The organism is Bradyrhizobium cenepequi, from assembly GCF_020329485.1.
GTDB classification, from domain to species: domain Bacteria; phylum Pseudomonadota; class Alphaproteobacteria; order Rhizobiales; family Xanthobacteraceae; genus Bradyrhizobium; species Bradyrhizobium cenepequi.
This window is the reverse complement of sequence record NZ_JAGKJI010000007.1, coordinates 112,276-169,946: the sequence shown is the minus strand read 5'-3', so window position 1 is coordinate 169,946 and position 57,671 is coordinate 112,276. Positions and strand designations below refer to the sequence as shown.

Annotated in this window: 44 protein-coding genes, 2 tRNA genes and 1 pseudogene (1 of these 47 running past the window's edge); 33 read left to right on the top strand and 14 right to left on the bottom strand. The window is 63.7% G+C overall.

Going from position 1 to position 57,671, the window contains the following annotated elements; genetic code table 11:
* The first annotated feature begins 140 nt into the window (after positions 1 to 140).
* Together J6497_RS11290 and J6497_RS11285 are read left to right on the top strand one after the other, a co-directional pair.
* On the top strand, positions 141 to 491 hold the full coding sequence (locus J6497_RS11290) for a hypothetical protein (protein WP_225704333.1): 351 nt from the start codon (positions 141 to 143) through the stop codon (positions 489 to 491).
* A gap of 183 nt (positions 492 to 674) precedes the next feature.
* A complete protein-coding gene (locus J6497_RS11285) occupies positions 675 to 1,796 on the top strand; it encodes a helix-turn-helix transcriptional regulator (RefSeq protein ID WP_225704332.1) in 1,122 nt (373 codons plus the stop codon).
* Between the two features lie 338 nt (positions 1,797 to 2,134).
* Here the strand turns inward: J6497_RS11285 and J6497_RS11280 are convergent, their stop codons facing one another.
* Both J6497_RS11280 and J6497_RS11275 read right to left on the bottom strand, forming a co-directional pair.
* Positions 2,135 to 2,275, bottom strand: coding sequence for a hypothetical protein (locus J6497_RS11280; protein WP_225704331.1), 141 nt, complete (start codon positions 2,273 to 2,275; stop codon positions 2,135 to 2,137).
* 160 nt (positions 2,276 to 2,435) lie between these two features.
* Positions 2,436 to 2,702 (bottom strand): hypothetical protein, encoded by a 267-nt coding sequence (locus tag J6497_RS11275; protein ID WP_225704330.1) that lies wholly within the window; start codon positions 2,700 to 2,702, stop codon positions 2,436 to 2,438.
* Between the two features lie 565 nt (positions 2,703 to 3,267).
* On the opposite strand from J6497_RS11275, the gene J6497_RS11270 reads away from it, so the two are divergent.
* From J6497_RS11270 to J6497_RS11230, 9 genes are all read left to right on the top strand, one after another.
* Positions 3,268 to 3,344, top strand: a tRNA-Arg gene (locus J6497_RS11270).
* A gap of 476 nt (positions 3,345 to 3,820) precedes the next feature.
* Positions 3,821 to 4,486, top strand: coding sequence for a class I SAM-dependent methyltransferase (locus tag J6497_RS11265; RefSeq protein WP_225704329.1), 666 nt, complete (start codon positions 3,821 to 3,823; stop codon positions 4,484 to 4,486).
* Positions 4,487 to 4,770: 284 nt separating this feature from the next.
* Positions 4,771 to 9,978 carry an alpha-2-macroglobulin family protein gene (locus tag J6497_RS11260; protein ID WP_225704328.1) on the top strand — a complete coding sequence of 1,736 codons (5,208 nt, stop codon included), beginning with the start codon at positions 4,771 to 4,773 and terminating at the stop codon, positions 9,976 to 9,978.
* 50 nt (positions 9,979 to 10,028) lie between these two features.
* Positions 10,029 to 12,074, top strand: coding sequence for a penicillin-binding protein 1C (gene pbpC / locus J6497_RS11255; RefSeq protein ID WP_225704431.1), 2,046 nt, complete (start codon positions 10,029 to 10,031; stop codon positions 12,072 to 12,074).
* 74 nt (positions 12,075 to 12,148) lie between these two features.
* The gene (locus J6497_RS11250) at positions 12,149 to 13,894 is read left to right on the top strand and encodes an ArnT family glycosyltransferase (protein ID WP_225704327.1); all 1,746 of its coding nucleotides are present in this window, start codon (positions 12,149 to 12,151) and stop codon (positions 13,892 to 13,894) included.
* Between the two features lie 4 nt (positions 13,895 to 13,898).
* Positions 13,899 to 14,744, top strand: a complete 846-nt coding sequence (locus tag J6497_RS11245) for a phosphatase PAP2 family protein (RefSeq protein ID WP_225704326.1) — start codon at positions 13,899 to 13,901, stop codon at positions 14,742 to 14,744.
* A gap of 19 nt (positions 14,745 to 14,763) precedes the next feature.
* Entirely contained in the window at positions 14,764 to 15,600 is an 837-nt protein-coding gene (locus tag J6497_RS11240) for a glycosyltransferase family 2 protein (protein WP_225704325.1), read from the top strand.
* Between the two features lie 24 nt (positions 15,601 to 15,624).
* A complete protein-coding gene (locus J6497_RS11235; RefSeq protein WP_225704324.1) occupies positions 15,625 to 15,939 on the top strand; it encodes a lipid-A-disaccharide synthase N-terminal domain-containing protein in 315 nt (104 codons plus the stop codon).
* Between the two features lie 264 nt (positions 15,940 to 16,203).
* Entirely contained in the window at positions 16,204 to 17,748 is a 1,545-nt protein-coding gene (locus J6497_RS11230) for a L,D-transpeptidase (protein ID WP_225704323.1), read from the top strand.
* A gap of 162 nt (positions 17,749 to 17,910) precedes the next feature.
* Here the strand turns inward: J6497_RS11230 and J6497_RS11225 are convergent, their stop codons facing one another.
* Both J6497_RS11225 and J6497_RS11220 read right to left on the bottom strand, forming a co-directional pair.
* On the bottom strand, positions 17,911 to 18,615 hold the full coding sequence (locus tag J6497_RS11225; protein WP_225704322.1) for a glutathione S-transferase family protein: 705 nt from the start codon (positions 18,613 to 18,615) through the stop codon (positions 17,911 to 17,913).
* Positions 18,616 to 18,726: 111 nt separating this feature from the next.
* Positions 18,727 to 19,365, bottom strand: a complete 639-nt coding sequence (locus J6497_RS11220) for an HD domain-containing protein (protein WP_225704321.1) — start codon at positions 19,363 to 19,365, stop codon at positions 18,727 to 18,729.
* A gap of 271 nt (positions 19,366 to 19,636) precedes the next feature.
* Here J6497_RS11220 and pdxR point away from each other — a divergent pair, with 271 nt between their 5' ends.
* The 9 genes from pdxR (at position 19,637) to J6497_RS11175 (ending at position 29,556) form a co-directional block, all read left to right on the top strand.
* Positions 19,637 to 21,070, top strand: coding sequence for a MocR-like pyridoxine biosynthesis transcription factor PdxR (gene pdxR / locus J6497_RS11215; RefSeq protein WP_225704320.1), 1,434 nt, complete (start codon positions 19,637 to 19,639; stop codon positions 21,068 to 21,070).
* 185 nt (positions 21,071 to 21,255) lie between these two features.
* On the top strand, positions 21,256 to 21,981 hold the full coding sequence (locus J6497_RS11210; protein ID WP_225704319.1) for an alpha/beta fold hydrolase: 726 nt from the start codon (positions 21,256 to 21,258) through the stop codon (positions 21,979 to 21,981).
* A gap of 167 nt (positions 21,982 to 22,148) precedes the next feature.
* Entirely contained in the window at positions 22,149 to 22,619 is a 471-nt protein-coding gene (locus tag J6497_RS11205) for a c-type cytochrome (RefSeq protein ID WP_225704430.1), read from the top strand.
* 165 nt (positions 22,620 to 22,784) lie between these two features.
* Positions 22,785 to 24,074: a flavin-dependent oxidoreductase gene (locus J6497_RS11200; RefSeq protein ID WP_225704318.1), complete on the top strand. Its 1,290-nt coding sequence runs from the start codon at positions 22,785 to 22,787 to the stop codon at positions 24,072 to 24,074.
* 59 nt (positions 24,075 to 24,133) lie between these two features.
* Positions 24,134 to 24,550 (top strand): cupin domain-containing protein, encoded by a 417-nt coding sequence (locus tag J6497_RS11195; protein WP_225704429.1) that lies wholly within the window; start codon positions 24,134 to 24,136, stop codon positions 24,548 to 24,550.
* 66 nt (positions 24,551 to 24,616) lie between these two features.
* On the top strand, positions 24,617 to 25,624 hold the full coding sequence (locus J6497_RS11190) for an NADP-dependent oxidoreductase (RefSeq protein WP_376708195.1): 1,008 nt from the start codon (positions 24,617 to 24,619) through the stop codon (positions 25,622 to 25,624).
* Positions 25,625 to 26,313: 689 nt separating this feature from the next.
* Complete coding sequence (locus J6497_RS11185; RefSeq protein WP_225704317.1) at positions 26,314 to 26,700, top strand: AMP-binding enzyme; 387 nt, start codon at positions 26,314 to 26,316, stop codon at positions 26,698 to 26,700.
* 114 nt (positions 26,701 to 26,814) lie between these two features.
* Entirely contained in the window at positions 26,815 to 28,140 is a 1,326-nt protein-coding gene (locus J6497_RS11180; RefSeq protein ID WP_225704316.1) for a glycosyltransferase, read from the top strand.
* Between the two features lie 168 nt (positions 28,141 to 28,308).
* Positions 28,309 to 29,556 carry an MFS transporter gene (locus tag J6497_RS11175; RefSeq protein ID WP_225704315.1) on the top strand — a complete coding sequence of 416 codons (1,248 nt, stop codon included), beginning with the start codon at positions 28,309 to 28,311 and terminating at the stop codon, positions 29,554 to 29,556.
* Positions 29,557 to 30,459: 903 nt separating this feature from the next.
* On the opposite strand, the gene J6497_RS11170 is transcribed toward J6497_RS11175, so the two are convergent.
* Positions 30,460 to 32,154, bottom strand: coding sequence for a Na/Pi cotransporter family protein (locus tag J6497_RS11170; RefSeq protein ID WP_225704314.1), 1,695 nt, complete (start codon positions 32,152 to 32,154; stop codon positions 30,460 to 30,462).
* 281 nt (positions 32,155 to 32,435) lie between these two features.
* Here J6497_RS11170 and J6497_RS11165 point away from each other — a divergent pair, with 281 nt between their 5' ends.
* Positions 32,436 to 32,681, top strand: a complete 246-nt coding sequence (locus J6497_RS11165) for a PilZ domain-containing protein (RefSeq protein ID WP_225704313.1) — start codon at positions 32,436 to 32,438, stop codon at positions 32,679 to 32,681.
* A gap of 150 nt (positions 32,682 to 32,831) precedes the next feature.
* On the top strand, positions 32,832 to 33,656 hold the full coding sequence (locus tag J6497_RS11160; RefSeq protein WP_225704312.1) for a tetratricopeptide repeat protein: 825 nt from the start codon (positions 32,832 to 32,834) through the stop codon (positions 33,654 to 33,656).
* 9 nt (positions 33,657 to 33,665) lie between these two features.
* On the opposite strand, the gene J6497_RS11155 is transcribed toward J6497_RS11160, so the two are convergent.
* From J6497_RS11155 to metC, 5 genes are all read right to left on the bottom strand, one after another.
* A complete protein-coding gene (locus J6497_RS11155; RefSeq protein ID WP_225704311.1) occupies positions 33,666 to 34,943 on the bottom strand; it encodes a CpaE/TadZ family protein in 1,278 nt (425 codons plus the stop codon).
* Positions 34,940 to 35,674 (bottom strand): CpaD family pilus assembly protein, encoded by a 735-nt coding sequence (locus J6497_RS11150; protein WP_225704310.1) that lies wholly within the window; start codon positions 35,672 to 35,674, stop codon positions 34,940 to 34,942. The genes J6497_RS11155 and J6497_RS11150 overlap by 4 nt, the downstream gene beginning before the upstream one ends.
* Positions 35,675 to 35,694: 20 nt before the next feature.
* A complete protein-coding gene (locus J6497_RS11145) occupies positions 35,695 to 37,146 on the bottom strand; it encodes a type II and III secretion system protein family protein (protein WP_225704309.1) in 1,452 nt (483 codons plus the stop codon).
* Positions 37,147 to 37,160: 14 nt separating this feature from the next.
* On the bottom strand, positions 37,161 to 37,958 hold the full coding sequence (gene cpaB / locus J6497_RS11140) for a Flp pilus assembly protein CpaB (protein WP_225704308.1): 798 nt from the start codon (positions 37,956 to 37,958) through the stop codon (positions 37,161 to 37,163).
* Between the two features lie 205 nt (positions 37,959 to 38,163).
* Positions 38,164 to 39,357 carry a cystathionine beta-lyase gene (gene metC / locus J6497_RS11135; protein WP_225704307.1) on the bottom strand — a complete coding sequence of 398 codons (1,194 nt, stop codon included), beginning with the start codon at positions 39,355 to 39,357 and terminating at the stop codon, positions 38,164 to 38,166.
* 314 nt (positions 39,358 to 39,671) lie between these two features.
* Between metC and J6497_RS11130 the strand changes: the two genes are divergently transcribed.
* The 4 genes from J6497_RS11130 to J6497_RS11115 are packed head-to-tail and all read left to right on the top strand — an operon-like array spanning position 39,672 to position 44,184.
* Positions 39,672 to 40,688, top strand: a complete 1,017-nt coding sequence (locus J6497_RS11130; RefSeq protein ID WP_225704306.1) for an amino acid ABC transporter substrate-binding protein — start codon at positions 39,672 to 39,674, stop codon at positions 40,686 to 40,688.
* 18 nt (positions 40,689 to 40,706) lie between these two features.
* Positions 40,707 to 41,909 (top strand): amino acid ABC transporter permease, encoded by a 1,203-nt coding sequence (locus J6497_RS11125; RefSeq protein ID WP_225704305.1) that lies wholly within the window; start codon positions 40,707 to 40,709, stop codon positions 41,907 to 41,909.
* Positions 41,909 to 43,432, top strand: coding sequence for an amino acid ABC transporter permease (locus J6497_RS11120; protein WP_225704304.1), 1,524 nt, complete (start codon positions 41,909 to 41,911; stop codon positions 43,430 to 43,432). Before J6497_RS11125 ends, J6497_RS11120 begins: the two co-directional genes overlap by 1 nt.
* An 11-nt stretch (positions 43,433 to 43,443) precedes the next feature.
* A complete protein-coding gene (locus tag J6497_RS11115; RefSeq protein WP_249793495.1) occupies positions 43,444 to 44,184 on the top strand; it encodes an amino acid ABC transporter ATP-binding protein in 741 nt (246 codons plus the stop codon).
* Positions 44,185 to 44,324: 140 nt separating this feature from the next.
* On the opposite strand, the gene J6497_RS11110 is transcribed toward J6497_RS11115, so the two are convergent.
* Complete coding sequence (locus J6497_RS11110) at positions 44,325 to 45,359, bottom strand: cysteine synthase A (protein ID WP_225704303.1); 1,035 nt, start codon at positions 45,357 to 45,359, stop codon at positions 44,325 to 44,327.
* A 533-nt stretch (positions 45,360 to 45,892) separates the two neighbouring features.
* Here J6497_RS11110 and J6497_RS11105 point away from each other — a divergent pair.
* From J6497_RS11105 to J6497_RS11080, 6 genes are all read left to right on the top strand, one after another.
* Entirely contained in the window at positions 45,893 to 47,332 is a 1,440-nt protein-coding gene (locus J6497_RS11105; protein WP_225704426.1) for an efflux transporter outer membrane subunit, read from the top strand.
* Entirely contained in the window at positions 47,322 to 48,755 is a 1,434-nt protein-coding gene (locus J6497_RS11100; RefSeq protein ID WP_225704302.1) for an efflux RND transporter periplasmic adaptor subunit, read from the top strand. Before J6497_RS11105 ends, J6497_RS11100 begins: the two co-directional genes overlap by 11 nt.
* Before the next feature lie 51 nt (positions 48,756 to 48,806).
* Positions 48,807 to 51,935, top strand: a complete 3,129-nt coding sequence (locus tag J6497_RS11095; RefSeq protein ID WP_225704301.1) for an efflux RND transporter permease subunit — start codon at positions 48,807 to 48,809, stop codon at positions 51,933 to 51,935.
* Positions 51,935 to 55,045 (top strand): efflux RND transporter permease subunit, encoded by a 3,111-nt coding sequence (locus J6497_RS11090; RefSeq protein ID WP_225704300.1) that lies wholly within the window; start codon positions 51,935 to 51,937, stop codon positions 55,043 to 55,045. The genes J6497_RS11095 and J6497_RS11090 overlap by 1 nt, the downstream gene beginning before the upstream one ends.
* Before the next feature lie 34 nt (positions 55,046 to 55,079).
* Positions 55,080 to 55,802 carry a tRNA-uridine aminocarboxypropyltransferase gene (locus J6497_RS11085; RefSeq protein WP_225704299.1) on the top strand — a complete coding sequence of 241 codons (723 nt, stop codon included), beginning with the start codon at positions 55,080 to 55,082 and terminating at the stop codon, positions 55,800 to 55,802.
* 153 nt (positions 55,803 to 55,955) lie between these two features.
* A tRNA-Cys gene (locus J6497_RS11080) sits at positions 55,956 to 56,029 on the top strand.
* A 43-nt stretch (positions 56,030 to 56,072) separates the two neighbouring features.
* Here the strand turns inward: J6497_RS11080 and J6497_RS11075 are convergent.
* Positions 56,073 to 56,255 (bottom strand): hypothetical protein, encoded by a 183-nt coding sequence (locus tag J6497_RS11075; RefSeq protein ID WP_225704298.1) that lies wholly within the window; start codon positions 56,253 to 56,255, stop codon positions 56,073 to 56,075.
* 450 nt (positions 56,256 to 56,705) lie between these two features.
* Here J6497_RS11075 and J6497_RS11070 point away from each other — a divergent pair.
* Positions 56,706 to 56,987, top strand: a pseudogene (locus J6497_RS11070) (transporter substrate-binding domain-containing protein); the annotation flags it as partial.
* Positions 56,988 to 57,129: 142 nt separating this feature from the next.
* Here J6497_RS11070 and J6497_RS11065 read toward each other — a convergent pair.
* Positions 57,130 to 57,306 carry a hypothetical protein gene (locus tag J6497_RS11065; protein WP_225704297.1) on the bottom strand — a complete coding sequence of 59 codons (177 nt, stop codon included), beginning with the start codon at positions 57,304 to 57,306 and terminating at the stop codon, positions 57,130 to 57,132.
* Between the two features lie 150 nt (positions 57,307 to 57,456).
* Positions 57,457 to 57,671, bottom strand: partial view of an NAD(P)/FAD-dependent oxidoreductase gene (locus J6497_RS11060; RefSeq protein WP_225704296.1) — the end only. 667 nt of this gene lie beyond the right edge of the window; 215 of the gene's 882 nt are visible here — the last part of the coding sequence; its start codon lies off the right edge, out of view; it ends in the stop codon at positions 57,457 to 57,459.

The following is a 57,671-nucleotide window of genomic DNA, read 5'->3' as shown; positions in this document are numbered from 1 at the left end:
GTGGCAACATAACCCGCGGGTACGATCGGCGTATCCTGCGATGCGAGCGGACCCTCCGCGTTGGCGCGCGGCGGGCTTTCATGGTCTAATGCCCTGCATTGCACGAGGGCCTGACATTCGACATTGATTGGAGTTTTTCGATGAAAAAGCTTTCCAGCCTTGCCGCAGTCACAGCGGCGTTCATGTTGATGTCCTACTCGAGTTACGCAGTGGCACAGACCGCCCCGGCGGCCGGCACGGACACCGTCGCGCCTGCAGCGAACACGCCGGCACCTGCCGCGACCACCGCGACAACGCCAGCCGCCACCCAGCCGGATTCGAATTCGTCCACCACCGAGAAGGCTGCGCCCAGGAAGAAAAAGACAGTCGCCCGGAAACGGACGCGTCAGCAGGAGATCGATCACTCGATCGAGACCGGAACGGTGCCAGCCCGCTATCGCAGCTCGGTGCCGAAGCAGTATCGGCAATATATCCCGTTCGATAAGCAGTGAGCCACGCATCATCGGGGCAGCCGACTGCGACTGGCCGTCGGTCGTTGAGCCTACCACGCAATGGCCGTGATTGTACGGACTTGCCCATTATCGTTTCCTGCCATCCAACTGCACTGTCGTATGCATTCAATCCTCGTGATTGATTCGCCACGCGTTCATCCGTTGTTCGATCGGTCCTTTCCAATGCCGCATCACCTGCTGAAGGCCGTCGACGCCATTTACCAATCCGCTGCGGAGCCGTCGCATTGGCCGGTGGCGCTGCAGAGCATTGCCGATTGCCTCAGCGACGTCGGAGCGATCCTGCTCTATGGCAAGGATGACGGAAGTTTTGGCGCCATCCAGTCCGCCTCCCTCGATGCGATCGCGCAGGAATACATGCGCGAGTGGACTTTTCGGGATATCCGCGCGAACCGCGCGCGCGAGCGTGGCTATTTCTTCAATCGCGACGTCATAACCGACCGCGACGTGGTCTCCGAAGAGGACATCGCAAACGACCCGTTCTACTCCGTGCTGCTTCGGAAATACGGCCTGAAATATTTCGCCGCCGCAACGGTCTCGCCGGATGCGAAGATCGAGGTGGCGATGAGCATCCAGCGCGCGAGCGGCAAGCCGGCCTACAGCGACGCCGAGCTCGATCTCGTGGCCCAGCTCGGCCGCCACGTCGAACGGTCGCTCCGCCTTGGCATCCGCCTGATGGATTCGGAACTGAGCAAGCTTGGCCTCGGCGCCGCCCTTGCGAGGTTGGGGACCGGGGTCTTTGTGTTGGACTCGGTCGGCCGCGTGATCTTCTCCAACCCGAAGGCCGAGTCGCTCCTCGGCGATGGTCTCGAGATCGTGGAGGAGAAGCTTACGGCAGGATCGTTGGCCCTGAACTCGCCGGCCTCGGCTGCGATGAAACGTCTCGCGGCGTACCGCGCCGAGGATGTGTTGGCTGGCGAAAAGCCGATCATCGTGCACCGGCGAACGTCGGGTCGGCCGCTTGCGCTCTATGTCCTGCCCGTCTCGATGGCGGCCAACAGCATCAACCAGTTCCTGACCCAGGCCAGGCTGCTCATCCTGGTGGTCGACCCCGACAACAACAGCCCGCCGGATCCGTCGCTGATCCGCGATGTGCTCGGCCTGACGCTGGGCGAGGCGAGGGTGACGGCGCTGGTCGGCACCGGCCAGTCGCCGCGCGATGCTGCCGACAAGCTCGGCATCACCGAGGAGAGCGCCCGGACCATCCTCAAGCGCGTGTTCTCGAAGGTAGGCGTGTCGCGGCAGGGCGAACTGGCCGCACTCCTGGCGCGGCTGGTGCTCAGATAGCCCGGTTGCCTGGCGCGGGCGCAAGACGCGGCGGATTAGCCATACCGCCCTCGAATTCCAGAGAAAATCAGCGGACAGTCCCCATTTGGGGGATGTCGCCGCGCCCGCGACCAATGAAGAGATCATGCCAAGCGATAGTCGGGTGGTCGACGCCGGCGGTAGCCAATACCTCACCTCCGACGATCGCAACGAGACCAAATTTCGAGAATTGGCGCGCCCGGGTTTTGCTCGGGGCGTGGTTGGCGGGGCCAGACCACGCGGCGGCATTGATCTTCGCCGCTCGCGTCAGCTCCGCCCCAGTCGGCGCCTTCGTTCCAATGCCGCGAACGGTGGCAAATTCACCGGCAGGACATTCCGGCTTCCATCTCGCCCCAGAAGCCGCACTGCGTGGCAGGCCTCGCGTGCAGTTCGTTCCTGAGTACGAGCAGGCTCGCCGCCACCACAAGGGCGGCCGAGAGCGTGATAAGTAGTTTTCGCATCGAGTTCCAGTGAAGCGTGGATGGGAATATGGCAGCGCCCTTAAGGCATGCTGGTGGCGCCAGCAAGGCGCTGGGCGCAAACCTGCCCGTCGTCTCGGTCGCCCACAAACGGTACCATCCTGCCTTCCATCCGGTTGCAGGCAGGTCTGGAACAGGGGAGCTATCGGATCGAGGTCAATTGGCCCAGCCGTTCCGTCAGTGCCAGGATGGTCGATTTGAGATTGTCCCGGCGCCTCGAAAGGGTCCTGGCAAGCAATGGATACCGCGGATCTGCGGCGTCGTTGATCCCGCCGGTGGCTTCCTCCGTCGCGATGTCGCAATCGAGGATCCGGACAGATCTTTGCAGATCCTCGAGCATCGTCTGGATGACGAGGACGTCACGTATTGCAGTGATGCTGGAATTCCCAATCTGAGACGCGGCACCCATGGCATTGCTCCCGCTTGATCCAACTCGGTGCAGCCCTGACGGGGCTGCGGTGTCGGAGCAGCAATTAGCAAGACCTTTGCCAAATCTGGCGACCGAAAATTAACCCTGGGGGGAGCCTCGCCAACGGTCGCGCGAGCCGGACCCGCCGCCGAGCCTTGCCCTGGAGATGGCCGCCTTGGCCCGAGACTCATCAAACGGCCCCAGGTGTGCTGGGGCCGCCAACCTTGGAGGTTTTCCTCCGGCCGGTGGGGGTAGGGGGCGTTCGACCGGAGGCCATGATTCGACTCAGGTCCCGCCGCTTCGTTCCTCGGTTTGGGCCGGGAAGGTGGTTGCTAACCGGTTGGCGAACGCGTTGCTTTCGCGGACCGAATTGCCTTTGTCCGGAAATACGGCCGACGTTGCGATTCGGTTGGCCTTGTCGGTTTGCCTGGACAGTCGCAGCCCGGAGCTCGGGAGGCCGGATCCCCAGCCTTATGTTTTTACTGTTATTTTGGACTGTGCGATGCTGGCGACAGACCTATGATTATACTATTGAAAGGCTCGACGGCTGATGCCGCGCCAAGAAGGTCCCGTAGCTCAACTGGATAGAGTAGCGGATTTCTACTCCGCGGGTTGCAGGTTCGAATCCTGCCGGGATCGCCAGCGGCCAAAGCGGTCGCTAGAAATGCTCGAAGTGCGAGATCGGCCAACTGGCACCTGATGCGGCAAGACGGGCTCGCGGACGAGAAACATGTTGGTTCGGTCGCGGCGATCAGTTTCGGCCCAAGCTTTTCGACCTGCATTGTCACGATGAAGCGGTCATAAAGCCACGCTCTGACGAGGCGGCGGGCCATTCGACGTTCTCTCCCGATCCGTGCCGGAAGCGCCCCGACGTTGAGACCAGGGCCTCGCTGCCCAACTCTCGGTATCATTGTGACGTCTGCGTGCGGTGCGGCCCGACTGGCTGCATCGGTTAGCGGCGTGGCGCCCGCCGCAAGGGCTCGCAAACGCCCTTTCTTTGGTGTCGGCGACGCAGGCAACGGAACGTGACCGCAATTCACACATGGCCGAATTGTTTCCAAATGTTTCTGACGGTAAGGAGGCTGCACTGCCGAAGAGAGCTTGGGCCGGGGGCGACGATGACTCTGTTGCAGAAATTGAGACGCAAGCTGTTTCCGCCCCGCGAAGTCATCGAGGGCTATGAGAACCAGGAGTTGGTCGAGACGATCTTCCGCAAGACCATCGCCTATGATCCCGACGGCGACTGGCCGCTCGTGGTCGGGGTCAATTCAGTGCTCGATTTCGGAGGCGGCGCCGGCCTGCACTACAAGCTTGCGCGAAAGCAGTCGCCCGATATCCGCTGGGCCGTGGTGGAAACGCCGGCGATGGCGCGCCGCGCCCGTCAGCTCGCGACCAATCGGCTGATGTTCTTCAGCGATATCCACGAAGCCGCTGACTGGCTCGGAGAGGTCGAACTGATGCACTCCAACGGCGCCATCCAATACGTCCCGGATGCAATTGAGACCATCCGGACTTTGTGCGCCACGCGGCCGGCCGCGATGGCATGGCATCGCGTGCCGATCAGCGACGCCGACGCCAAAGCCAAAGCAGAGGTGCAGACGTCGTTCCTTAGCGACAACGGTCCGGGATCGCTGCCGACATCGAAGGACAAGCTCGTCAAATACGCAAGGAACTGGATTCCGGCGGAGTCATTTCTCACGGTACACCAGGGCTATCGCCTGGCCGAGCGCGGCCCGGATCCGCGCGAGCACGGTACCCAGCAGTTCCGCTTCGTTCGGCACTGAAACGGGGGCGCTCGCTCGTCGCCGATCCGAAATATTCATTCTTTCGCTAGGCAGACCGCGAACCCTTTTCGGCAATCGGGCGACAAAAGCGGGCGGTGGACGGCGTCTTGCGGTCCGCGCTTACTGCCTGTCGCGCCGGCTTGCGCCGCGCGCCGGACATAGGACTGTCTGGTAATGCCTGTTTGCGACGCTTCGCTACGTTGTTTCCGCGCCATCAGTCTGTCACCTTTTCGCGCCCTTTTATTGGTCACGCGGCGTTCGTTCGCCGCCCCGGGAGATCCGTCATGATTGGTTTGGTTCGTGCCGCAGCTTTTTGCGCAGCGCTGGCGCTTGGTCTTACGGCAGCGCAGGCGGCTGACAAGGCGTTCAAGCGCGACGACCTCGCCGATTCCGCGATCAAGCTGGAGGCGCAGATCAGGACCGAGGCGGGGCCGGTCGCCAAGAGCATGGCGACGCTGAAGACCGATGCGGATGTCGCCTTCCGCCGCGCCGACTTCCGCACCGGCTTGCAGATCCTTGGCCAGATTGCCGCCACCGCGCCGGAGGATAGCGGCAACTGGCTGCGGCTTGCCCGCACCATCTTCCAGATCCGCACGTCGAGCTCGACCGAGCAGACCTTCCTGCTCGAGCGTGCCTCGACCGCCGCCTATATCGCCTATCAACGCGCCGGCAACCAGGCGGAGGAGGCCGATGCGCTGGCCGTGCTCGGCCGGGCGCTGTCGGATCGCAAATTGTGGCGGCCGGCGCTCGATGCGCTCCGGATGTCGCTCGACATGCGCGAGGTTGCCGACGTCCGTGGCCAGTATGAGAAGATGCGCGACGAGCATGGCTTCCGGCTGCTCGACTACAGCGTGGATTCTGATGGCGCCACGCCGCGGGCCTGCTTCCAGTTCTCAGAGGAATTGGCCAAGCGTGTCGATTTCGCGCCCTTCATAGCGCTTGCCGGCACCGACAAGCCGGCGCTCACCACCGAGGGCAAACAACTCTGCGTCGACGGGTTGAAGCACGGCGAGCGCTACAACATCAATCTGCGCGCCGGCCTGCCGTCGACCGTGAAGGAAGTGCTGCCGAAGTCGGCCGAGTTCAACATCTATGTGCGCGACCGCAAGCCGTTCGTGCGCTTCACCGGCCGCGCCTATGTGCTGCCGCGTACCGGCCAGCGCGGCATCCCCGTGGTCAGCGTCAACACGCCGGCCGTCACCATCGACGTGTTCCGGATCGGCGACCGCAACCTGATCAACACCGTCATCGATAGCGACTTCCAACGCGCACTGAGCAGCTACCAGCTCTCCGATCTCGGCGACCAGCGCGGCGTGAAAGTGTGGTCCGGCGAGCTTGCGACCGCTGCTACCCTGAATCAGGACGTCGTCACCGCGTTCCCGGTCGACCAGGCGCTGGGCGATCTGCAGCCCGGCGTCTATGTCATGACCGCCGCCGCGAAGGGGCCGAGCAGCGACGATGACGGCACGCTGGCGACGCAATGGTTCATCGTCTCGGACATGGGGCTATCCGCGTTCTCCGGCAATGACGGCATCCACGTCTTCGTCAATTCGCTGGCCTCGACGGAGCCGGTCGCCAAGGCCGAAGTCAAGCTGGTCGCCCGCAACAATGAGATCCTGGCCACCCGCAAGACCGACGACACCGGCCATGTGCTGTTCGAGGCCGGGCTCGCGCGCGGCGAGGGCGGTCTGTCGCCGGCGCTGCTCACGGTTACGAGCGAGAAGGCGGACTATGCCTTCCTGAGCCTGAAGAGCAACGGCTTCGACCTGACCGACCGCGGCGTCGCGGGACGGGCGGTGCCCGCGGGCGCCGATGCTTTCGTTTATGCCGAGCGCGGCGTCTACCGCTCCAACGAGACCGTCTATCTCACCGCGCTGTTGCGGGACGGGCAGGGCAACGCCATGACCGGCGGCCCGCTCACCCTCGTGATCGAGCGCCCCGACGGCGTCGAATTCCGCCGCGCCGTGCTGCCCGACCAGGGCGCCGGCGGCCGCACCATGGCCGTCGCGCTCAATTCGGCGGTGCCGACCGGAACCTGGCGGGTACGGGCGTTCACAGATCCGAAGGGCTCTTCGGTCGGCGAGACCACCTTCATGGTCGAAGACTACATCCCCGAGCGGATCGAATTCGATCTGACGGCCAAGGACAAGGTCATCAAAGCTGAAGTTCCAGTGGAACTTAAGGTCGACGGTCATTTCCTCTATGGCGCACCGGCTTCCGGGCTGCAGCTCGAGGGCGACATGCTGGTGACGCCAGCCGCCTCGGGGCGTCCCGGCTACCCCGGCTACCAGTTCGGCATCGCCGATGAGGAGAGCGCCAGCAACGAGCGCACGCCGATCGAGAACCTGCCGGAGTCTGATGCCAAGGGTACGGCCATCTTCCCGGTCATGCTGGAGAAGACACCGACCTCGACCCGCCCGCAGGAAGCGCAGATCTTCGTCCGCATGGCCGAGACCGGCGGCCGGTCCGTCGAGCGCAAGATCGTGCTGCCGGTAGCGCCGGCGAGCTCGCTGATCGGCATCAAGCCGCTATTCGGCGACAAGAGCGTGGCGGAAGGCGACAAGGCCGAGTTCGACGTCGTGTACGTCGATCCCGACGGCAAGCAGCTCGCCCGCGACGGCCTGCGCTACGAGCTCCTGAAGATCGAGTCGCGTTATCAATGGTATCGCCAAGGCTCATCCTGGGACTATGAGCCGGTCAAGTCGACCAGCCGTGTCGCCGATGGCGATGTCCATCTCGCCGCCGACAAGCCGTCGCGGCTCTCATTCGCGCCGCAGCCGGGCCGCTACCGCCTCGACGTCAAGTCGAACGATGCCGATGGCCCGCTGACCTCGGTGCAGTTCGACGTCGGCTGGTACTCCGACGGCAGCGCCGATACGCCTGATCTCTTGGAGACCTCGATCGACAAGCCGGAATACCAGTCCGGCGACACCATGGTGGTTTCCGTCAACGTCCGCTCCGCCGGCAGGCTGACCGTGAATGTGCTCGGCGATCGCGTGCTGACGACGCAGAGCATCGACGTCAAGGAAGGCACCCAGCAGGTCAGGCTCACGGTCGGCAAGGACTGGGGCACTGGCGCCTATGTGATGACGACCTTGCGCCGTCCGCTCGATACGGCCGGGCAGCGCATGCCGGGCCGTGCGATCGGGCTGAAATGGTTCGGTATCGACAAGAAGGCCCGCACGCTCGCGGTGACGCTCAGGCCGCCGCCGCTGGTGCGGCCGGGCTCGGCGCTGAAGATCCCGGTCGAGCTTGACGGGCTCAATCCCGGCGAAGACGCCAAGGTCGTGGTCGCCGCCGTCGATGTCGGCATCCTCAACCTCACTAATTACAAGCCGCCGGCACCCGACGATTACTATCTCGGCCAGCGTCGCCTCACTGCCGAGATCCGCGACCTCTACGGCCAGCTCATCGACGGCATGCAGGGCACGCGCGGCCAGATTAGGACCGGCGGCGATTCCGGCGGCGCCGAATTGCAGGGCTCGCCGCCCACGCAGAAGCCGCTCGCGCTCTATTCCGGCATCGTCACTGTCGGCGTCGATGGCACCGCCGAGATCAGCTTCGACATTCCGGAATTCGCCGGCACCGCACGGGTAATGGCGGTGGCCTGGAGCGCCACCAAGCTTGGCCGCGCCACGACAGACGTCACCGTGCGCGATCCCGTGGTGCTGACGGCGACGTTGCCGCGCTTCCTGCTCAATGGCGACCGCGGGACCATGAGCATGGATATCGACAATGTCGAGGGCGCGGCGGGCGACTATATCATCAACGTCAAGGCGTCCGGTCCGGTGAAGCTCTCGGGCAATCCGGCCACCACGGTGAGGCTCGCCGCCAAGCAGCGCACCTCGTTGTCGCTGGCGCTGGATGCCGGCGGCGCCGGCGCCGCCAATCTCGATGTTGACATCACAGGCCCGAACGGCCTGACGCTGGCGCGGCACTATGCGCTGGACGTTAAGGCGGCAACGCAGGTGCTGGCGCGCCGCTCGGTTCGCACGCTGGCAAAGGGCGAAAGCCTGACCCTCGCGTCGGACATGTTCAGCGATCTCGTCCAGGGCACCGGCAGCGTGTCGCTGTCGGCGAGCCTGTCCACTGCGCTCGACGCCGCCACCATCCTCAAGGCGCTCGACCGTTATCCGTACGGCTGCTCGGAGCAGATCACGAGCCGCGCGATGCCGCTGCTCTATGTCAACGATCTCGCCGCCGGCGCGCATCTGGCGATGGACACCGCGGTCGATCAGCGCATCAAGGACGCGATGGAGCGGCTGCTTGCCCGCCAAGGCTCGAACGGCTCGTTCGGCCTGTGGTCGGCCGGTGGCGACGACGCCTGGCTCGATGCGTATGTGACCGACTTCCTGACCCGCGCCCGCGAGAAGGGCTTTGTGGTGCCGGATGTGCTGTTCAAGAACGCGCTCGACCGCATCCGTAATTCCGTGGTGAACGCCAACGAGCCGGAGAAGGACGGCGGCCGCGATCTCGCCTACGGCCTCTATGTGCTCGCCCGCAGTGGCGTCGCGCCAATTGGCGATCTGCGCTACCTCGCGGACACCAAGCTGAACAACCTCGCGACCCCGATCGCGAAATCGCAGCTCGCAGCCGCACTAGCGCTGGTCGGTGACAGGGCCAGGGCGGAGCGGGTGTATACCGCCGCGCTCGACTCCCTCAATCCAAAGCCAGTGCTCGAGTTCGGCCGCACCGATTACGGCTCGGCGCTGCGCGATGCTGCAGCGCTGGTCTCGCTCGCCGGCGAAGGCAATGCGCCGCGCGCGACCATGATCGGCGCCGTCGCGCGCGTCGAAGCGGCGCGGGGGCTGACACCTTACTCCTCGACCCAGGAAAACGCCTGGCTGGTACTGGCCGCCCGCGCCCTCGCCAAGGAAACGCTGAGCCTCGACATCGACGGCCAGCCGGTCAAGACCGCCGTCTTCCGCAGCTACAAGGCCGAAACGATGGCCGGCAAGCCGATCAAGATCACCAACACTGGCGAGGCGCCGGTTCAGGTCGTGGTCTCGGTGTCGGGTTCGCCGGTGACGCCGGAGCCGGCCGCTTCCAACGGCTTCAACATCGAGCGTAATTACTTCACGCTGGACGGCAAGCCGGCCGAGATCGGCAAGGCGAAGCAGAACGACCGTTTTGCCGTGGTGCTGAAGATCACCGAGGCCAAGCCGGAATATGGACACATCATCGTGTCCGATTATCTGCCGGCCGGGCTCGAGATCGACAACCCGCACCTGGTGTCCTCCGGCGATTCCGGCACGCTCGACTGGATCGAGGACGGTGAGGAGCCCGAGCATACCGAGTTCCGCGACGACCGCTTCACCGCGGCGATCGACCGCGCCAGCGACGCCAAGTCGGTGTTCACGGTGGCCTACGTCGTACGCGCGGTCTCGCCCGGCAAATACGTGCTGCCGCAGGCCTATGTCGAGGACATGTACAACCCCTCGCGCTATGGTCGCACCGGCACCGGCACCGTGGAGGTACGCGCGGCGAAATGAGCGAGATGGCGCACAAGCCGCGCGGGCGGTGGATCAGGAAGGCGGTCGTGATGGCGACCGCCGCCGGCGTGATCGTGACGGGTGCGTTCACCGCTTGGGCCATTTCCCTCGGCCCCTTGCCACTTGCAGACGCGCGAAAGGTCTCCACCGCGATCGTCGATCGCAATGGAAAACTGCTGCGCGCCTATGCGATGGCCGACGGCCGCTGGCGCCTGCCGGTCGATGCCAAGACCGCTGTCGATCCGACCTATCTGAAGCTGCTGCTTGCCTATGAAGACCAGCGCTTCTATTCCCATCCCGGCGTCGATCCGCTGGCGCTGTCGCGCGCCACGCTGCAACTCGTCACCTCCCGTCATATCGTCTCCGGCGGCTCGACCATCACGATGCAGCTCGCGCGGCTGATGGAGCCGCGGCGCGAGCGCTCGCTCTACGCAAAGCTGCGCCAGATCGTGCGCGCAGTGGAGATTGAGCAGCAGCTCGACAAGGACGAGATCCTTAACCTCTATCTCGCGTTGGCGCCGTACGGTGGCAATCTCGAAGGTGTACGCGCCGCGTCGATCGCCTATTTCGGCAAGGAGCCGAAGCGGCTGACATTGGCGGAGGCGGCGCTGCTGGTCGCGCTGCCGCAATCGCCGGAACGGCGGCGGCTCGATCGCCATCCGGAAGCTGCGCGCGAGGGCCGCGACCGCGTGCTGGATCGCATGGTGGAGGAGGGCGTGCTGTCGGCGGAGGACGCCGCGCAGGCCAAGTCGGAGCCGGTGCCGAAGTTCCGCAAGCCGATGCCGATCCTCGCGCCGCATTCGGCCGACCAGGCGCTGTCGACGATGAAGGATGCGCGCCTCATCAGGCTGACGCTCGATACTACGCTGCAGAAGAATCTGGAATCGCTCGCCCGCGATCGCGCCATTGCGCAAGGGCCGAACATCTCGGTCGCGATCATCGCGGTCGACAACGAAAGCGGCGACATCCTCGCCCGGGTCGGCTCGCCGGATTATTTCGACGAGCGCCGGGCAGGGCAGGTCGATATGACGCGCGCGGTGCGCTCGCCCGGCTCGACGCTGAAGCCGTTCATCTATGGCCTCGCCTTCGAGGACGGCTTTGTGCATCCCGAGAGCCTGATCGACGACCGTCCGATCCGCTTCGGCGCCTACGCGCCGGAGAATTTCGACATGACCTTTCAGGGCACCGTGCCGGTGAGCAAGGCGCTGCAACTGTCGCTCAACGTGCCCACGATCGCGCTGCTCGACCGCGTCGGCGCCAGCCGATTGTCGTCCCGCCTGAAGCAGGCGGGCACCAGCCTGGTGCTGCCGAAGGACGAGACGCCGGGCCTCGCGATGGGGCTCGGGGGCGTCGGCATCGCCTTGCAGGATCTGGCGCAGCTCTATGCCGGCTTCCCCCGGCTCGGCACCACCAAGCCATTACGCGAGATCATGCTCGATCAGGACGAGCGCGAGCCGATGCGGCTGATGGACCAGGTTGCGGCCTGGCAGGTCGGCAATGTCCTGATCGGCACGCCGCCGCCGGAGAACGGCGTGCACAACCGGATCGCCTTCAAGACCGGCACCAGCTATGGCTACCGCGACGCCTGGTCGGTCGGCTTCGATGGCCGCATCACCATCGCCGTCTGGGTCGGCCGTCCCGATGGCGCGCCGGTGCCCGGGCTGATCGGACGCAGCGCGGCGGCGCCGATCCTGTTCGACGCCTTCGCGCGCACCGGCAGGATTCCGGCAGCACTGCCGAAGGCGCCGAAGGGAACACTGGTCGCAAGCAACGCAAAACTGCCGCTGCCGCTCCGCCGTTTCCGTCCCGTGGGGGAACTCGTACGCACAAGCAGCGATCAGGCACCGCACATTCAGTTCCCGATCAACGGCTCGCGCATCGATGTCGATCGCGCAGCCGGCGGCCAGGTCACGCCGATGCCGGTCAAGGTCGCCGGCGGCGTGCTGCCACTGACCATGCTGGTCAACGGGGTCGCGGTCGGCGATCTCGATAGCCGCCGCCAGCGCCTGATCGATCCGCCGGGCCCGGGCTTTGCGCGGCTGACCGTGATCGACGCCACCGGAGCCGCCGATACGGTGGTGATCCGGGTGCAGTGACCTGGAGCCCACACAAGGGACAAAACGGAACCTGTGCGGTTGTTTGGCCTACGGTTTCATCGTATGCGAAGCGCATGGTTGAAACGGTCCATGTCAGGCGCTTCGGAGCAGGGCAACAGCCTGTAAAACCTGCGCATTCCAGCCGCAGGTTGGCGATGGCGTTCGAGTTTGCGACCGCCAATCATGGGCGCGCAGTGCTGTTCCTGGTGCTGTGCTGCCTGGTCCTGTTTCTGCCTGGCTTTTTTGCGACGCCGCCGATCGACCGCGACGAGGCGCGCTTTGCGCAGGCGACCAAGCAGATGGTCGAGAGCGGAGATTTCGTCGACATCCGCTTCCAGGACGACGTCCGCTACAAGAAACCCGTCGGCATCTACTGGTTGCAGGCTTCGGTCGTTGAAGCCGCATCCGCCCTCGGCATGCCGCGCGCGCAGGCGCGGATCTGGCTTTACCGGATACCGTCTCTGATTGGCGCGATCGGCGCCGTGCTTTTGACCTACTGGACCGCGCTCGCCTTCGTCACGCGCCGCGGCGCGGCGCTGGCGGCGCTGATGATGGCGAGCTGTGTCCTGCTCGGCGTCGAGGCGCGCCTGGCAAAGACGGACGCGATGCTGCTGCTATCAGTTACTGCCGCGATGGGCGCTTTGGCGCGGGTATATCTGTCCTGGCAGCGCGGTGAGGATCCCGCGCATCCGCCGTGGTCGGCGCCGGTCATCTTCTGGACCGCGCTCGCCGGCGGCATCCTGCTCAAGGGCCCGCTGATCCTGATGTTCGTCGGGCTCACCATCGCGGCCCTGGCGATCCTCGACCGCTCGCTGGAATGGTTTGCGCGCATGCGTCCGGTCTGGGGCCTGATGTGGTGCCTGGTGCTGGTGCTGCCGTGGTTCGTCCTGATCTTCTTGCGTGCCGGCGAAACCTTCTTCGCCGACTCCGTCGGCGGCGACATGCTGAGCAAGCTCGGCGCGCAGGAATCCCACGGCGCGCCGCCCGGGCTCTATCTCGTCCTGTTCTGGATCACGTTCTGGCCGGGCGCGCCGCTCGCGGCCATGGCAGCACCGGCGGTGTGGCGGGCGCGACGCGAGCCGGGCGCGCAATTCCTGCTGGCCTGGCTGATCCCGTCCTGGATCGTGTTCGAGGCGGTGCTGACCAAGCTGCCGCATTACGTGCTGCCGCTCTATCCCGCGATCGCGATCCTCGCCGTCGGTGCGCTCGAACGGCGCGTGCTGTCGCGGTCGGTCTGGCTGATCCGCGGCTCAGCATGGTGGTTCGCGATCCCTGCGATCACCTCCGTGATCGTCGTGGCCGGCGCGATCAAGCTGACCTATCAGCCGGCATTTCCGGCCTGGCCGATCCTGGCGGGTGCAATGATCTTCGGCCTGGTCGCCTGGTGGATGTTCGAGGACAGCCGCGCCGAGCGCTCGTTCCTGAATGCGGTGATCGCAGCGATGCTGCTTGCAATCGCCGTCTATGGCGTGGTGGTGCCGTCGTTGAAGCCGCTGTTTCCGAGCGCCGAGATCGGGTATCTCCTGCGCTACGCCAATTGCCCGGGTCCGAGGCTGGCATCCGCCGGGTACCATGAGCCGAGCCTCGTCTTCCTGACCGACACCTCGATCATCCTGACGGACGGTTCGGGCGCGGCGGATTTCCTGGCGCAGGGCGCGTGCCGGTTTGCGCTGGTGGAGGCGCGCTCCGAGCGCAATTTCGTGCAGCGGGCGGAAGCGATCGGGTTGCGTTACAACGTGGCAGTCCGCATCGATGGCTACAACATCTCACAGGGCAGGCCGATTTCGATCACCATCTTCCGTTCCGACACGGCGCAGTAGAACAATGTCCGGGCCGGTTATCCGCCACGAATCCGCAAGCTATCCGGCGCGTTTGGCGACGCTGTCGGGACGGTCGCTTGCCCAGCTCGTGCGCGCGCCATCGCATTCGCGCCGGGCGGAAGCCGGCCGACGTGCGGCGCGGCACGGGCTCGCGCTGATCGCGATCATCGGCGCCGCCATCATCGTGCTGATGCTTGTGTTCGATGTGCCCGAGATCAAGCTGATGCCACCGCGCGGCACCGCGAGCCTCTGGTGGGTCCGTATCCTCACCGACTTCGGCAAGGATACCTATGTGCTGTTGACCTTGGCCGGACTGCTGATCCTGGTTGCGATCATTACGCCGGCATTGCGCGGCATTCGGCGATCTCTGCTGCTGGGATTGGGAACGCGATTGCAGTTCCTCTTCCTCGCGGTGTTGTTCCCGGTGTTGGTAGGCGATCTCCTGAAATGGATCGTCGGGCGCGGCCGGCCGTTCGTCGGCGGCGAGCCCAACGCCTTCAACTTCTCGCATTTCGACGGCAGCGGGGCCTTTGCAAGCTTCCCCTCCGGGCATGCGACCACCGCCTTTGCGCTGGCCTTTGCGGTCGCCGCGCTGTGGCCGGGGGCGCGGTTCGTGATGTTGATTTATGCACTCGTGATCTGCGCCACCCGCCTGGTATTGCTGGCGCATCACCCGAGCGATGTGGTCGGCGGCGCACTGGTCGGCGTGATCGGCGCCATGGCGGTGCGCTACTGGTTTGCCGCCCGGCGGCTCGGCTTCGCAATCCAGCGTGACGGCACGATTTATCCGCTTGCCGGTCCCTCGCTGGACCGTCTCAAAAGGGTTGCCGGGGGCGCTTCCGCCCCATAAAAGCGGGCGCCGTGCCGCCATGCCCGGCGGTTCCGGCCGCAAGGCTATCCAGGAAGCCAAAACTCCAGCCAAGAGTGCCGAATTGCCTTCTTCCGACCAGACCGCGGTGGCCGTCTCCATCGTTGTGCCCGTGCGCAACGAGGCCGAGAACATCGCGCCGCTGATCGCGGAGATCGCTGGCGCGCTCGGCCGCCGCTGGGTTTACGAGATCATCTATGTGGATGATGGCTCCACCGATGCGACGGCAATGCGGATCGGCGCGGCGATGAACGAGCGCTCGAACCTGCGCCAGCTTCGGCACGCGGTTTCTTCAGGACAATCGGCGGCCGTGCGCAGCGGTGTGCGCGCCGCCCGCGGCGCGATCGTCGCAACGCTGGATGGCGACGGCCAGAACGATCCCTCGTTCCTGCCGGATCTGATCGCCGCGGTCGAGAGCGGCGGCAGACGCATCGGGCTTGCCGCCGGCCAGAGGGTAGGGCGCAAGGATACCGGCTTCAAGAAATTGCAGTCGCGCATCGCCAATGCCGTGCGCGGCTCGATCCTGCGCGACGGCACGCGCGACACCGGCTGTGGACTCAAGGCATTTCCCCGCGACGTCTTCCTGATGATGCCCTATTTCGACGGGCTGCATCGCTTCCTGCCGGCGCTGGTCCGTCGTGAAGGTTTCGAGATCGCCTATGTCGACGTGGTCGATCGTCCCCGCCGTTCCGGTATCTCGAATTACGGGTTCTTCGACCGGCTCTGGATCGGGATCATGGATCTTCTTGGCGTCTGGTGGCTGATCCGCCGCAAGAAGCCGACGCCTGTGGTCACGGAGGTGACCGAGGTCACCGAAGTGACCGGATCACGGAAGTGACCGAAGCGACCAAGGTGACATCAAATGAATGACCTGCTGAACTACCTGCACGACGTCTTCATCGTGAAATTCGACGCCTGGGTCGTGCTAGGCTTCATCGCGCAGGGCTTCTTCACGATGCGCTTCGTCGTGCAGTGGATCGCATCGGAGCGCGCACGCAAGAGCGTGATCCCGGTGGCGTTCTGGTTCTTCTCGATCGGCGGCGGCGCGCTGCTCCTGGTGTACGCGCTCTACCGACGCGACCCGGTCTTCATCGCGGGCCAGGCGCTGGGCTTGCTGGTCTACATCCGCAATCTCTATTTCATCATGCTGAACCGTCCCTCGGTGACGTCGGAATGACGGTGTCCGCATACCGGGACGCCGCCTAGGCGTCGTCGCGCTGGATGGCCGTGGACGCTGCCGGGCAAGCGCCTGCCTTGAGAGGTGGCCACTTACGTCCGGTCTATCACGATGAGCAGAAGATCTCATGGCTTCGCTTGGACTTCGCATTAGAGCCAACAGCCGACATCGGGTCGGTCTAGCCGTGTCAGGGCGAGTCAAATAAGCTGGTCGCCGACCTTGACGGATCGCAAGCGCGGACAGGCATTTCAACCGGGACATACCATGGTATATCGATTCATGACGGTGCAATCCACCGTGGGGATGCGGCCTTGGAGAATGCCCGCCACTGTGACGCTCGCGGCGATCGCCGCACTGGCAGCGCTGACCGCCGACGCCGCGGCGAGACAAGCGCGTCCCGCGCCACCCACCGAAGCTATGGCGCCGCGCGATGCAGGCGAGCCGATCATGGCGATCGTGTCGATCAAGACCCAGCAAGTCACTTTCTACGACGCCGAGGGCTGGATCCTGCGCGCGCCTGTGTCGACCGGCACCAAGGGGCGCGAGACGCCTGCCGGCATCTTTGCCGTCATCGAGAAGGACAAGGACCACCACTCGACCCTCTATGACGATGCCTGGATGCCAAACATGCAGCGCATCACCTGGAACGGCATCGCGCTACACGGTGGGCCGCTGCCCGGGTATGCGGCCTCGCACGGCTGCGTGCGGATGCCCTACGATTTTGCGGAGAAGTTGTTCGACAAGACGCGGATCGGCATGCGGGTCATCATCTCGCCGAACGATGCGGCCCCGGTCGATTTTTCCCACCCGGCGCTATTCGTGCCGAACGCGAAGGCCGTCGCGGCTGCTCCAGCGCGTGCCGAGACGCTCGCCCGCGAGGCCGAGGAGGCCGCCAAGACAGCCGACGAGGCGAAGAAAGCTGCCGCGACAACGGCGCGCGAGACAGCATCGATCACGGCGTCGCTGCGCAAGCTGGAGTTGCTCAAGGCCCGCGCCGCCGCCGAGCTCGCGTTCGCCGACAAGACGCTTGCCGCCGCCAAGACGGACCAGGCCAAGGCGCGGGCCAACGAGCAGAAGGAGAAGGCCGCCCTTAGGGCCGCGGAAGCGGGGACGCAGCTCGACACCGCCAAGGCCGACGCGAAGTCGAAGCTCGCTGCCGCCGCCGCCGCAAAGGATGCCGCCAAAGCGGCCCAGACCAGGAAGGCCGACACCGCGAAGGCGGCGAGCGAGGCGAAGCTCGCGCTCGAGCCGGTCTCGGTCTACATCAGCCGCGCGACGCAGAAGCTTTACGTGCGGCGCAACACTCACAAGCAGTGGCCGGACGGGGGCGAGGTGTTCGATGCGACCATTGAGGTTCCGGTCACGATCCGCGATCCCGACAAGCGGATGGGCACGCATGTGTTCACGGCGATGGCCCGCAACGACGCGCGCCTGCGGTGGACCGCGGTCACGATCGACGACGGGGACGACGCCAAGAACGCGCTCGACCGCATCACCATCCCGCAGGATGTGCTCGATCGCATCGCGCCGACTGCATTGCCACGATCCTCGATCATCGTCTCGGACGAGCCGCTGAGCCGCGAGACCAACTATCGCACCGAGTTCGTCGCGGTGCTGAGCAACCAGCTCCAGGGCGGCTTCATGATGCGCCGGCCTACGCCCGCGGTCGATGTCCCCGTTGCGAGCGGCAACGACTGGGGCAACAACGGCTTCGGCTTCTTTTTCCAGCCCAATTGGAACTCCCAACCTGGCAATAGGCGTCCGCGCGCCGGCCAAAACTATCAACCGATGCAGCCGCGCTGGTGGTAAGACGCGGCACGCTGTGCGCAGGCCGCCTAGTCGCTCCGGGTCAACAGCGGTAGTGCCCGCACAAGAAAAGTCCGGCTTACCCGTGACAACAGACCTGCCTGAGATCTCAGGCTTCTTCGGCTCGGGGCCAAGAGGCGACTCCGAACAACGCGCATTCCCGTGTCATGGCCTCTGCGGGATATTCAATCCGCGCTGCACCGCGGGCCGCGCGAGGCCGCGTTCGAGCCAAGCCGGTACTTCCCGCAGGCTATCGAACTCGACGAGGTCACGCGCCTCATAGAAGCCGATCAGGTTGCGCACCCAGCCGAGCATCGAAATGTCGGCGATGGTGTATTCATCGTCCATGATCCACTGCCGTCCGGCAAGATGCGTTTCCATGACGCCTAGCAGGCGTCTGGACTCGTTGACGTAACGCTGAAGTGGCCGCTTGTCCTCATATTCACGGCCGGCGAATTTGTTGAAGAAGCCGACCTGGCCGAACATCGGTCCGATCCCGCCCATCTGGAAATGCAGCCACTGGATAGTCTTGTAGCGGCGGGCTGCGTCACTCGGCAAAAGCTTGCCCGTCTTCTCGGCGAGATATTGGAGAATGGCGCCGGATTCGAACAAGGGCAGCGGCTCACCGTCCGGGCCGTCGGGATCGAGGATCGCGGGGATCTTGCCATTGGGGTTCAGTGAAAGGAATTCCGGCGTGTGCTGGTCGTCCTTGTTGAAGTCGACCAGATGCACTTCGTAAGGCAGCCCGATCTCCTCCAACATGATCGAGACCTTGACGCCGTTGGGCGTCGGCAGCGAATAGAGTTGCAAGCGGTCCGCATGTTTCGCAGGCCAGCGCTGTGTGATCAGGAAGTCAGAAACCTTTCGCATCTCTCAACTCGCTTTTGGGCTGGATCGCGGCAACACCTGGAGGTGCCGAGCGGCGCTGCGGCGCACGGGGAACGTATGATCCCATGCATTGGAGAGCAATACGCGTTCAGCTCAGCTATGCCAGGGAGTATTACGGATCCGAGCGCACGCGTTTGGCTTGCGGAATGTGGGATCGCGATCTTGGATATAATCGAAATTGACTGTGCCGAACGTCGTGTGAGGCTTCTTTAAGGCCGAGCAAGTCTGAACCTCAATAAATTCATTCTTGAAATCGCCGCGGGGACATGCGGCGATCACCTGGTCGCGTTGCTCGGGCGTGTACTCATCAAATCCAATCCCGACGACGTCGACTAGAACACCCGCGTTCGTCAGAGCGATTTCTGGTCGCATGTATTGGGGGATGCCTGGCGTGGTGTGTAGGGCGATCGCTTCCCACACCAGATCCGCTTTCGGTTCGGGGATGCCATGAGTCCTGAGAAATTCGCGCGCTGCATCGGCGCCGTCGACTTCAAACCGCTTTGCCTCGGTATGATAAGCGTCGACAAGACCCAGGTCATGAAACAGCGCAGCGACATAGAGCAGTTCAGAGTCGAACTTCAACTTCTGGCGGATTCCCTTCATCGCGCCGAACACAAACACGCGAACCGAATGATTGAACAACATCTCGTTTTCGTGTTGCCGCACCAGTTCGGCGGCCTCTCGTGCGATCTTGCTGTCCGGGATCTTGATGCCAGAAATGACGTCGGCCATTGTCGAACTCCTATCTCCGGATCTGTGATGGTAGTGCGCCAGCAGCCGCAATCCGCGCGTGCATCATCTCACATCTGCTGAGAAGCATCGATCGCTCAACCGAGCGGCGGCACTGACTGCGTGCTTCACTAAATCGCGCTGTTCGCATCGACCGGGGGTCACACTGAAATTGCATTGGGATCGCTCCGGTCGCTGATGGTAACGAATAGATGTGCTTCGCCTGGTCATAAGACAGTACCAAGATCATCAAGTTTGACTGTACCATCGCGCGATGGCTACCGTTCCCATTCAAGTCGATCGTTCCAGAAGGACCCCGCTGGCTACCCAGATCTATTGGGCCATCCGAGAGGGCATCGAGAACGGGCGGCTCGCCTCGGGCGCACGGTTGCCGTCTTGGCGCGATCTGGCCGCTCAGCTCGGCGTCTCCCGCGGCACCGTGCGTGTGGCCTACGAGCGTCTCATCGCCGAGCAATTCGCGATCGGTCTCGGGCCGGCAGGAACTCGCGTGGCCGAGCGGCCGTCCCGATCCTCAACGTCCGAGTGGTCGCCGGAAGCGCCGCCTCTGCCGGACCTCTTCCATGAGTTCGGAAGCGTGCCGCTGGCATTTCAGATGGGCGTGCCCTCTCAGGATGCCTTTCCATTCAAGTTGTGGTCACGCATCCTGACTCGTGAGACCCGGCGGGCTGCCGCGGCGCCGGTGGCGTATCCGGATCCGCGTGGCGATCCGGAGCTGCGAAAGGAGATCGCGGCTTACTTAGGGGTGGCCCGCGGCATTCGCTGCAGTCCCTCTCAGGTGCTCGTAACGGGCGGATTCTCCGGCGCGCTCGGTCTGGCGATCCAAGGGCTTCAGCTTGGAAGGATGGGGGCTTGGATCGAGGATCCCGGCTTTCCGCTCACGCGCACCGCGCTCGGCCTGGCCGGCATGCCTGTGACGGCTGTCCCGGTCGATGCGGAAGGCCTGGATGTTGCGGCCGGCATCCAGATGGCCGCCGGAGCGGCAGTGGCTGTTGTGACACCAGGCCAGCACGCGCCGCTCGGCGTGACGATGTCGTTGCCGCGGCGGCTTGCACTGCTCGCCTGGGCTCGGCGGAGCGACGGCTGGATCATCGAGGACGATTACCTGAGCGAACTGCAGTTGAAGGGAAGGGCGGCTCCGGCTCTTGCGTCCCTCGATCATGGGGGACGGGTGCTGCACATCGGCAGTTTCAGCAAGACAATCAGCCCGGCGCTGCGCCTGGGTTTCATGGTCGTGCCGCCGGAACTGGGTCATCGGTTCGGCGAGCTCGCTGCTTGCTTGGCGCCGGCGCCAGCCGCGGCCGTGCAGCGCGCTGTGGCGGAATTCCTGCGGGAAGGACACTATCTTCGCCATCTGCGCCGCATGAAGCGGCTTTACGCCGCCCGACGGGAGAGCCTGCTTCGCTGCCTCGGAGAGAGGGCGTCAGATTCGATAAAGGTACAAGCAACCGCCGGTCTGGCAGTGGTTCTGTCACTTCCCGAGTTTGCGTCAGACGTGGACATAGCTTCGCGCGCCCTACAGTTCGGCCTGGCGCCGGCTCCGCTGTCACCGTGGTACATGCAGTCTGCCCGGCAGCAGGGACTGCTGCTGAGCGTGACTAACCTCAATGAACGGCGGCTGCCGGCGGATTGTCGTCGGCTGTTGGAATTGGCGCGACAGCACTGCGAATTGAAGGTCGATGGGAAGTAGCCATCGCTCAATGGTACATTGAGAGTTGTCAATCTTGGTACTGTTCCCGATCGGGCTTCCCCCTATTTCCCATCAGTAGCACCGGTTGACGCGGATTCATGGCCATCATCGATCCCTAGCGGGACACTGTGGCCCAGCCCGCTGTGGCGTGCGACATGTTTTGATCGTGAACACAGGCAAACTGCATGGCGAACTACGTCCTTCTACATGGCGCATGGCACACAGGTGCCGAACTCGAACGTGTGGCTTCCCTGATTCAGGCCATGGGACATGATGTCCACACCCCGACGATAAAGGGCAATCGACCGGGTGACTCGAAAACGGTCGGCTTGTCAGAAGCCATTGAATCCATCGTCGAATACCTGGAAGAAACCGGCGGCGAGGACGCAATACTCGTCGGGCACAGCTACGGTGGAATGGTGGTTACGGGAGTGGCCGATCGCGTTCTGCACCGGATCCGGCGTCTCGTCTATTGGAACGCCTACGTTCCCAATGACGGTGAGTCCGTCCAAGACATGACTTCGCCACATCAAGTCGCCGCGATAGAGGCCCTCGCGGCAGAACGGAATGATGGCTTGGTCGTATTGCCGTTCCCTTTCTTTCGTGAAGCTTTCATCAATGATGGTGACCTTGAGACGGCGCAAAGAGCCTACAACACGCTCAATCCGCACCCGATGCAGACCTTCAGGGACAAGATCCGTCTATCCACCAATCCGGCCGACATGAAGGTTGGAAAATCCTATATCAACTGCACAGAGGATACGGTGGCCTCGCATAGCCATCCGTGGCATCCGAGGCTTTCCGAAAAGCTTGGACTCTTCCGCCTCATCCAGATTCCGGGGTCTCATGAAATATGCTTCACACATCCGGACCGGATAGCGAAGGCCATCATAGAGGCCGGCCGCGACTAAACCAGATGTCAATGTCGGCAATCGAGTTGCTCTTTGCGCGACATGCCGGCGGAGCCACAACGGCTCAACAAATCCCTCGAAAGACGATGCCGATGAACAAGAATCAAGCTTTGAAGCCGACAACACTATGTCGTACCGCCTTCCTCACGTGTGTCATCGCCGCCGCGATGGGCTGGAACGGCTCTGCCGAGTCTGCCTCTGCCGCGGCCGCGCAGCTTGCACGCGGCAAATACCTTGTCGAACTCGGCGGCTGCAATGACTGCCACACGCCGGGCTCTCTCCGCGGAAAGTCGGACGCGGCGCACTATCTGGGCGGTTCGGATGTCGGATTCGATATCCCGAAAGTGGGCGTTTTCGTTGGGTCGAACCTTACGCCGGATAAGGAGACCGGTCTTGGCAACTGGACCAAGGACCAGATCATCGCGGCGTTTCAGACAGGCACGCGCCCGGACGGGCGCCAGCTTGCAACCATCATGCCGTGGCAGGCCTTTTCAAAGCTCACAAAGCAAGATGCTGAAGCGATCGCGGACTATCTGATGAGTCTCAAGCCGGTGAGCCACAAGGTGCCCGGTCCGTTCGGGCCTGATGAGAAAACCTCGGTCTTCGTGATGTCGCTACGTCCGCCCGCCGCACAATAAACAATAAAGAAGGGAGCACACTTCGGCACCCTCAACGCGGGCGCCATCATAGATGGCCGGCCGCGACTAAATCAGATGTCCGTGCCGGCAATCGAATTGCTGCTTCCCGGCGACACGGGCGGCGCTGCAACAGTTCAGTAAATCCCGTAACGAAAGACGATCCGGATGAACAAGAATCATGAGCCATCGACCGGCAGCCCGCAAGATAAGGGCCAGGATGGATCTCTCAACCGGCGCGTTCTTATTGCGGGAGGAGGAATCGGCGGACTGACGCTGGCATTGTCGCTGCATCAACTCGGCATTCCCAGCACCGTCTTCGAGGCGGCCACGGAAGTCGGGGAGCTCGGCGTGGGCATAAATATCCTCCCACACAGCGCCCGCGCGCTCATGTCGCTCGGCCTGTTGGGGGAGCTCGATGACATCGCCATCCGCACGCGCGAACTGCGGTACGTGAATCACCTCGGACAACAGATATGGGCTAGCGCGTGCGGCCTCTGGGGCGGGCACGATACGGCCCAGCTCTCAATCCATCGTGGCAGGTTGCACCGCGTTCTGTGGCGAGCGGCCCAGGCGCGCTTGCCGGCCGACGGCTTGCGCAAGGGTCATCGCCTGCAGGATTTTACTCAGGGTAGCTACGGCGTCACGGCGCGCTTCACGCTGGCCGACGGCACCGAAGTGGAGGAGCGTGGAGATGTGCTGGTAGGTGCTGATGGCATCCACTCAGCGCTACGGGCCCTGCTGCATCCTGCGGACGGCGGCATCCGCTGGCAGGGCAGTCAGCTATGGCGAGGAGCCGTGGATTGGCCCGTTTTCGAGGGCGGCGATGTCATGCTGATCGCCGCCGACCAGATGGCCAAGCTGACCGTCTATCCGATCGCCGAGGGCAGATCGGCGGGAACGCGGCTGACCAACTGGGTGATGAACGGGAAGGTGGCGACCGGCGAATTACCGCCGCCGCGGCGTGAAAACTGGTCTCGCCCCGGCAAGCTTGAGGAGGTGCTGCCGTTCGCGAAACGCCTGCAGCTACCCTTCCTCGATGTCGAGGCGCTGATCCGGGCTACGCCGCAGTTTTTTGAGTACCCGGAGTGCGATCGCGATCCGCTTTCCTGGTGGAGTCGAGGGCGCGTGACGTTGCTGGGCGATGCGGCACATCCCATGTATCCCACCGGCTCAAACGGCTCAGCCCAGGCCATTCTCGATGCGAGGTGCCTGGCGAGGCTCTTGTCCGAACTGGCACCTGAGGCGGCGCTCAGCGCCTATGAGGCCGAGAGACTGCCCAAGACGGCCGAGGTCGTGCGCAATAATCGCAGAGGCGGGCCCGAGCGCGTGCTGGATCTGGTGGCCGAGCGCGCACCGAACGGCTTCAACCGCCTGGAGGACGTGATCACATCCGCAGAGCTCGCTGATATCGTTGGAGGCTATGCGCGATTAACAGGACTTACCAACCCGCGGTAGCATTTGCAGGGAGCCTTAGGCGAAACGAAGTCGAGTTTGTTAGGCAGGAGGACGAGGTGATGCGAGCTTTCTTGGTACTCACACTATTCTGCGCGGCACCTGCGTTAGCGGCGGTCGAAGTGTCGGCCGCAACTGCGCACGAGCAGGAAACCGTAAAGCCGGTCTTTCAGCATGCGATTCCAAACATCCCCGGAAAGAAATTGGTCGCCGTCGTCGTGAACTATCCACCCGGTGCGAAATCCGCGTCCCACCGTCATGCCAAGTCGGCCTTCATCTACGCTCATGTGCTCACAGGCGCCATTCGAAGTGCCGTGGGCAACGAGCCCGCCAAGGTCTACCAGGTAGGCGAGAGCTTCTACGAGGAACCTGGAGCGCATCACAGGGTCAGCGAAAACGCCAGCGCGACCGAGCCTGCGAGTCTTCTGGCAGTCTTCATCGTCGATGCTGAGGACCAGCCATTGACGACACCAGACTAGAATTCAGAGACGGTGTTTGAACTGGAAATAACGGAAGCTGACCCACGTCCTAGCAAGGAGCCCAGCATGGCAAGTACCTCTGCCGGCAATGCGACCCAAGGCCCAGCTCGCTCCTCCATGCTGGCGTGGCGAGTACACGAGTTCGGACCGCCAGAAGCGATGAGTCTCGAGACGGTGCCCAGGCCAGTTCCTGGACCGGGCGAGGTTCTTGTCGAAGTTCACGCTGCAGGCGTGGGCCCATGGGATGCGTGGATCAGGGCCGGCAAGAGTGCGTTGCCGCAGCCTCTTCCTCTTACGCTGGGCTCCGATCTGTCCGGAAAAGTCGCGGCTCTGGGCTCGGGTGTTTCCGACATCGGTCTTGGAGAGCAGGTTTTCGGTGTGACCAACAACCAGTTCCTTGGCGCTTATGCAGAGTACGCGGTGGCCTCTGCCGGGATGCTCGCGAAGAAGCCCGGCTCGCTGAGTTATGCCGAAGCGGCTTCCGTTCCCGTTGTCGCAGTCACGGCGTGGCAAGCTCTGTTCGACCATGCTCGCCTCCAAGCGGGTCAGACGGTGGTCATCCACGGCGCTGCAGGAAACGTCGGAGCCTACGCGGTTCAGCTCGCTCGTCGCGCTCGGCTGCGCTCCATCGCGACGGCGGGGACCAAAGACATCGGGTATGTGCGGTCTCTCGGTGCGGACAAGGTATTGGACTATCATGCGCAACGTTTCGAAGATGAGGTCAAGGATGCCGACGCGGTACTCGATCTGGTCGGAGGCGAGACGCAAATACGTTCATTTCAGGTTCTTCGCCCGGGCGGCAAGCTGATCTCCGCGGTGTCCCAGCCCGATCAAGACCGCGCAAAACACCACGGTATCACCGCAGCCTTTTTCCTGGTCGAGGTGACCACCGAGCGGTTGCGCAGCATTGCCGAGCTTATCGATCGCGGTGAACTGAAAACCCACGTCGGCATGGTCCTCCCGCTCGCCGGCGCGCGAGACGCCCACATGATGCTGGAAGGCCAACGACGGTCGCCCAAGGGGAAGATCATTCTCGGCGTGAAGGGCGTGGGCGAAGACAGCGCGCCCGCTTAAATGGGCTAACCATAATCGTGGCGGCAAGCAGTTATAGAAAAGTCGGTACGGTCCCGCGTGAGTCGGGAACACACGTCCGAGCATGACGCGAGCGCGCCATTCACGGACGACCTATATCTTTCTCCCGGCGGCCTAACCATGGCGGATCCTGCGGCGCGGGCCAGGAAGGGCCACGAGCCGCCATACTTGGAGACGTCGGCTCTTCCTTCAGACACGAGACCTCGGCGAGGCCGACCGGATCAGGCTGGTTGAGGGCGAGCAGAAGCGGCTCGGCACTACGTCGGTAGGTTTGAGCCGCTCAGATCGCGCTGCCGATCAGTCCTTCAACAATCGCTTAAGCTCTCTGACTGACCTGCTACCGCATGCAGCCTTCGACTTGTCCGGTCTGTTCGACGCTGCATTTCCTGAAATGGCATCCTGACGTGACGGATTCATGCAACGCGGCAGCAAGTCCTCGAATACTGCCGTCCTTTGTGCTCGAGCCATCGAACGGCAGAATGCATCAAGCTGGCGCGACAGGGCACGGTGCAACCAGAATTACCAATCTTGGTCCTGTTTAATGAGTCGGATGAGCACATCTCTTTCTCGGAAGGAATGATCGGGCGAGCAAATCCGGAGGCGTGATCAAGTTGATCGTGATCCGTGGTACCGCGACGCCCACAGCTCGAAACCTTGTGAGGAATTCTCGGATGAGGCAACGCATGAACCATCGGAGCGTGACGCCGGCCGCTGGTCGCAAGCAGGATGTCATAGTTCGCGGCGGGGCCGCTATTTCACCGATCGAAATCGAAAGGGCGTTGCTGAGCCATCCGCTGGTGCGCGATGCGGCGGTCTTTGGCGCGCCCGATCCTGTGCTAGGCCAGCGTGTAGTGGCCGTTGTGCAGCTTGAAGGCGATGGCGACGACGCGGCAATCGATAGCATTCTGGGCGCCACCAGGGAGCAGCTGGCGGAATACAAAGTGCCGGAGCTGCTGGTGGCGGTTGACGGTGTGCCGCGCAACCCGCTCGGGAAGATTGATCGCCAATCGTTGGCAGAAGTTGTGCTCGGCATACCCGCTTCCCGGCATTTGCAGTGAGAACTGGCGCTAGGCAACGAGAGCACAACGCAGCGTGGTGAGCTGCCAATTCCGATGGTGATCATCGGTTCGTAGAGAAGCGGGGGCTGTCAATCATGAGGTACAGAACATCATATGAAAATCGTCATCGCTACGACGCCGGCACCGGGTCATGTTAATCCAATGCTCGGAATTGCGCGCATTCTGATGGACGAAGGCCACAAGGTCGTTGCGTTCACAGGAAGCGCCTTCAAAGATCGCATCGAAAAAACAGGCGCCGCCTTTCGACCAATCCCTCGCAGCGCCGATCAGGATCTGGTAGATCCGTTTGCGAAGCACCCCGAGCTGAAAACTCTGCCTCCGGGACTGGAACTGTTACGCGTCGTCATAGAGCGCTTGTTCATCGACACCATTCCCGCCCAACACGCGAGCCTTCAGGAAGTGCTAAAGGAAGTCCCAGCCGACGTCGTGCTGGGTGATGACTGCTTCCTGGGCCTGTTGCCGACGCTGCTCGGGCCGCGCTCTAAGCGGCCTCCGATTGTCTGTTTCGGCACCAGCATCCTGCACTGGCGCCGCGAGGACGGAGCACCAGAATTCCTCGGGCTTCCGCCAGCGGTCACGCAGGCGCAGCGCCAGGCGTATGCAGCCATCACCCAGGAACACGACAACGTCGTCAACCAACCTCTCGCGCGCCGCTTAAACCGTTGCTTGAAGGATTTGGACTTGGGGCCGGTGTCGACGTCCCCTTTCGAGAAGATGGTGGAGCTCGCCGATGCCTATATGCAGCTGACCGTGCCGAGCTTCGAATTTCCGCGTACCCTCCCGAGTTCGGTACGGTTCGTCGGTACCCTGCCGATCATACCGAACCAGGTGCCGCTGCCGCCTTGGGCCAATGAGCTGGATGGCACGCGCAAGGTGGTCCTGGTCACCCAAGGGACGGTGGCGAACCACGATTTCAACCTCTTGGTCGCACCGACCCTTGCGGCGCTGGCCGATCAGCCTGACCTGCTCGTAGTCGTCACCGCCGGCGGTCGTCAGATCGACGCTATCCCGGGTCCCATTCCAGCCAATGCGCGTTTAGCCAGCTATCTGCCTTTCGAGTGGATCCTGTCGAAGACCGATGTATTCGTGACCAACGGCGGTTATGGCAGCGTCAACCAGGCGATGAGTTTCGGTGTTCCCCTGGTCTGCGCTGGACTGACCGAAGACAAGGCCGACGTGAACGCGCGTGTGGGATGGTCGGGGGTGGGCATCAATCTTGAGACGAACACGCCAACTCCGGAGGCGCTGCGCACTGCGGTGAGGCGTGTCCTCGATGCACAGAGCTATCGTGCGCGTGCGTCGCTCATGGCCGAGGAGTTCGCGCGGATCGACACCCGCGCGGAGATCCTGCGGATTGTGCGGCAGTCATCGCATAATGCAGTTGCTGGTTCGTGCGCCGCCATGAGGGGGCCCACGTAGATCTGTTCAACGACCTCTCGACCGCCCATTTGCGCGGGTGCAGGCAACGATCTGGGCGGCGTCGTCCGCTGCCCGGAGCAGCCCCGCCGCAGCCGCCGGGCAAAGCGATCTAAGCGTAACCCGAAGGAGAGGACCTGCTCTCGCTTCTCGCGTCCGAACATTTGCGCCATGAAAATTCAACCAGCTTCCTTTGCCTTCACGTTACTGCTCGGCTCTCTCGCGGCCGTGCCATACTCCGGGATCGACATTAATCTGCCAGCGCTTGCTGCGACTGGCGCCGCTCTTGGCGTGAGTCCCGCCGAAGTCGGCCTGACGATGAGCACCTTCATGCTCAGCCTGGCCGTCGCGCCGCTCTTCTACGGCCCCATCTCCGACCGATTTGGCCGCAAACCTGTCGTCGGGTTCGGTGTAGCACTGTTCGTGCTCGCAAGCCTCGCCTGCGCGCTTGCTCCATCGTTGCCGTTGCTGTTGATTTTTCGCTCCGTCCAGGGCATCGGGGCCGCCAGCACGACGATGACCTTTGCCATTATTCGCGACCTGTTCAACGAAACGACCGCGCGCTCGAAGATCGCCAAAGTCGTGATCGCCATAAACGTGGTGACTCTGATCGCGCCAACCGCGGGTGCTGGGCTGCTTGCGCTCGGTAGCTGGCGGCTGATCTACGCGATCCAGGCCGGAATCGGTGCTCTTCTTTTCTTGACCGTGCTGCTTGGATTTGCCGAGAGCGCAAGGATCGATCCCGCCAATCGGCTCGTGCCGGCGACCATCGCCCAAAACTACGTTCGCGTGCTGACGCATCCAGTTTCGTTGGCATATATCCTGGTCGGCGCCGCCGCTGGTGCAACGGTGTTTGGCTATGTCACTGGATCCTCGTTGTTCTTCATTGATATCGTCGGATTGCGGCCGGACCAGTATGGTTTGATCTTCAGCGCATGTTCGGCAGCAGCGATGAGCGGCGCGCTACTCGATGCCCACCTTGGCCGCCGCGGCATCTCAGCCGCATCAACGCTGACCATCGGTCTCGCGATTCTGGCGGCTGCGGCGACCATAATGCTCGGCATGACACTGGTCGGTTGGACGTCGCCGGCTCTCATCGCGGCGCTCTTGATGGCGGTAGCGCTCGCTTTCGGCATGACTATGCCAAACGTCATGAACGCGACGATGCTGCCCCTGCCGGAAATCGCTGGGGCTGTCGGCGCAGCAGCTGCTGGCATACAGATGACGGCCGGTGCGGTGTCGAGTGGGTTGGTCGCGGCGTTGTTTGACGGGCGGTCGGCGCTTTCGATGACGGGGGTAATGACCGCTTCTTCGTTGCTCGCGTTGAGCGCGTATTGGCTGCTCGCCCGTCCCGCCGAACGTCGGGTTCATCCGCAGGCGATTGAAAGATCGCGCGGATCAAACGTCAAACCGCTTTGATCGAAAGCGCGCTGCGTGCTGCTTCGCTGCGGGCGCAAGGACGATTTCGGCGTCTATGTGCGACAAAACAACCCGACGGGCAAATCAGCCCGAAGTTTGTCCAGACTATCAACGAAAAATATTCCGCTTCCGTCGTCGGGCAAATCAGTGATTTAACTCCGCGCGTCTCACCCGAATGAGGGGCGGGTCGCGATCGTCACGAACGTTGCGGTGAGATGCGGTGGACGAGAGTGTCGCGACTGACGAGCGTGGCACTCGCGGACGGCGAAGTCGTGTGGTTCTGGCGCCCCGACGCTGGCGCTAAGTTCTGTGGATCAAGTGTCCGCAGAGTGACGGTGGCAAGAAAGCCCGGTCACCGGGAAGAGCACGAAGTAAGCCGTAAACCACTGCGCAGGGAAAGCCGGTGTTGCTCCGGTTGACCTGTGGTCCTACCCCCGTGCTTTTTGTTGCACGGGGCCCACGGGTGCGACCGGCACCCGGCTTTCCCTGCGCCCTCACTTCAATGAGAGGGTGGAAAGTAAAGCAAGACTCGGACGCAATGCGCCGCGAGAATGCGGACTCACATCCTCTCCCCACACTCCACCGTCATGCCCGCGAAGGCGGGCATCCAGTATCCGGCAGCCTCTCGGCTTAAGCTCAGACGCCTCTGGAATACTAGATCGTCCGCAGAGCTATTTGACATTTGCATCAGAACTCTCCGCCCGTCGTCCCCGACTTGCCGCGCCGCGGCGAAGCCTTGGCGTAGCCGGGATCCGGGACCCATAACCACAGGCTTTTTTAATGTGCTCCGCTGCAACCACATGCTCGCGCAATAACAACTGCCCGTGGTTATGGGTCCCGTCTTTCGACGGGACGACACCGCGGTCAATTGCAAGCTGCTTGACGCTTGGCGTTCGCTGCAAACTACCGCGAGGTCGGCTGTGCGAAGGTCGCCGGCAGCGCGCTGACATCGCGCTCGGTGCTCCGATCGGTGGCGAGTTCGCCGGCCGAGACGAGTGCGGTATAGGCCACCGAGCAGATGTGCGAATGGATGCGGCGGAGATCGCGCAGCACGTCGAGGTGCAGCGATGTCGTCTCGATGGTTTCGGGGCGGCCCTCGCGCAGGCGTTCGAGGTGCCGCTCGGTGGCGGCGAACTCGGCGTTGCGCAGCGCGGCTTTTTCCTCAACCAGCTTGCGCGCTTCGTTCAGGTCACCCGACATGAACACGCCGAATGCGATCCGAAGCGAATCTAGCGTGCGCTTGTGGAAGGCCCAGAGTTCCTCGGTGCCTTCGGGCGAAAATTGCAGGCGACGCTTGATCTTCTTGGTGGCGAGCTCGCTCAGATTCTTGTCGATGATGTCGCCGATATGTTCGAGGTTGATCGCAAACGAGATGATCTCCATCGCGCGCTGGCCTTCGCGCTCGTCGAGACTGCCGCGGGTGAGCTTCGTGACATACAGCTTGATCGCCTCGTCGAGGCTGTCGACGCTGTTATCCATGCGCGACACCTGCTCGACCAGAACGCGGTCATCCGTCATCATCGCAGCCATCACCTTCCGCAGCATCTCCTCGACGATGTCGCCCATGCGCAGCGTCTCGCGCGCGGCATCGGCAAGCGCGAGCGATGGCGTCTCGAGCGCGCTCTCGTCGAGATGGCGCGGCCGCGCAGGATCGGCATCGCGGACGCGCCGGGGCAGCAGCATGTTGAGCAGCCGCGCCAGGCTGTCGAGCACGCCGATGAAGAGGACCGCTGTCGCGACGTTGAAGGCGATGTGGAACAGCGCGGTCGCCTTGGCGAGATCGGGCTGCAAGGCCTGCACATAATCGGCGATCGGATGCAGGAATGGCGCGACCAGGAGGATGCCGACCGCGCGGTTGATGAGATTGCCAAGCGGCAGCCGGTAGCTCGCGGAATCATCGCGCCGCGCGCCTTCGAACAACGGATTGATGGCGCTGCCGAGATTGGCGCCCAGCACCAGCGCCAGCGCCGCATAGGGCGTGATGAATTGCGAATAGGCGAGCGACATCACCAGAAGCACACTGGCGACGCTGGAATGCACGAGCCAGGTGACGACGGCGCCGATGAAGATGCAGAGCACGGGATCGCCTGTGATCGCGTTCATGACGACGCGCACGCCGGGCGCATTCTCCGCAGGCGCCAGCGTATCGAGCAGGATGTGCAGCGACAGCAGCATCAGCCCGAGCCCGATCGAGACGCGGCCGATATCCTTGATGCGCGAACGCGGCCCACTGCGGAAGGCGACGAGCCCGATGATGAAGAGGAGAGGGGCGATCGCGGCAATGTTGAACGACAGAATCTGCACGATCAGCGTGGTGCCGACATTGGCACCCAGCATGATCGCCAGCGCCGGAACCAAGCTGACGAGCCCCTCGGAAGCAAACGAACTTGTGATCAGGGCGGTGGCGGTCGAACTCTGGAGCAGGGCGGTCAGGCCGAGGCCCGCGGCGAGGGCGGTGAACCGGTTGTTCAGCGCTCTTGCCAGCAGGATGCGCAGATCTGGCCCGAACGCGCGCAGAATTCCGCTGTGGACCATGTGCAGGCCCCACAACAGCAATGCCACACCGCCCATCAGATCAAGCAGAACCATACTTCCCATGCTCGCCAGCTTCGCCGAAATCGGGACAAAGGGTCAGGTTGCTGCCAAACGACGGCAGATCAACCCGTTTGTTCCCCAGGGAATGGAGACCGGAATTCACTCGCGTCATGGACCCCTTCGCCCGCGATTGCGTCATTTCGAGGAAAAGGCACGGCGAGCGGGTAAATGGAATCTGAACGCGAGAGTTCAAGTGCGAGCCGTTCCGCTAGTCAGATTCCAACGATTCCTCGCTACAGCAAATGGAGAAACGGGCTAATCAATGAATGGGACCGGGGATCGACATGTTCGTCAATCGACGTAAGAGCGAGCGTCGTCTGTGCAGGAGTCTCGCCAAGATCCAGTTCGGCACCGGCACCCTGCCGCGCGACTGCATGATCACGGACATCTCGGACGGCGGCGTCAAGGTGATCGCCGAATATGCGCAAATCCCCTCTGAATTCACGATCATCCTGTCGAACGGCAGCCCGCGCCAATGCCGGCTCGCCTGGCGGATCGGCTGCGAGTTCGGTGCACAGTTTGTCGATTAGGCGCAACGCAGGGCCGCTGCCGGCAAGACTCGCCGGCGGCGCGGTGCGCGACAGGACCGATCCATATCCGCTGCGGATGGAACTCTCTTAACCCGAACTTAGGGTTAAGCTGCGAAGCATTCGGCCAGTCGCCGACCGTGGTCAGGGTACATGTCCCAGAAGTTGCTTCACCGATCTCCCGCCGCAAGGCTCATCGCCGGCGCGGCAGCATCGGCGGCCCTGGTGCTGGCGCTTAGCGGCTGCCAGACCTCCATCCCTTCCGACATCACGGGCGCGCTCGGCGACAAGGCTGAGGCCAGCAAGCCGAGCACTGACCCGCGGCGTGACCTCGAGACTTATCACGAGCGCTTCAAGGCCAATCCGAAGGACGCTGCGGCAGCGTTGCAATACGCCAGGGCGCTACGCGCCACCGGCCAGCGCGCGCAAGCGGTTGCAATCCTCGAGCAGGCCTCGATGGCCCAGCCGAACAACAAGGCGCTGCTCGCCGGCTACGGGCGCGCGCTCGCCGACAACGGCAATTTCCAGCAGGCCTTCGACGTGCTCGGCCGCGCCCACAGCCCTGACGATCCGGATTGGCGGATCCTGTCCGCGCAGGGAGCGGCGCTCGACCAGCTCGACCGTCATGACGAGGCGCGGCAATACTATGCGAGCGCGCTCAAGATCGTGCCCGATGAGCCGTCGGTGCTGTCCAATCTCGGGCTGTCCTACGTGCTGTCGAAGGATTTGCCGCAAGCCGAGGAGACGCTCCGAAGCGCCCGCAGCCGCGCGCCGAACGATCAGCGGATCAAGGCCAACCTCGCGCTCGCGGTCGGCTTGCAGGGCCGCTCCAGCGAGGCGGAGAGCATTGTGAGGGCCGATTTGCCGCCGAAGGAAGCCGCCGCCAATGTCGCTGCATTGAAGCGTGTGCTGGCGCGGAAGGAAGGGCCACGGGGCGGTGGCGAGAAAATCCCGGTGGCGGCCGCCGGCTCCGATTGATACGGCGGCTCACGATCGGGCGCCGACCGCGCGCAACGTCTTGATGATCGGCGACAACAGCGAATTGCGCTGCGTGCTGGTATCCGCGCGTCCGGTCATCCGCTGCGCGATCTGCAGGAACGTCTTGGCGACGCGATGGTTGGCGGCGATCTCCGCGATCATCTGGCCGTTGTTGGCGGCGGTGCCGAACAGCTTCGAGTCGAAGGGAATGGTGGCGATCGGCTGGCTGTCGATGGTCTTGGCGAAGCCGCGCACCTCGATCTCCGGCCGCTTGGTCATGCCGACCTGGTTGAGGCAATAGAGCGGGGGACGGTCATTGGGCCGCGCCGCCTTCAGCGTGTTCACCATGTTCTTGGTGTTGCGCATGTTGGCCAGATCGGGCTCGGCAACGATCAGGATGTCGTCGGCGCCGATCAGCGCGCGGCGTGTCCAGGCGGTCCATTGGTGAGGCACGTCGAGCACGATGCAGGGTGTCGTCATGCGCAGCGTATCGAAGATCGCATCGAACGCATCGGCGCCGAAATCATAGACCTGCTCCAGCGTCGCCGGCGCCGCCAGCAGGCTGAGATGATCGGTGCACTTCGCGAGCAGGCGTTCCATCAGTGCGCTGTCCGGGCGCTCCGGCTGGAACACCGCATTGGCGATGCCCTGCACCGGGTCCTGGTTGTAATCGAGGCTGGCCGTGCCGAATGCGAGGTCGAGATCGATCACGACGGAATCAAGCCCGATGTCGCGCGCGATGGCCCAGGCGATGTTGTGTGCGACCGTGGATGCGCCGACGCCGCCCTTGGCGCCGCAGACCGCGATCATCCTGCCGACTGTGATCGCCTCGGATGCCGAGAACAGGCTGCAGATCGAGCGCACCACGTCGAGCACCTCGACGGGGCCGATCACATAGTCGTTGACGCCGCGGCGCACCAGTTCGCGATAGGGCGCCTTGTCGTCGGCCCTGCCGATCACGACGACGCGGGTGCCGGCATCGCAGACGGTCGCGAGTTCGTCGAGGCCGGCGAGGAAGTCGCTGCCGCTCTCGGTCTCGAGCAATATGACGTTCGGGGTCGGTGCCGTGTGATAGGCGTCGATTGCCGCAGCAATGCCGCCCATATGCACCGAGAGATGCGCCTTGGCGAGGCGGCGGTCTTCGCTCGCGGCCTTCACGGTGGTCGCGGTCGCTACCGTCGCGCAGAACGCCTGCACCGACACGCGCGGGGCAGGGGCGATATAGTCGTCGGCATGCGGTGGCGCGGCTTCGGTCTCGTTATCAGGATGTTTGGCGCGGCTGATCATTTGCCTGTGTCGCTGAGCTTGGCCTTGTCGGCTTCGGGGTAGTTGGTGGTGGTCGAAACGCCCTTTCGGTACTTCTCGAACGCCACGTCACGCCGCGGCGAGTAGGCCGGCGTTTCGGCGCGCGGCTGTTCGAGGTCCGCGGGATTGTCGATCATCGCCGCCAGGTTGCGCTGGGTCGCGCAGCCCAGATTGTAGTACGGCTTGTTCTGGTTGTAGCCGTAGTCGTCGAGCGAGGGGCCGAGATCCTCCGGCCACAGCCCGCAGGGACCCGCGACCGCCGTGATCTTCGGATAGCTCAGGCGGATCGTCGCCAGCGTGCGCGGATCGTCGGGATGGTAGTTGCGCAGCGTGATGGCGCGCGGGGGCACGCCGCCGGCCGTGAGTAGCGAGCGGATTTCCTGATAGGTCGCGCCGGCCGCCCGCGCGTTTGGCGTGTCGACCGGCACCTCGGCGATGATCGCGCCGGTGCCTTCGCGGGTCCAGGTTCGCGCCAGTCCCATCACATCGGCGCGCTGCGGGGCGGTGAGGCCCGGCCGGCCGTGTCCGACAAAGATGACCATCGAGCGATCCGCTTCGGTAACGGCAATCGGATGCCGCAGACGGTAGTCGTTGGGAACGGTCGCAGTCGTGAGGTCGTCACCGCCGCTGCGGCAGGCCGCAAGTGCGATCGACAGGCCGACGAGGGCGCCCAACCGGTACAGTGTGCGATGGTGCTGTATTCTGCCCGTCATCGTCGCGTCCCTTCGCAAGCTCAGTCAATGATGAAGCCGAAATTGGCGGGATAGGCTCCGACCGGCTCGGCGCGGGCTGCCACGCCGTAGATGCGGTTGATGCGAGCGAGCAGCGTCGATTGGGAATCGGCAGCCGGCGCGAACCCGTCATCGGGCCGCGACAGTTCCTTCTGCGCCACCGCGCGCACGACATAGGGCGTCACCAGCACCATCAGCTCGGTTTCGTTGTTGACGAAGTCCTGGCTCCTGAACAGCGCGCCGAGGATAGGCAACTGGTCGACGCCGGGCATGCCGTTGACGGCCTGCTTGGTCTTCTGCTGGATCAGGCCGGCCATCGCCATCGAACCGCCGGAGGGGATTTCCAGCGTCGTCTCGGCGCGGCGGGTGGTGATCGAAGGAACGGTCAGCGAGCTGCCGCCCTGGTTCAGTGTGATGGCGTTGTCGGTGGAGAGCTCGGAGACCTCCGTCATCACGCGCAGGCTGATACGGCCCTCGGTCAGCACCACCGGGGTGAAGTTGAGGGAGATGCCGAACTTCTTGAACTGGATCTGGGTCGTGCAGACATGCGTGACCGGATCGCAGGAGTAGCCTGCAGGGATCGGGAATTCGCCGCCAGCGATGAAGGTCGCCGATTCCCCAGAAATCGCGGTCAGGTTGGGCTCGGCCAGCGTTCGCGCCACGCCCGCGCTTTCCATCGCACGCAAGGTGGCGGTGACGGTGGGAATGCCCTTGGCGACCGCCGAGACGGCGCCGTCATTGTCTGCCACGAGCGGGCGGCCGAAGGCCGTGAATGGATTGGTGTTGTTGAAGTTCACGATCGCCGTGCCGTAGTTCATGTTGGCCGACAGATCGACGCCCATCTGCTTGACGATGTCGCGCCGCACTTCAGAAACATTGACCTTCAGCATCACCTGGTCGCGGCCGCGCACCGTGATGGCGTTGACCACCTTGTCGGCGCCGCCGACCAGCCGTGCCGCGAGGTCGCCGGCCTGCTGGGCCTCGATCGGGGACGACACCGAGCCGGTCAGGATCACGCCGTCGCCGACGCCCTCGATCTGGACGCCCGGCAGCGTCTGCTTCAGCGCGGCGCGCACCCCGTTGAGGTCGCGCTTCACCGCGATGTCATAGGAGGCGACCTGCTGGCCGTCGGCATCGAAGAACACGACGTTGGTCTGCCCGACCGCCGCGCCGATGATGTAGGCCCGCTGCGCGGAGCGGACGACGGCGTTGGCGATCTTGGGGTCCGCGACCAGGACGTCCTTCACATCGCGCGGCAGGTCGACGATCACGGATTTGCCGACGCCGAGCGCAAGGAAACGGGTCTTGGCCGGCGAACTGGCAACCGGTGGCGCGCCCTGGGTCTCGGAATCGGCGGCGATGACAGGCGAGAGCGTCAGCGCGGCCGCGGCCGAAAGCCAGAGGATGCGGACCACGGGGGATCGCACCGCAAGTTTGGTTCGACCGCATTTCATGTCAGGCGTCCTTCTCACTTCTGTGTCGTTGTCGAGCTCGGGACGCCGTAGCGAACCACGTTGATGCTCTGGCCCCGCTTCGGGGGCTGGTCTTGGGAGGCGACGTCAGCGACATTGACGTCGGTGATGCTGCGTAGCGCGAGCGACAGCACGCCGGACTGCCGCGACCGCGCCAGCGTCTCGGTCTGGTTGGGCTTCAGTTCAAGCGTGACAGTCTTGCCGAGCAGGGAATTGGCACCGTCCTTTTCCTTCGGCGCCTGGTCGATGGCGAGCACGCGGATATTGCTGAGGATGATCTCCGCACGGACGACGTCGGCGCCGTTCTGGTCCGGATTCTTCTCACGCCTGCTGAGGATGACGTCGACGCGGTCGTTCGGCAGGATGAAGCCGCCCGCAGCGGTCTCTGCCGAGATTTCCGTCGAGACCGCGCGGCTACCTGAGGGCAGGATTGCCGCCATGAAGCCCGATCCGTCCGTCTTGACGAGCTTCTGCTCCCGGACTGGCTCGCCGGCAATCAGTGGCATGCGCGCGATCGAGCCGATCAAGTCCTTGATGGCATCGGGCCTGTCATAACGGCGGATGAAATTGTTGCTTGCGGTCGCGGCTGGCCAGACCTGCCATTGCAGGTTTTCCTGCTTGACCGATTGGCCGAGGCCGATGTCGGATTGCGCGACCAGAACTTCGACGGTCGGCAGTTGCTGCGCGACCGGCTCGGCCGGACCGGGCTTGGCCTCGGGCTGGCGGACCAGATAGGCCGCGACGCCGCCAGCACCAAGCGCGATGGTCAGGACGACGATACGTGCGATGTTCATACGCTTGACTGCTTACGCTTACCCCAGACTGCCACCGCCGCACGGCAGTGGCAGCCCAACCCGGGAGCATGACTAAGGCAGCAAAAGTGTAGGGGAACTTGATGCGCAGGATGATTTGGCTGACGAGGACTTGGAGTTCTTCGTCATGGTGAACGCGCGGTTATTGCATGCGCGAAGAAGCCCGCAAAATTGCGGGGCTGTGCATTCACATGGCGGCTTTCAGCGCCGCAAAGCCGCGATCGAGATCGGCCCTGAGGTCGTCGATGCTCTCGAGTCCGATATGGAGCCGCAGGGTCGGACCGCCCGGTGCCCATTTGGTGGCGGTGCGGTAGTCGCTGCAATCGAAGGGGATGACCAGGCTTTCGAAGCCGCCCCAGGAATAGCCCATGCCGAACAGCTTGACGGTGTCGAGCAGGGCATCGACCGCCTTCTGCGGGGCAGGCTTCAGCACGATGCTGAACAGACCGGAGGCGCCGGTGAAATCGCGCTTCCAGATCGCGTGGCCGGGATCGCCTTCGATCGCGGGGTGCAGCACCCGCGCCACTTCGGGACGCGCCTGCAGCCAGCGCGCCATCTCCAGTCCGGCACGGAAATGCTGCGCTAGCCGGACGGACAGCGTGCGGAGGCCGCGCAGCGCCAGATAGACGTCATCGGGCCCGGCGCAGACGCCAAGCAGGCGGATGCCCTCGGCGAGCGTCGGCCACGCCTTGGCATTCGCCGAAATGGTGCCGAACATGATGTCGGAGTGGCCCCCGATATATTTCGTGGCGGCCTGGATGCTGATGTCGACGCCTTGCTCGAGCGAGCGGTGATAGAGCGGGGTCGCCCAGGTATTGTCGTCGATCACCAGCGCGCCGCGCGCATGCGCGACGGCAGCGATCGCGGGAATGTCAGGCATCTCGAAGGATTGCGAGCCTGGCGCTTCGACCAGCACCGCGCGGGTGTTCTGTTTGAACAGCGCTTCGATGCCGGCGCCGATCAGCGGATCGAAATAGGTGGTCTCCACCCCATAGCGCGCCAGCATGCCGTTGCAGAAATTGCGCGAGGGGCGGTAGACGTTGTCGCAGACCAGGAGATGGTCGCCCGCCCTAAGCACCGACAATAACGCCGTGCTGATTGCCGCAAGGCCCGACGGCGCCAGCCCGACGCCGGCGCATTGCGGCCCCTCCAGCGCCATCAGCACGTCCTGAAGCGCTTGCGTTGTCGGCGTGCCGTGGCGGCCATACTGGTATTCGCCGCGATGGGCATGGAGGTCGTCCGCCGTAGGGTAGAGCACGGTGGAACCGTGGACGACCGGCGGATTGACGAAGCCCTTCTGCGCCTCCGTATCCCGCCCCGCCGTCACCAGGCGGGTTTCGGGCTGTTGTGGGTAGTCCGATCCGTCGTTGGAAAAGCTCATGCGCTCGCCGTCAAAGACTTCTTGCCACAGCCGTGACGCGTCGGAAGAAGCGGCCCGGGTTAGGGTTTTTAATAACAGGACGGGGAAGAGCCCCGTCAACCCCTTGACCCGGCTCGCCAGTCACTATGTGATGCGCCCAACTTCTAGTCGCCGCACGTTGAGGGGCCTGCCGCGACCTTCGATCCAATGCTTGGCTGATTGGCACGCGACATGCAGGCCAGATCGGCGATTCGCTGGGGATCATCGGTCGGTTCGTTAACGTTTGAGGCGACCGCAAGCAAACCTTCCCGGACGACCCCTTGAAAGGCCCTGCCATGAAACGCGTATCGCTGGTTCTCACCCTTGCCCTTGCCGCCGGCCTTTCGGCGCAGGCCGCTTCAGCGCAAACCCTCAAGACGGTCAAGGAGCGGGGCATGCTGTCCTGCGGGGTAAGCCAGGGCCTGCCGGGTTTTTCGTCCCCGGATGACAAAGGGAACTGGACCGGGCTTGACGTGGACGTCTGCCGCGCGATCTCGGCGGCGATCTTCGGCGACGGCACCAAGGTCAAGTTCGTGCCGCTCTCGGCGAAAGACCGCTTCACCGCCCTGCAGTCCGGCGAGATCGACGTGCTGTCGCGCAACACCACTTGGACGCTGTCGCGCGATACCTCGCTCGGCGCCAATTTCACCGGCGTGACCTATTATGACGGGCAGGGCTTCCTGGTGAAGAAGTCGCTGAAGGTCAATTCGGCGCTGGAGTTGAATAGCGCCTCGGTTTGCGTGCAGACCGGGACTACGACGGAGCAGAACCTCGCCGACTACTTCAAGGGCAACAACATGAAGTATGAGGTGATCGCGTTCGCCTCTGCTGACGAGACGGTGAAGGCCTATGAATCCGGCCGCTGCGACGTCTTCACCTCCGACGTTTCGCAGCTTTATGCCGAGCGACTGAAGCTCGCCAATCCCGCCGACCACGTCGTGCTGCCTGAGGTGATCTCGAAGGAGCCGCTCGGACCGATGGTTCGTCATGGCGACGACCAATGGTTCGACATTGTGAAATGGACGCTGTTTGCGATGGTCGATGCCGAGGAACTCGGCGTTACCCAGAAGAATGTCGACGAGATGGCGAAATCCGACAAGCCGGAGCTGAAGCGCGCCTTCGGCACGGACGGCAATCTCGGCGAGCAGCTCGGCCTGACCAAGGACTGGTTCGCACGGATCGTGAAGGCGGTCGGCAACTACGGCGAGGCGTTCGACCGCAACGTCGGCGCAGGCTCGAAGCTCGGCATCGCCCGCGGTCTCAACAACCTCTGGAATAAGGGCGGTATCCAGTACGCGCCGCCGATCCGCTGATCCAACTGGCACACGGCGATGGCCATCGAGTCCCGGAAACCACCGTCGCAGTTTGTGCTCAGGCTGCAACGGGCGCTCGGCGGCCGCGCAGGGTGGGGGGGCTTCGTTGTCCAGCTCCTGTTCGTGGCCGTGCTCGCCTGGATTGCCTATGAGATCGTGGCCAATGCACGCGCCAACCTGCAGGCGCAGCGGATCACCGCGGGCTTTGGCTTCCTGCAGAACACTGCCGGCTTTGACGTCAGCCAGAGCCTGATCCCGTATACAGGCTCGGACACCTATACCCGTGTCTTCCTGGTCGGACTGATCAATACGCTGCTGGTCTCGGTGATCGGCATCTTCTTCGCCACGGTGATCGGCTTCATCGTGGCGCTCGGGCGGCTGTCGCCGAACTGGCTGTTGTCGCGGATTTCCGGCGGCTATGTCGAATTGGTACGCAACCTGCCGCTCTTGTTCCAGATCCTGTTCTGGTATCTGGCGGTGCTCGCGGCATTGCCCAGTCCGCGGCAGAGCATCTCCGTGTTCGGCATGTTCTTCCTAAACAATCGTGGCCTGGTGATCCCAAGCCCGATCGGCAATCCCGGCTTCGAACCGTTTGTCGTCGCGGTCTTGATCGCGATCGTGGCGGCGCTGGCACTCTGGCGCTACGCGCGGCGACAGCTCCACCAGCATGGCAATATGCTCACGATCTGGCCATACGTGCTGGGCCTCCTGATCGGATTGCCGCTGGTGACGGCGCTGATCTTCGGCGCGCCGGTGACCTTCGAGATGCCGGTGCTGAGGGGTTTCAATTTCGCCGGCGGCTCGCGCCTCATTCCAGAGTTCGTGGCGCTGACGCTGGCGCTGGCGACCTATACCGCCGCCTTCATCGCCGAGATCGTGCGCGCCGGCATCCTGTCCGTGCACAAGGGACAGATGGAGGCCGGCTCCTCGCTCGGGCTGCACCGCGGTGAGGTGTTGCGGTTGATCGTGATCCCGCAGGCGCTGCGCGTGATCCTGCCGCCGCTCACCAACCAGTATCTCAATCTCACCAAGAACTCTTCGCTCGCGGTCGCGATCGGCTATCCCGACCTGGTGTCGGTGTTCGCCGGAACGACGTTGAGCCAGACAGGCCAGGCGATCGAGATCATCGGCATCACCATGGGCGTCTATCTCCTGATCTCGCTGGTGACGAGCGCGATCATGAGCTTCTATGGCTGGCGGATCAGTCGGAGCATGGGCTGATGAGCGATATCGCCGTTTCCAATTTCGTCCGCGAGGAACTGGTGCCGCAGCGGCCGGCGCCGATGAAGACCACGGGCTTGCTGGGCTTTCTGCGCACGCGGCTGTTCAACTCGCCGACCAACATCCTGATCACGATCGTCAGCGTGCTCCTGCTGTGGTTCGTGCTCGTCCCCACGGTCAAATTCCTGCTGGTGGACGCGGTCTGGACCGGCAAGGACCGTGCCGCTTGCCTGGCCGAGAATGCAGGGCATCCGGTCGGCGCGTGCTGGCCGTTCATCCAGGCCAAGTTCAGCCAGTTCATTTATGGGTTCTATCCGGAGCCGGAGCGCTGGCGGGTCAATCTGACCTTCTTCCTTGCGGCCGTGCTCCTGTTACCGCTGTTGATTCCCCGGCTTCCCGCCAAGGGCATCAATGCCGGCCTGTTCTTCCTGGCCTTTCCGGTGGTGGCGTTCTTCCTGCTGCGCGGTGGCGGGCTCGATGGTTTTGCCGTGAGCTGGCTCACGTCGCTATTGTCAGGCTTCAACGACAGCATCGGCGACGGCGGGCGCAAGCTCGCCGCGGCCGGCGAAGCCACCGCAGTGATCGGGCCGGTGCTCTGGGTGCTCGGAAAGCTGATCGTCCTGATCAGCACGGTGATCTCCTGGGTGCTGTTGCCGCTGCAATGGCTGCGGGACCGGATCCAGATCACTGGTCAGCCGGTCTGGGTCGATCTGGGGATCACCACCGTCGCCATCTCGCTGCTGCTGTTCTTGCTCGGCGGCAGCTTGCGCACCGGCTGGCGGCCGCTATTGGTTAGTCTTGCGACCTTCGCCGGCATCGGCCTGGTGATAGCCGTCATGAAGCTCGACCGCGGCGGCGTTCCCGTGGTCGACACCAGGCTCTGGGGCGGCTTGCTGGTGACGCTGGTCGTTTCAGTGACGGGCATTGTCGCTTCGATGCCGGTCGGCATTGCGCTGGCGCTCGGGCGGCGCTCGACCATCCCCTTGATCCGCTTCTTCTCGATCGCCTTCATCGAGTTCTGGCGTGGCGTGCCGCTGATTACGGTGCTGTTCTTTGCGACCTACATGCTGCCGCTGTTCGTGCCAACCGGCTTCACCATCGATGGTCTGGTGCGCGCACTGATCGGCATTGCGCTGTTTGCCGGCGCCTATCAGGCCGAGGTCATCAGGGGCGGGTTGCAGGCGATCCCGCGCGGGCAAGGGGAGGCGGCGAGCGCGCTCGGCCTGTCCTGGTGGAAAACGACGGCATTGATCATCTTGCCGCAGGCGCTGCGCCACGTCATTCCAGGCCTCGTCAACAGCTTCATCGCGCTGTTCAAGGACACCTCGCTGGTGTCGATTGTCGCGCTGTTCGACCTGTTAGGTCAGTTGCGCGCTTCCTTCAGCGATCCCACCTGGGCGACACCGACCACGGCTTTCACCGGCTTTGCCTTCACCGGGCTGATCTATTTCGTGTTCTGTTTCGGCATGTCGCGCTATTCTCTGTTCGTCGAGAACAGGTTGAACGCGCACCGGCGCAACTGAGTGCATCCGCCATGAGTTCGAATCCGATCGTCAGCATCAAGGGCCTCAACAAGTGGTACGGCGAGTTCCACGTGCTGCGCGACATCAATCTCGAAGTCGGCAGGGGCGAGCGCATCGTGATCTGTGGGCCTTCGGGCTCCGGCAAGTCGACGCTGATTCGCTGCATCAACGCGCTCGAGGAATTTCAGGAAGGCGAGATCATTGTCGATGGCATCGAGCTTGGTCCGAACTTGCGGCGCGTCGACGAGGTCAGGCGCGAGGTTGGCATGGTGTTCCAGAGCTTCAACCTGTTTCCGCATCTGACCGTGCTCGACAATTGCACGCTGGCGCCGATCTGGGTGCGCAACGTCCCGAAGAAGGACGCCGAAGCCGCCGCGATGAAATTTCTGGAGCGCGTGAAGATCCCGCATCAGGCGAGCAAATATCCGGGCCAGATGTCCGGCGGCCAGCAGCAGCGCGTCGCGATCGCGCGTGCGCTTACCATGAATCCCAAGGTCATGCTGTTCGACGAGCCGACCTCGGCGCTCGATCCGGAAATGGTGAAGGAAGTCCTGGACACCATGGTCGACCTCGCCAAGGAGGGCATGACCATGCTGGTCGTCACCCATGAAATGGGATTTGCCCGCGAGGTCGCCGACCGCGTCATCTTCATGGACGCCGGTCAGATCATCGAGTCGAACACGCCGAAGGAATTCTTCGCTCATCCGCAGCACGCGCGGACGAAGCTGTTCCTCAGTCAGATTTTGAGATGAGTGTTTCCGTCGTTGCGGTCTCCCTCATGGTGAGGAGCGCGCGATAGCGCGCGTCTCGAACCATAGAGCCCGTGGCCCATCCTTCGAGACGCGGCCTGAAGGCCGCTCCTCAGGATGAGGTCGGTGAGTGTTGCGGCATCTCACACAAACGGCAGGTCGATCTCGGTGCGCTTCTCGAGCCACGCCGGCACCGGCAGGTTCTTCGAGCGCATGAAATCCGGATTGAATAGCTTGGACTGATAGCGATTACCGGAATCGGCGAGGATCGTCACGATCGTCTTGCCGGGCCCGAGCTGCTTTGCCAATCGGATCGCGCCGGCGATGTTGATGCCGGTCGAGCCGCCGAGGCAGAGACCCTCGTGCTCCAGGAGTTCGTAAATCACAGTGACCGCTTCCTCGTCCGGAATGAGGAAGGCGTCGTCGACCTTCGCGGTCTCGATGATGGAGGTGACACGTCCGAGCCCGATGCCTTCGGTGATCGATCCGCCCGGCGTCGACTTGGCCTCGCCATGCTTGAACAGTTCGTACATCGCCGCGCCGTGTGGATCGGCGCAGGCGACGACAATGCCATTGTTCTTTTCCTTCAAGTAGCGGCTGGTGCCGGCGAGCGTGCCGCCGGTGCCGACCGAGCAGATGAAGCCGTCGACCTTGCCGCCGGTCTGCTGCCAGATCTCCGGACCGGTCGAGTCATAGTGCGCCTTGGCGTTATCGAGATTGTTCCACTGGTCGGCGAACAACACGCCATTCGGTTCAGTCTTGCGGAGTTGGTCGGCCAGCCGTTTGCCGACATGCTGATAGTTGTTCGGATTGGCATAGGGCAGCATCGGCACCTCGACCAGTTCGGCGCCGCACAGCCGCAGCGTGTCCTTCTTTTCCTGGCTCTGGGTTTCCGGAATCACGATCAGGGTCCGGTAGCCGCGGGCGCTGGCGACCACCGCGAGCCCGATACCGGTATTGCCGGCGGTGGATTCCACCACGAGGCCACCCGGCTTGAGCGCGCCACGTTTCTCGGCCTCCAGGATCATCCATTTGCCGGCGCGGTCCTTGACCGACTGGCCGGGATTCATGAACTCGGCCTTGCCCAGGATGGTGCATCCGGTCAGCTCGGAGGCGCGCTTCAATTTGATCAGCGGCGTATTGCCGATGGCTTCGACGACGTCATTGTTGATGGTCATGTCGGGGGTAATCTTTGCCGGTTATTTCGCTCCCGCCTGACCCTAGTGCGGGGCCGGCAAAAGGGAAAGGCCCTTGCAGCGCGGCGCGTGCCGGCCCGAATCAACTCCCGGTCCGCGGCAATCCGCCTCGCGACTCCCGGCTCGTGAAATGGGTTGCCTTCGGTGCGGGTGTAATGGGGATTCGGGGCAACAGGGGCGGCGAAATCCCCATGAAATCTTCGTAAGATTCTGACGGCTCCCAGTGCCGACGAAATCAAAGTAAGGCCCGAAAAATAAGGACAACTTGACCTTTTGGCGGTTCCCTGGTTGAGCTTGGCCGCCGTCTGTCGTTGGGTCGGCGGGACTGTCCGCTTGCCATGCGCCCGGGGTAGTATGGCGGGTCGGTTCCACTGGAAGCATCACTCCGTGAAGGTTCTACAGACCATCTCCCAACGCGTTGCGAACTCGTCGCGACGTGATTCGGCACGCGGAGGAGAACTGAGGTGAGCCAGCGCGTCCGGGGGGCTGTTGTCGGCGAACGGCCGCGCGCGCCCGTGCCAAGCCTGCGAAGCGTGGTGCGCGCGTTTGCGGGCTTTGTGATCGCGGCGAGCTCGGCCGGCTGCCTCCTGACCAAGGACCTTCCCGATCCCGCGCTCGATATTCCCGGCGGCTACAAGGCGGCGCGGGCGGCAAAGGCCGCCGACGCGCCGCCAACGCTCGACTGGTGGCGGGGCTTTCGCTCGACGGAACTGACGACGCTGATGGAGGAAGCACAGCGGGTCAATCTGGACATTGCCGCGGCCGTGGCGCGCTTCAAGCAAGCGGACGCGCAGGCGCGGATCACCGGCGCGGCCCTGCTGCCGACGCTCTCCGGCACTGGATCGGAGAGCTATTCGCGTACCTCTGGCTCGAGCGCGAGTGGCCTCAGCATCGGCGGGCGCGAGGTGGTCAACTACAACGCCTCGCTTGCCGCGAGCTATCAACTCGATTTCTGGGGCCAGAATCGCGACGCCGCGCAGGCGGCGGAAGAAACTGCGGTCGCGAGCCGGTTTGACCGCGAGGTGGTGGCGCTGACCACGCTGACCGCTGTCGCTACCGCCTATTTCCAGGTGCTGGCGTCGCAGGATCGGATTCGCACCGCCCAGCGCAACATCGCCAGCGCGGAGCGCATCCTCAACGCAATCAAGGAACGTTTCGAGGCTGGCACGGGTACCGATCTCGACGTCGCGCAGCAGGAGAGCGTGGTGGCGAACCAGCGCGCGCTGGTGCCGCCGCTCCGGCAGACCCTCGATCAGAACATCAATGCGCTAGCGACACTGGTGTCGCGGCCGCCGGAGAGCGTGCGCATCACAGGCGGCTCGCTCAACAACATTGCCATTCCCCGGGTGACGCCGGGCCTGCCGTCGGACCTGCTGACGCAGCGTCCCGACATCAGGCGGCAGGAGGCGCAGCTTGCCGCCGCCACCGCCAATGTCGGCAGCGCCCGGGCACAGTTCTTTCCGAGCATTCAGTTGACGGGGCAGGGCGGTTACCAGAGCTCGGCGCTGTCGGCGCTGTTCCAGCCGCATGCGGCGTTCTTCAGCCTGGTCGGCAGCGCGACGCAGCCGATCTTCGACGGCGGGCGGATCCTCGGCAATTTCGAGTTGACGAAGGCACAGCAGGAAGAACTGCTGCAAACCTATCGCAAGACGGTGGTGCAATCCTTTGCCGACGTCGACACCGCATTGGTGGCAATACGCCAGACCACGATCAGGCTGAGGCTGCAGCGTGACGTCGTGGCGGCGTCACAGCGGGCGTTTCAATTGTCCGAGCAGCAGTTGCGGGCCGGAACTGCCGACATCGTAACTGTGCTAAATACTCAACTGACTCTATTCCAGGCCGAGGACGCGCTGTGGCAGGCGCAACTTGCCCGGCTGCAGGCGATCATCAGCCTGTATCAGGCGCTGGGCGGTGGCTGGGAGCCAAAGGTGGAGAGACCGGTCAATGCTCTTTAAGCCCGAAGCAAAGGACGACGCGAAGGCTGCGGAGCTGAAGAAGCCGGGCTTGTTGTCGCGCCTGCTCAAGCGGATGGCGTCGCTCGCCATTGCCGCGGTGATCCTCGGCGGGCTCGGCTATATCGGCTGGCTGGCCTGGCAGCAAAAGGGCGGCGGCCGCAACGCCAACGCCCGGCCGGACCTGCCGGTGCCGGTGCTGGCAGCCATGCCGCGCGTGCAGGACATGCCAGTCTATCTCGACGGCGTCGGTTCGGTGCGCGCGCTCAATACGGTCACGGTTCGCTCGCAGGTCGATGGCAAGCTGATCAAGGTGAACTTTGTCGAGGGGCAGGACGTCAAGAAAGAGGACGTGATCGCCGAAATCGATCCCGCGATCTATCAGGCGCAGTACGACCAGGCTGTCGCCAAGAAGGCGCAGGACGAGGCGCTGCTCGCCAACCAGCGGCTCGACCTCGCCCGCTACCAGCAGCTCGCCCAAACCAACGCCGGTTCGAAGCAGCAGTCCGACACCCAGAAGGCGGTGGTTGCGCAGCAGGAAGCGCTGGTGAAGGCCGACCAGGCCGCGATCGACAATGCGGCGGCGACGCTGAGCTACACCAAGATCGTCGCGCCGATTTCGGGTCGCGCGGGCCTGCGCCAGGTCGACCAGGGCAACATCATCCACGGCTCCGACACCACCGGCCTCGTCGTTCTCACCCAGTTGCAACCGATCGCGGTCTGGTTCAGCCTGCCGCAGCAGCAAATCGTGCGGGTGAACGCCGCGGCCGCCCAGGGGACGCTGGGGGTCGATGTGTTCGGCAATGACGGGGTGACCGTGATCGATACCGGCAAACTGACCGGCATCGACAACCAAGTCGACCCGACCACCGGCACGCTGAAACTGAAGGCGGAATTTCCCAACGGCAATTTCCAGCTCTGGCCTGGCCAATTCGTCAATGTGCGGCTGAAAGTCGAGACGCTGCCAAAGGCGATCGTGGTGCCGACCTCGGCCGTGCAGCGCGGGCCGGCCGGAACCTTCAGCTATGTGATCGGCGAGGACAATATCGTCACCGCAAAGCCGGTGACGGTCATCCAACAGAACGAGCATGACGCCGTCATCGGCAAGGGGATTGCGGTCTCCGATCGCGTCGTCACGACGGGATTTGCCAATCTCGCCGATGGATCGAAGGTCATCATCGGCAAGGACGACGCCGCGCCGACCGCCGATCTCGCCCCGCGCAAGCGCAGCCGCAGTCCGGATGCGAAGAACGGCCAAGCCAAAGATGGTCAGGCTAAAGATGGCCAAGCCAAGGATGGTCAGGCGAAGGATGGCGAGCATCGATCGCGGCGTGAGCGTACGCAGGGCGAGGGCGATCAGAAGGGCTCGAACGGAGCGGCAACGGGGGGTGACACGTCGGGCGGCGCAGCGAAGTCGCAGCCATGACCGAACGACCAACCTGAATATCTGACCTCGCAAGGACGGGCACGCAAAGCCATGGGCGTCTCTGAACCGTTCATCCGCCGGCCGATCGCGACCTCGCTGCTCGGGATCGCGCTCCTGATCGGCGGCGCGCTTGGCTATTTCGCGTTGCCGGTCTCGGCACTGCCGCAGGTTGACTTCCCGACGGTCCAGGTGACGACGCAACTGCCGGGCGCCAGCCCCGACGTGATTGCCTCCCTGATCACGGCGCCGCTGGAACGCCAACTCGGCCAGATCCCGTCGCTGTCGTCGATGAATTCGACCAGCTCCTTCGGCGTCAGCCAGATCTCGCTGCAGTTCGATCTCAACCGCGACATCGATGGCGCAACGCAGGATGTCCAGGCTGCGATTAATGCCGCCGCGGGCGTATTGCCGAAGAACCTTCCATACCCGCCGGTATACGCGAAGGTAAATCCAGCGGACGCGCCGGTCATGACGCTGGCACTGACGTCGCAGACGGTCTCGCTGCGTGCGATGAGCGATCTTGCCGACACCATCCTCGGCCAGCGGCTCAGCCAGATCTCCGGCGTCGGCCGCGTCGCCGTACTGGGCGGGCTGAAGCCGGCGGTGCGGGTGCAGGCCGACCTGGCGCGGCTTGCGGCCTATGGCATCTCGATGGAGGATCTGCGCAACGCGATCGCCGGCGCCAACGTCTCGGGCCCGAAGGGATCGCTCGACGGCGCGCAGCAGGCCTATACGATCGCCGCCAACGACCAGATCGCGGCGGCCGAAGCCTACAAGCCGATCATCATCGCCTATCGCAACGGCTCGCCGGTGACGATCGGCGACGTGGCCGTGATCGTGGATGGCCTCGAGAACGACCGCACCGGCGGCTGGTACCAAGGCACGCCGGCGGTCATCATCGACATCCAGCGCCAACCCGGCGCCAATGTGATCGATGTGGTCCGCCAGATCCGTGACGAAATCCCGCGGTTGCAGCGGCTAATTCCGGCCGGCGTCAATCTGACCGTGGTGAGCGATCGCACCGTCACCATCCGCGCCTCCGTCCGCGACGTGCAGTTCACGCTGATCCTGAGCGTCGTGCTGGTGACGCTGGTGGTGCTGTTATTCCTGCGCTCCCTGCGCGCCACGCTGATCGCGGGCGTCGCGCTGCCGCTGTCGCTGATCACGAGCTTCGGCATCATGTATTTTGCCGGCTTCAGCCTCGACAATCTGTCGCTGATGGCGCTGACGATCGGTACCGGCTTCGTGGTCGACGACGCCATCGTGATGATCGAGAACATCGTCCGTCACATGGAGGAGGGCGAGTCGGTGATGGAAGCCGCGCTCAAGGGCGCGAGCGAGATCGGCTTCACCGTGATCTCGCTGACGCTGTCGTTGATCGCTGTCTTCATTCCGCTGTTGTTCATGTCCGGGCTGGTCGGACGCATGTTCCGCGAATTCGCCCTGACGCTGACGATCGCGGTGGTGACGTCGGCGGTGGTCTCGCTGACGTTGACGCCGATGATGTGCTCGCGCCTCTTGAAGCACGTCGGTGAGGAGTTCGTGCTGCCCGGCCTGGGCGCCGTCAGCCGGTTCATCGACCACATGGTCGCGTTCTATCACCGCACGCTGCTGTGGGTGCTGCAGCGCCAGCGCGCCACCCTGCTGGTGACCTTTGCCACCATCGCGCTCACGCTGTTCATGTACGTGATCGCGCCAAAGGGCTTCCTGCCGCTGCAGGATACGTCCTCGATCACCGCGGTGACCGAGGCTGGCGCGGACGTCTCCTTTGCCGAAATGCAGGCGCGGCAGACCAAGGCGGCGGACCTGATCAAGTCGGACCCCGACGTGACTGGCGTGGTTTCCGTGATCGGCGCCGGTTCGGTCAACCCCACCACCAATGTCGGCCGGCTCGTGATGACGCTCAAGCCGCTCGGCGAACGGCGCGACGACGTTTCGACAGTGGTTGCGCGGCTGAAGCAGAAGACGGCGTCGATCCCCGGCATGACCATCTATTTCCAGCCGGTGCAGGACGTGCAGATTTCGACACAGTCGAGCCGGTCGCAGTACCAGTACACTCTGACCGGCACGGATGCGAAAGAGGTGTCGCTCTGGGCGGGCAGGCTGGTCGCCGAGATGCGGCGTGATCCGATGTTCCGCGACGTGTCGTCCGAGGCCCAGGAGGCCGGCCTACGGGCGGCACTCGATATCAATCGCCAGCGTGCCGGCCAGCTCGGCGTCAACCTGCAGGCCGTCAACGACACCCTGAACGACGCGTTCGCGCAGCGACAGATTTCGACCATTTACGGGCAGGCCAACCAGTATCGCGTCGTGCTGGAGGCGCTGCCGATGTACCAGCGCGACCCATCGATCCTCGACAAGCTGTATCTGCCCGGCGTGAACGGCGCGCAGGTGCCGCTCTCAGCAGTGGCGACGCTGACGCGCACCACGGCGCCGCTCGCGATCTCGCACCAGGCGCAATTCCCGGCGATATCGCTCAGCTTCAATCTTGCACCCGGCGAGGCGCTCGGCGATGCCGTTGGAGCAGTGAAGGCGATCGAGACCCGGATCGGCATGCCCAACAGCATCGTCGGCGTCTTTGCCGGCGACGCCGCGGAATTTTCCAGATCGCTCGCCGGCCAGCCCTGGCTGATCCTCGCCGCCATCATCACGATCTACATCGTGCTCGGCGTGCTCTATGAGAGCTACATCCACCCGATCACGATCCTGTCGACGCTGCCTTCGGCGGGCGTCGGCGCCATCCTGGCGCTGATGCTGTTCGGGCAGGACCTTTCGGTCATCGGCCTGATCGGCATCATTCTCCTGATGGGCATCGTCAAGAAGAACGCGATCATGATGATCGACTTCGCGCTGGAGGCGGAGCGGCATCAGGGCATGTCGCCCTATGACGCGATCGTGCAGGCCTGCCTGTTGCGCTTCCGGCCGATCATGATGACGACATTGGCGGCGCTGTTCGGCGCGCTGCCGCTTGCGGTCGAAAGCGGCACCGGCGCCGAGCTGCGCTTTCCGCTCGGCATTTCCATCATCGGCGGCCTTCTGCTCAGCCAGTTGCTGACGCTCTACACGACGCCCGTGATCTATCTTGCGCTCGACCGACTGAACCGGAGGATCGAGCACGCGCTGCCGGACCCGGGTCCGCAGGGCCCGCCCGTCGCGGGGGCGACCGAGGGGATGCAGTGATGGCGTCGATCTCGATCTCGGAGCCCTTCATCCGTCGTCCGGTAGGCACCACGCTTATGGCGATCGGACTCTTCCTGGTCGGGATCGTGGCGTACGAGTTCCTGCCGGTGGCGTCGGTTCCGAATGTCGACTTCCCGATGATCCGGGTGTCCGCCACGCGGCCGGGCGCCGACCCCTCGGTGATGGCTGCAACCGTGGCGGCGCCGCTGGAGCGCCGGCTCGGCGAGATCGCGGGCGTCGAGCAGATCACGTCGACGAGTTCGCTTGGCACCACCAGCATCCACGTGCAGTTCGCGATCGGGCGCAACATCGATCGTGCCGCCCGCGACGTGCAGGCGGCGATCAACGCCTCGATGGCGGATCTGCCGACCGACCTGCCGAGATTGCCGATCTTCAGGAAGGCCAATCCTGCGGCGGCGCCCGTGTTCGTGCTGGCGTTGACGTCCAAGACGATGTCCACCAGTGCGATGTACGACGTTGCGGATACCGTGCTCGCGCAGCGCATCTCGCAAGTACCGGGAGTGGGCGAGGTCACGGTCTCGGGCGCCGATCAGCCGGCGGTGCGGATCTCGCTAAATCCGGTGGCGCTGTCGAACGCCGGCATCGCCACCGAGGACGTCCGCCAGGCCATTGTCAATGCCAATCCGCTCGGGCCGGTCGGCATCTTCAATGGTGGCCGCCAGAGCGAGACGCTCTCGATCAATCCGCAAATGCGGACTGCCGCCGAGTTCCGCAACATCCTGATCAAGAGCTCGAGCGGCAATTTCGTCCGCCTGTCGGATGTCGCCGAAATCGAAGACAGCGTGCGCAACGTCCGCTCGGTCGCCTGGTTCAACAAGCAGCCGGCGGTCCTGATTCAGATCACCAAGCAGGGCGATGCGAATGTCATCGATACCGTCAACCGGGTGACGGCGATGCTGCCGGAGCTGAAGCAATGGATTCCGGCAGGTCTCGAGATTTCTACCCTCGTGGACCGCACCGGCACCATCCGCGCCAGCGTGCTCGACATGCAACTGACGCTGCTTGCGACGGCCGGACTGGTCATGGTTGTGGTATTCGTGTTCCTGCGGCGGGTCACGCCGACGATTGCGGCGGGCGTCTCGGTGCCGCTGGCCCTGGCGGGCACTTGCGCCGGCATGTGGCTCGCCGGCTTCTCGATCGACAATCTTTCGTTGATGGCGCTGGCGATCTCCGTCGGTTTTGTCGTCGACGATGCGATCGTGATGATCGAGAATATGTACCGCAATCTCGAGCACGGCATGGCGCCTTATCCGGCGGCGCTGGAGGGAGCCAAGCAGATCGGCTTCACCGTGGTTTCGATCTCGCTGTCGCTGATCGCCGCCTTCACGCCGCTGATCTTCATGGACGGCATCGTCGGCCGGCTGCTCCGCGAATTTTCGCTGACGCTCACATTCGCCATCCTGGTTTCGACCCTGGTGTCGCTCACGATCACCCCGATGATCTGCGCCCACTACATCAAGGAGGCGACCTCCGACCGCGCCACCTGGTTCGACCGCCTGATCGAGGGAACCCTGTCGCGCGTGGTGCGCTTCTATACGTGGACGCTGCGCGGCGTGCTCGGTTTTCCGTTCCTGACGTTGCTCGTGTTCTTCGCCACGATCGCATTGACTGTGACGCTCTATATCAAGACGCCCAAGGGCTATTTCCCGACCGACGACAGCGGCTTCATCATCGGTGCGACGCGGGCATCGCCCGACACCTCGTTCCAGGCCATGCTGAAGCTGCAGCAGCAGGTGGCGGATATCGTGATGGCCGATCCCGCGGTTGCCGGCATCGGCTCTTCGATTGGCAGCGGTGGCGGACCCGGTGGCGGCGGCGCCAACCGCGGCACCATGTTCATCAGCCTGAAATCGCCGGAGGAGCGGGGTGGGGTTTCGACGCAGCTCGTAATCGATCGCCTGCGCCGCAACCTCTTCACGGTGCCAGGTATCCGCCTGTTCATGTTCGCGGCCCAAGACGTCCGCGCCGGCGGCAGACAGAGCGATTCCGACTACCAATACACGCTCTCGAGCGCCGATCTCGACCTCCTGCAGAAATGGGCGCCAATCGTTGCCAAGCGAATGGAGACCGTCGAAGGCATCACCGACGTTTCCTCGGACCGTGATCCCGGCGGATTGCAGCTCAACCTGGTGATCGACCGCAAGACCGCCTCGAGCCTCGGCGTCCGCGTGCAGGATATCGACAACGCGCTCAACAACGCGTTCTCGCAGCGGCAGATCTCGATCGTCTATACCCAGCGCAACCAATACATGGTGGTGCTGCAGATCGATCCAAAATTCCAGACCGATCCGTCCAATCTTGAGCGCATCTACGTGGCTGGCGCCAACGGCGTCCAGGTGCCGCTGTCGGCTGTCGTCCATTATCAGCGCGGGCTGGCGCCGCTCGCCGTCTACCACACGCAGTCGTTCCCCTCGACCACGGTGTCGTTCAATTTGTTGCCTGATGTGCCGCTGCAGGAAGCGACCTCGAATATCCAGCGGGCCATCGACGAATTGCACATGCCCGAGGGCATCCGTGGCAGCTTTGACGGCAATGCCCGCGACTTCAACAAGACCAGCGGAAGGCAGCCGCTCCTGATCTTGGGGGCGCTGATCGCGATGTATATCGTGCTCGGGGTGCTCTATGAGAGCCTGGCGCATCCGCTGACGATCATCTCGACCTTGCCGTCCGCAGGGCTGGGCGCGCTGCTGGCGCTGCAGCTGACCAACACGCCGCTGACCGTGATCGCCTTCGTCGGCATCATTCTCTTGATCGGCATCGTCAAGAAGAACGGCATCATGATGGTCGATTTCGCGCTCGATGCCGAACGTCACCGCGGCCTGTCCTCGGCGGATGCGATCTTCGAGGCCTGCAGCGCAAGGTTCCGGCCGATCCTGATGACGACCATGGCGGCGCTGTTTGCCGGTATTCCGCTGGTGATCGCCACCGGTCCCGGGACGGAGCTGCGCCGGCCGCTCGGCATCACCATCATCGGCGGGCTAATCGTCTCGCAAATCATGACACTCTACACCACGCCGGTGATCTACCTCCTGATTGACCGATTGCGGCGACGTCCCGAACCTGCAGCGCTGGCGGCGCCCGCGGAATAGTTGAATTGGCGGCCGCGAAGCGTATAGCGGGCGGATGACCGAACCAGATCAAACAATCCTTGCCGAGCCAGTTGCGGACTGTCCACATTGCGGCAAGCCAATGCCGCTGTGCATCTGCGACAGCGTCACGCCGATCGAGAACCGGATTGCGCTCCTGATCCTGCAGCATCCGCAGGAGCAGGATAGAGCGCTCGGCACCGCAGGGCTGACCGCGCGCCATTTCGAGGATGCAGTGGCGCGGATCGGGCTGTCCTGGCCGAGTCTGTCAAAGGCGCTGGGGCGACCGGTGGCCGACCCGTCGCGCTGGGCGGTGCTCTATCTCGGCTCCGCCAAGGTCGCCGATCTCGACACCGATGCCGAGGTCGTCGCCATCGACCGCAAGGGTCAACTCGAGCCGAACCAGCGCAGCATCCTCGGACGCCTCGAGGGCATCGTGCTGCTCGACGGCACCTGGAGCCAGGCCAAGGCGTTGTGGTGGCGCAATCCCTGGATGCTGAAATGCCAGCGGGTGATTTTGGGCCCTCGCCAGCCATCACGCTACGGCCAGCTTCGCCGCGAACCGCGCCGCGACGGACTTTCCACCATCGAGGCGGCCGGCATGCTGCTAGCCGCGCTCGAAAAGCGGCCCGACATCGCCGAAACGTTGAACGCCAGCTTCGAGCGGATGCTGGCAAGATATCGCCAGGTGCAGCGCACGATGCCGGAACTCGCGCCAAAACCGAAAAAGCGCGATTTTCGGCGACGGAAGCGATCTTAGAGATGCCCTGATGTCGATCGCGCCGATGCGCAGGGGTACTCCGCTTCGGCAGCACAGCCCGGCGACGCAGTCGGAGTTTCAGAATTCTGCAGGAACCGGCTCCAGGCCGGTTGCCTAAGTCCTTGAACCTCGGTATTGATCCGCCCCGCTTGGGGCCACGTGGCGGAGTGGTTACGCAACGGTCTGCAAAACCGTGTACACCAGTTCAATTCTGGTCGTGGCCTCCACTCATACAATCAATAGTTTACGCCTGATCGATGAGATGGCGCTTCAGCAGGCGGCGAACCAACCATCCGGAAATGGGATGATCGGCCAGTGCGCCTCGTTGTCGTTCGCCGGGGACGGCGGCGGCTGGAAGCGCGGCAACGGCTGAGCCATGAAGTCCTCCTGCGGTGTTGGGGCGACGGCTGCTCGCACGGCGTCCAACACCAGATCAAATTCAACATCGCTCATCGCGCTCTCCCGGCTTCGTGAGCGCAACGTCGCAAAATGGCTTTGTGAGCGGATTGAGCGGATCGCTCGAATTTTAGCGATTCCGCAGCCGCCCTCTAAACGTGGTTACCAGAGTCTTGATAGTGCCGTATGAATATAGTGCCGTATGAACGCTATTGCCGGCGGTCCGACCGCACTGTGAGAAAAATCACATTTGACCAAAATCGATTCGCGTAAGTCCCAATAACGCCCGCCGTGCAGCAAGCGCAGTTTCGAGCTTAGGGAGACCCGGTCGTGAAGGCAAGGGTTCTGCTCTGAGGAGCCGTGCCCGGCGGGTGTCCAGCCTGAGCCTTTTCCTCACGTTGTTCGCGGCTAGATCTGAACGTGGCGTGCGCCGCGGTCTTCGAGCAGTGAATCGCAAGCGCCAAACGTCGGATCATCGCTCGAATACAATTTGAGCAGCCCTTGCCCGCGTTGCTGACGACGCTGGCCAGCGGGCAGGCCGACATCGTGATCTCGGACATCTACGCGACCGAGGAGCGCGCCAAGGCAGCCGACTTCATCACCTATTCAAAGGTGTTCGACGGCGTGCTGGTTGCCAAGGGCAATCCGAAGGGCATCACCGGCATCAACCTGTCGCTGCGTGGCGCGGCGGCCGCCGAAAACACCGGCTTCGTCGAGGTGCCGCCGGTGCAGGCCCTGGTCCCCCAGTGCAAGGCCGCCGGCAAGCCTGAGCCGACGCTGCAGCTCTATGCGGACGGAAACTGATTCACGGCGCGTTTTTCGCCGCAAGCGCAGGCTGTCCCGCAACATTGCTGGACCCGGCAGCCGGCGGCATCCATGTCGCCGCGCGGCTCAACAGCGTTCATCCGCTCGCGATCCGTGCATCGCGAAGCTAGGCGGCGTCCTTGGTCGCCATCGCCTTGCGCATGTCCGCTGCCAATTCGCGATAACGCATGGCGAGTGTGAGATACAGCTCGCGCTTGGCGCCATCCGTTGCCAGCTTGGCAATCAGCTCGCATTCGGCTGTCAGCGTTTCACATCGATCTAATCTGTCCTGAAGTGTGGTCATGACTGGCGTCTCCCCTAACGCCGTTGAGGGAAAAGGAGGTTACGCCTGAAGTTTACGTCACGACGAACATCGTTATGCGGTAGAACTAAATTTTTTGGAGGGCTGGTGCGGCGTTACCACGCGCCGGTCTTAGTGCGGCGTTCTTAGTCTTCAAAAGACCAGTGATCGGTGCACATGCACCCCGGCCATCGCGCCGTCGCCGATCGCAAGCGATACCGAATGCGGTACTCGCGCAGCGTCTCCACAGGCAAAGGCGCCGCGCACCGTCGTTTGCTTGATCTCGTCAGTTCGGATCTGGGTGCCGAACGGAGTCGCTTCCATTTCGCAGCCAAGCCTCTCGGCCAATGGGGTAGAGGGCGCATTGC

Excerpts from the sequence above, each read along its gene's own strand:
- J6497_RS11240 (WP_225704325.1), top strand. The coding sequence starts at position 14,764 with ATGCCCGGCGGTTCCGGCCGCAAGGCTATCCAGGAAGCCAAAACTCCA.
- J6497_RS11115 (WP_249793495.1), top strand. The coding sequence starts at position 43,444 with ATGAGTTCGAATCCGATCGTCAGCATCAAGGGCCTCAACAAGTGGTAC.
- J6497_RS11110 (WP_225704303.1), bottom strand. The coding sequence starts at position 45,359 with ATGACCATCAACAATGACGTCGTCGAAGCCATCGGCAATACGCCGCTG.
- J6497_RS11285 (WP_225704332.1), top strand. The coding sequence starts at position 675 with ATGCCGCATCACCTGCTGAAGGCCGTCGACGCCATTTACCAATCCGCT.
- J6497_RS11290 (WP_225704333.1), top strand. The coding sequence starts at position 141 with ATGAAAAAGCTTTCCAGCCTTGCCGCAGTCACAGCGGCGTTCATGTTG.
- J6497_RS11085 (WP_225704299.1), top strand. The coding sequence starts at position 55,080 with ATGACCGAACCAGATCAAACAATCCTTGCCGAGCCAGTTGCGGACTGT.
- J6497_RS11075 (WP_225704298.1), bottom strand. The coding sequence starts at position 56,255 with ATGAGCGATGTTGAATTTGATCTGGTGTTGGACGCCGTGCGAGCAGCC.
- J6497_RS11180 (WP_225704316.1), top strand. The coding sequence starts at position 26,815 with ATGAAAATCGTCATCGCTACGACGCCGGCACCGGGTCATGTTAATCCA.
- metC (WP_225704307.1), bottom strand. The coding sequence starts at position 39,357 with ATGAGCTTTTCCAACGACGGATCGGACTACCCACAACAGCCCGAAACC.
- pdxR (WP_225704320.1), top strand. The coding sequence starts at position 19,637 with ATGGCTACCGTTCCCATTCAAGTCGATCGTTCCAGAAGGACCCCGCTG.
- J6497_RS11275 (WP_225704330.1), bottom strand. The coding sequence starts at position 2,702 with ATGGGTGCCGCGTCTCAGATTGGGAATTCCAGCATCACTGCAATACGT.
- J6497_RS11245 (WP_225704326.1), top strand. The coding sequence starts at position 13,899 with ATGTCCGGGCCGGTTATCCGCCACGAATCCGCAAGCTATCCGGCGCGT.
- J6497_RS11185 (WP_225704317.1), top strand. The coding sequence starts at position 26,314 with ATGAGGCAACGCATGAACCATCGGAGCGTGACGCCGGCCGCTGGTCGC.
- J6497_RS11190 (WP_376708195.1), top strand. The coding sequence starts at position 24,617 with ATGGCAAGTACCTCTGCCGGCAATGCGACCCAAGGCCCAGCTCGCTCC.
- J6497_RS11065 (WP_225704297.1), bottom strand. The coding sequence starts at position 57,306 with ATGACCACACTTCAGGACAGATTAGATCGATGTGAAACGCTGACAGCC.
- cpaB (WP_225704308.1), bottom strand. The coding sequence starts at position 37,958 with ATGAACATCGCACGTATCGTCGTCCTGACCATCGCGCTTGGTGCTGGC.
- J6497_RS11125 (WP_225704305.1), top strand. The coding sequence starts at position 40,707 with ATGGCCATCGAGTCCCGGAAACCACCGTCGCAGTTTGTGCTCAGGCTG.
- J6497_RS11170 (WP_225704314.1), bottom strand. The coding sequence starts at position 32,154 with ATGGGAAGTATGGTTCTGCTTGATCTGATGGGCGGTGTGGCATTGCTG.
- J6497_RS11160 (WP_225704312.1), top strand. The coding sequence starts at position 32,832 with ATGTCCCAGAAGTTGCTTCACCGATCTCCCGCCGCAAGGCTCATCGCC.
- J6497_RS11210 (WP_225704319.1), top strand. The coding sequence starts at position 21,256 with ATGGCGAACTACGTCCTTCTACATGGCGCATGGCACACAGGTGCCGAA.
- J6497_RS11220 (WP_225704321.1), bottom strand. The coding sequence starts at position 19,365 with ATGGCCGACGTCATTTCTGGCATCAAGATCCCGGACAGCAAGATCGCA.
- J6497_RS11260 (WP_225704328.1), top strand. The coding sequence starts at position 4,771 with ATGATTGGTTTGGTTCGTGCCGCAGCTTTTTGCGCAGCGCTGGCGCTT.
- J6497_RS11155 (WP_225704311.1), bottom strand. The coding sequence starts at position 34,943 with ATGATCAGCCGCGCCAAACATCCTGATAACGAGACCGAAGCCGCGCCA.
- J6497_RS11165 (WP_225704313.1), top strand. The coding sequence starts at position 32,436 with ATGTTCGTCAATCGACGTAAGAGCGAGCGTCGTCTGTGCAGGAGTCTC.
- J6497_RS11195 (WP_225704429.1), top strand. The coding sequence starts at position 24,134 with ATGCGAGCTTTCTTGGTACTCACACTATTCTGCGCGGCACCTGCGTTA.
- J6497_RS11120 (WP_225704304.1), top strand. The coding sequence starts at position 41,909 with ATGAGCGATATCGCCGTTTCCAATTTCGTCCGCGAGGAACTGGTGCCG.
- J6497_RS11235 (WP_225704324.1), top strand. The coding sequence starts at position 15,625 with ATGAATGACCTGCTGAACTACCTGCACGACGTCTTCATCGTGAAATTC.
- J6497_RS11265 (WP_225704329.1), top strand. The coding sequence starts at position 3,821 with ATGACTCTGTTGCAGAAATTGAGACGCAAGCTGTTTCCGCCCCGCGAA.
- J6497_RS11095 (WP_225704301.1), top strand. The coding sequence starts at position 48,807 with ATGGGCGTCTCTGAACCGTTCATCCGCCGGCCGATCGCGACCTCGCTG.
- pbpC (WP_225704431.1), top strand. The coding sequence starts at position 10,029 with ATGGCGACCGCCGCCGGCGTGATCGTGACGGGTGCGTTCACCGCTTGG.
- J6497_RS11200 (WP_225704318.1), top strand. The coding sequence starts at position 22,785 with ATGAACAAGAATCATGAGCCATCGACCGGCAGCCCGCAAGATAAGGGC.
- J6497_RS11205 (WP_225704430.1), top strand. The coding sequence starts at position 22,149 with ATGGGCTGGAACGGCTCTGCCGAGTCTGCCTCTGCCGCGGCCGCGCAG.
- J6497_RS11100 (WP_225704302.1), top strand. The coding sequence starts at position 47,322 with ATGCTCTTTAAGCCCGAAGCAAAGGACGACGCGAAGGCTGCGGAGCTG.
- J6497_RS11230 (WP_225704323.1), top strand. The coding sequence starts at position 16,204 with ATGGTATATCGATTCATGACGGTGCAATCCACCGTGGGGATGCGGCCT.
- J6497_RS11090 (WP_225704300.1), top strand. The coding sequence starts at position 51,935 with ATGGCGTCGATCTCGATCTCGGAGCCCTTCATCCGTCGTCCGGTAGGC.
- J6497_RS11280 (WP_225704331.1), bottom strand. The coding sequence starts at position 2,275 with ATGCGAAAACTACTTATCACGCTCTCGGCCGCCCTTGTGGTGGCGGCG.
- J6497_RS11225 (WP_225704322.1), bottom strand. The coding sequence starts at position 18,615 with ATGCGAAAGGTTTCTGACTTCCTGATCACACAGCGCTGGCCTGCGAAA.
- J6497_RS11250 (WP_225704327.1), top strand. The coding sequence starts at position 12,149 with ATGGTTGAAACGGTCCATGTCAGGCGCTTCGGAGCAGGGCAACAGCCT.
- J6497_RS11150 (WP_225704310.1), bottom strand. The coding sequence starts at position 35,674 with ATGACGGGCAGAATACAGCACCATCGCACACTGTACCGGTTGGGCGCC.
- J6497_RS11130 (WP_225704306.1), top strand. The coding sequence starts at position 39,672 with ATGAAACGCGTATCGCTGGTTCTCACCCTTGCCCTTGCCGCCGGCCTT.
- J6497_RS11175 (WP_225704315.1), top strand. The coding sequence starts at position 28,309 with ATGAAAATTCAACCAGCTTCCTTTGCCTTCACGTTACTGCTCGGCTCT.
- J6497_RS11145 (WP_225704309.1), bottom strand. The coding sequence starts at position 37,146 with ATGAAATGCGGTCGAACCAAACTTGCGGTGCGATCCCCCGTGGTCCGC.